General features: G+C 57.7%; 55 protein-coding genes and 1 tRNA gene. 27 read left to right on the top strand and 29 right to left on the bottom strand.

Annotated features, from left to right (window positions below; translation table 11 throughout):
* Positions 1–137: 137 nt before the first annotated feature.
* Complete coding sequence (locus AAEZ03_RS14825) at positions 138–866, top strand: amidotransferase (protein ID WP_282364282.1); 729 nt, start codon at positions 138–140, stop codon at positions 864–866.
* Between the two features lie 88 nt (positions 867–954).
* Here AAEZ03_RS14825 and AAEZ03_RS14820 read toward each other — a convergent pair whose 3' ends face one another.
* The 4 genes from AAEZ03_RS14820 to AAEZ03_RS14805 form a co-directional block, all read right to left on the bottom strand.
* Positions 955–1,926 (bottom strand): magnesium and cobalt transport protein CorA, encoded by a 972-nt coding sequence (locus AAEZ03_RS14820; RefSeq protein ID WP_048368771.1) that lies wholly within the window; start codon positions 1,924–1,926, stop codon positions 955–957.
* Positions 1,927–2,009: 83 nt separating this feature from the next.
* On the bottom strand, positions 2,010–2,792 hold the full coding sequence (locus tag AAEZ03_RS14815; protein ID WP_048387816.1) for a lysophospholipid acyltransferase family protein: 783 nt from the start codon (positions 2,790–2,792) through the stop codon (positions 2,010–2,012).
* Positions 2,793–3,010: 218 nt separating this feature from the next.
* Complete coding sequence (locus AAEZ03_RS14810; RefSeq protein WP_350579579.1) at positions 3,011–3,700, bottom strand: crotonase/enoyl-CoA hydratase family protein; 690 nt, start codon at positions 3,698–3,700, stop codon at positions 3,011–3,013.
* Positions 3,693–3,890 carry a hypothetical protein gene (locus tag AAEZ03_RS14805; protein ID WP_350579577.1) on the bottom strand — a complete coding sequence of 66 codons (198 nt, stop codon included), beginning with the start codon at positions 3,888–3,890 and terminating at the stop codon, positions 3,693–3,695. The genes AAEZ03_RS14810 and AAEZ03_RS14805 overlap by 8 nt, the downstream gene beginning before the upstream one ends.
* Positions 3,891–4,008: 118 nt before the next feature.
* Between AAEZ03_RS14805 and AAEZ03_RS14800 the strand changes: the two genes are divergently transcribed.
* Positions 4,009–4,098, top strand: a tRNA-Ser gene (locus tag AAEZ03_RS14800).
* 146 nt (positions 4,099–4,244) lie between these two features.
* Positions 4,245–4,700 carry a GNAT family N-acetyltransferase gene (locus AAEZ03_RS14795; protein WP_350579575.1) on the top strand — a complete coding sequence of 152 codons (456 nt, stop codon included), beginning with the start codon at positions 4,245–4,247 and terminating at the stop codon, positions 4,698–4,700.
* Between the two features lie 44 nt (positions 4,701–4,744).
* Here the strand turns inward: AAEZ03_RS14795 and AAEZ03_RS14790 are convergent, their stop codons facing one another.
* The 3 genes from AAEZ03_RS14790 to AAEZ03_RS14780 form a co-directional block, all read right to left on the bottom strand.
* Positions 4,745–5,434 carry an NYN domain-containing protein gene (locus tag AAEZ03_RS14790; protein WP_123750211.1) on the bottom strand — a complete coding sequence of 230 codons (690 nt, stop codon included), beginning with the start codon at positions 5,432–5,434 and terminating at the stop codon, positions 4,745–4,747.
* 450 nt (positions 5,435–5,884) lie between these two features.
* Positions 5,885–6,175 carry a type II toxin-antitoxin system RelE/ParE family toxin gene (locus AAEZ03_RS14785; protein WP_082158066.1) on the bottom strand — a complete coding sequence of 97 codons (291 nt, stop codon included), beginning with the start codon at positions 6,173–6,175 and terminating at the stop codon, positions 5,885–5,887.
* Positions 6,138–6,401 (bottom strand): CopG family ribbon-helix-helix protein, encoded by a 264-nt coding sequence (locus AAEZ03_RS14780; protein WP_048368765.1) that lies wholly within the window; start codon positions 6,399–6,401, stop codon positions 6,138–6,140. The genes AAEZ03_RS14785 and AAEZ03_RS14780 overlap by 38 nt, the downstream gene beginning before the upstream one ends.
* Positions 6,402–6,866: 465 nt before the next feature.
* Here AAEZ03_RS14780 and AAEZ03_RS14775 point away from each other — a divergent pair, with 465 nt between their 5' ends.
* The 3 genes from AAEZ03_RS14775 to AAEZ03_RS14765 all read left to right on the top strand — a co-directional run bounded on the left by AAEZ03_RS14775 (position 6,867) and on the right by AAEZ03_RS14765 (position 10,066).
* A complete protein-coding gene (locus AAEZ03_RS14775) occupies positions 6,867–7,217 on the top strand; it encodes a DUF6124 family protein (protein WP_350579572.1) in 351 nt (116 codons plus the stop codon).
* 168 nt (positions 7,218–7,385) lie between these two features.
* Positions 7,386–7,673: a type II toxin-antitoxin system Phd/YefM family antitoxin gene (locus AAEZ03_RS14770; RefSeq protein ID WP_256670994.1), complete on the top strand. Its 288-nt coding sequence runs from the start codon at positions 7,386–7,388 to the stop codon at positions 7,671–7,673.
* A 182-nt stretch (positions 7,674–7,855) separates the two neighbouring features.
* A complete protein-coding gene (locus tag AAEZ03_RS14765) occupies positions 7,856–10,066 on the top strand; it encodes an OsmC domain/YcaO domain-containing protein (protein ID WP_350579570.1) in 2,211 nt (736 codons plus the stop codon).
* Positions 10,067–10,146: 80 nt separating this feature from the next.
* Here the strand turns inward: AAEZ03_RS14765 and AAEZ03_RS14760 are convergent, their stop codons facing one another.
* Positions 10,147–10,425, bottom strand: coding sequence for a hypothetical protein (locus AAEZ03_RS14760; RefSeq protein ID WP_278940737.1), 279 nt, complete (start codon positions 10,423–10,425; stop codon positions 10,147–10,149).
* Here AAEZ03_RS14760 and fae point away from each other — a divergent pair.
* The 4 genes from fae to AAEZ03_RS14740 all read left to right on the top strand — a co-directional run bounded on the left by fae (position 10,424) and on the right by AAEZ03_RS14740 (position 14,918).
* Positions 10,424–10,936 (top strand): formaldehyde-activating enzyme, encoded by a 513-nt coding sequence (fae, locus tag AAEZ03_RS14755; protein ID WP_048368760.1) that lies wholly within the window; start codon positions 10,424–10,426, stop codon positions 10,934–10,936. The genes AAEZ03_RS14760 and fae overlap by 2 nt on opposite strands.
* Before the next feature lie 10 nt (positions 10,937–10,946).
* On the top strand, positions 10,947–11,981 hold the full coding sequence (locus AAEZ03_RS14750) for an aldo/keto reductase (RefSeq protein WP_278940738.1): 1,035 nt from the start codon (positions 10,947–10,949) through the stop codon (positions 11,979–11,981).
* On the top strand, positions 11,978–13,411 hold the full coding sequence (locus AAEZ03_RS14745) for an NAD-dependent succinate-semialdehyde dehydrogenase (RefSeq protein WP_350579567.1): 1,434 nt from the start codon (positions 11,978–11,980) through the stop codon (positions 13,409–13,411). Before AAEZ03_RS14750 ends, AAEZ03_RS14745 begins: the two co-directional genes overlap by 4 nt.
* Positions 13,412–13,553: 142 nt before the next feature.
* A complete protein-coding gene (locus AAEZ03_RS14740; RefSeq protein WP_153329949.1) occupies positions 13,554–14,918 on the top strand; it encodes an MFS transporter in 1,365 nt (454 codons plus the stop codon).
* Between the two features lie 93 nt (positions 14,919–15,011).
* On the opposite strand, the gene AAEZ03_RS14735 is transcribed toward AAEZ03_RS14740, so the two are convergent.
* Positions 15,012–15,887, bottom strand: a complete 876-nt coding sequence (locus AAEZ03_RS14735) for a LysR substrate-binding domain-containing protein (protein ID WP_350579564.1) — start codon at positions 15,885–15,887, stop codon at positions 15,012–15,014.
* Between the two features lie 216 nt (positions 15,888–16,103).
* On the opposite strand from AAEZ03_RS14735, the gene AAEZ03_RS14730 reads away from it, so the two are divergent.
* Positions 16,104–16,643, top strand: coding sequence for a DUF4142 domain-containing protein (locus tag AAEZ03_RS14730; protein WP_153335585.1), 540 nt, complete (start codon positions 16,104–16,106; stop codon positions 16,641–16,643).
* A 49-nt stretch (positions 16,644–16,692) separates the two neighbouring features.
* Here the strand turns inward: AAEZ03_RS14730 and AAEZ03_RS14725 are convergent, their stop codons facing one another.
* From AAEZ03_RS14725 to AAEZ03_RS14715, 3 genes are all read right to left on the bottom strand, one after another.
* On the bottom strand, positions 16,693–16,989 hold the full coding sequence (locus AAEZ03_RS14725; RefSeq protein ID WP_123750215.1) for a DUF6388 family protein: 297 nt from the start codon (positions 16,987–16,989) through the stop codon (positions 16,693–16,695).
* Positions 16,990–17,086: 97 nt separating this feature from the next.
* Positions 17,087–18,289, bottom strand: coding sequence for an MFS transporter (locus AAEZ03_RS14720; RefSeq protein WP_123750216.1), 1,203 nt, complete (start codon positions 18,287–18,289; stop codon positions 17,087–17,089).
* A gap of 149 nt (positions 18,290–18,438) precedes the next feature.
* Positions 18,439–18,759, bottom strand: coding sequence for an ElaB/YgaM/YqjD family protein (locus AAEZ03_RS14715; RefSeq protein WP_048368752.1), 321 nt, complete (start codon positions 18,757–18,759; stop codon positions 18,439–18,441).
* A 178-nt stretch (positions 18,760–18,937) separates the two neighbouring features.
* On the opposite strand from AAEZ03_RS14715, the gene AAEZ03_RS14710 reads away from it, so the two are divergent.
* On the top strand, positions 18,938–19,189 hold the full coding sequence (locus AAEZ03_RS14710) for a hypothetical protein (protein WP_048368751.1): 252 nt from the start codon (positions 18,938–18,940) through the stop codon (positions 19,187–19,189).
* A 10-nt stretch (positions 19,190–19,199) separates the two neighbouring features.
* On the opposite strand, the gene AAEZ03_RS14705 is transcribed toward AAEZ03_RS14710, so the two are convergent.
* Positions 19,200–19,682, bottom strand: coding sequence for a GreA/GreB family elongation factor (locus tag AAEZ03_RS14705; RefSeq protein WP_153390606.1), 483 nt, complete (start codon positions 19,680–19,682; stop codon positions 19,200–19,202).
* A gap of 105 nt (positions 19,683–19,787) precedes the next feature.
* Here AAEZ03_RS14705 and earP point away from each other — a divergent pair, with 105 nt between their 5' ends.
* The 3 genes from earP (at position 19,788) to AAEZ03_RS14690 (ending at position 22,433) form a co-directional block, all read left to right on the top strand.
* Positions 19,788–20,921: an elongation factor P maturation arginine rhamnosyltransferase EarP gene (gene earP, locus AAEZ03_RS14700; RefSeq protein WP_350579559.1), complete on the top strand. Its 1,134-nt coding sequence runs from the start codon at positions 19,788–19,790 to the stop codon at positions 20,919–20,921.
* A 49-nt stretch (positions 20,922–20,970) separates the two neighbouring features.
* Positions 20,971–21,540, top strand: a complete 570-nt coding sequence (locus tag AAEZ03_RS14695; RefSeq protein ID WP_048368748.1) for an elongation factor P — start codon at positions 20,971–20,973, stop codon at positions 21,538–21,540.
* A gap of 140 nt (positions 21,541–21,680) precedes the next feature.
* Positions 21,681–22,433, top strand: coding sequence for a sulfite exporter TauE/SafE family protein (locus AAEZ03_RS14690; protein ID WP_350579556.1), 753 nt, complete (start codon positions 21,681–21,683; stop codon positions 22,431–22,433).
* Here the strand turns inward: AAEZ03_RS14690 and AAEZ03_RS14685 are convergent.
* Positions 22,423–23,280 carry a LysR family transcriptional regulator gene (locus AAEZ03_RS14685; protein WP_123750220.1) on the bottom strand — a complete coding sequence of 286 codons (858 nt, stop codon included), beginning with the start codon at positions 23,278–23,280 and terminating at the stop codon, positions 22,423–22,425. The genes AAEZ03_RS14690 and AAEZ03_RS14685 overlap by 11 nt on opposite strands.
* Positions 23,281–23,375: 95 nt before the next feature.
* On the opposite strand from AAEZ03_RS14685, the gene AAEZ03_RS14680 reads away from it, so the two are divergent.
* Positions 23,376–23,555, top strand: coding sequence for a DUF1127 domain-containing protein (locus tag AAEZ03_RS14680; protein WP_350579554.1), 180 nt, complete (start codon positions 23,376–23,378; stop codon positions 23,553–23,555).
* 106 nt (positions 23,556–23,661) lie between these two features.
* On the opposite strand, the gene AAEZ03_RS14675 is transcribed toward AAEZ03_RS14680, so the two are convergent.
* Entirely contained in the window at positions 23,662–25,008 is a 1,347-nt protein-coding gene (locus tag AAEZ03_RS14675; protein ID WP_048368744.1) for a class II 3-deoxy-7-phosphoheptulonate synthase, read from the bottom strand.
* A 157-nt stretch (positions 25,009–25,165) separates the two neighbouring features.
* On the opposite strand from AAEZ03_RS14675, the gene AAEZ03_RS14670 reads away from it, so the two are divergent.
* Both AAEZ03_RS14670 and AAEZ03_RS14665 read left to right on the top strand, forming a co-directional pair.
* Positions 25,166–25,921 (top strand): spermidine synthase, encoded by a 756-nt coding sequence (locus AAEZ03_RS14670; protein ID WP_153334199.1) that lies wholly within the window; start codon positions 25,166–25,168, stop codon positions 25,919–25,921.
* Between the two features lie 371 nt (positions 25,922–26,292).
* Entirely contained in the window at positions 26,293–27,963 is a 1,671-nt protein-coding gene (locus tag AAEZ03_RS14665; RefSeq protein WP_048368742.1) for a DEAD/DEAH box helicase, read from the top strand.
* A gap of 201 nt (positions 27,964–28,164) precedes the next feature.
* Here AAEZ03_RS14665 and AAEZ03_RS14660 read toward each other — a convergent pair whose 3' ends face one another.
* From AAEZ03_RS14660 to AAEZ03_RS14650, 3 genes are all read right to left on the bottom strand, one after another.
* Positions 28,165–28,932 (bottom strand): DODA-type extradiol aromatic ring-opening family dioxygenase, encoded by a 768-nt coding sequence (locus AAEZ03_RS14660; RefSeq protein ID WP_350579551.1) that lies wholly within the window; start codon positions 28,930–28,932, stop codon positions 28,165–28,167.
* 192 nt (positions 28,933–29,124) lie between these two features.
* Positions 29,125–30,012: a protease HtpX gene (htpX, locus tag AAEZ03_RS14655; protein WP_048391298.1), complete on the bottom strand. Its 888-nt coding sequence runs from the start codon at positions 30,010–30,012 to the stop codon at positions 29,125–29,127.
* Between the two features lie 313 nt (positions 30,013–30,325).
* Positions 30,326–31,537, bottom strand: coding sequence for a pyridoxal phosphate-dependent aminotransferase (locus AAEZ03_RS14650; protein ID WP_048368739.1), 1,212 nt, complete (start codon positions 31,535–31,537; stop codon positions 30,326–30,328).
* 212 nt (positions 31,538–31,749) lie between these two features.
* On the opposite strand from AAEZ03_RS14650, the gene msrB reads away from it, so the two are divergent.
* Both msrB and AAEZ03_RS14640 read left to right on the top strand, forming a co-directional pair.
* Positions 31,750–32,145, top strand: coding sequence for a peptide-methionine (R)-S-oxide reductase MsrB (gene msrB / locus AAEZ03_RS14645; protein WP_278939694.1), 396 nt, complete (start codon positions 31,750–31,752; stop codon positions 32,143–32,145).
* 23 nt (positions 32,146–32,168) lie between these two features.
* Entirely contained in the window at positions 32,169–32,651 is a 483-nt protein-coding gene (locus AAEZ03_RS14640; RefSeq protein WP_350579548.1) for a glutathione peroxidase, read from the top strand.
* 206 nt (positions 32,652–32,857) lie between these two features.
* Here AAEZ03_RS14640 and AAEZ03_RS14635 read toward each other — a convergent pair whose 3' ends face one another.
* Positions 32,858–35,176 carry a response regulator gene (locus AAEZ03_RS14635; protein WP_278939692.1) on the bottom strand — a complete coding sequence of 773 codons (2,319 nt, stop codon included), beginning with the start codon at positions 35,174–35,176 and terminating at the stop codon, positions 32,858–32,860.
* Positions 35,177–35,352: 176 nt separating this feature from the next.
* Here AAEZ03_RS14635 and AAEZ03_RS14630 point away from each other — a divergent pair, with 176 nt between their 5' ends.
* Both AAEZ03_RS14630 and msrC read left to right on the top strand, forming a co-directional pair.
* On the top strand, positions 35,353–36,246 hold the full coding sequence (locus tag AAEZ03_RS14630; RefSeq protein WP_153334211.1) for an ATP-binding protein: 894 nt from the start codon (positions 35,353–35,355) through the stop codon (positions 36,244–36,246).
* Positions 36,239–36,721 carry a free L-methionine (R)-S-oxide reductase MsrC gene (gene msrC / locus AAEZ03_RS14625; protein WP_048368734.1) on the top strand — a complete coding sequence of 161 codons (483 nt, stop codon included), beginning with the start codon at positions 36,239–36,241 and terminating at the stop codon, positions 36,719–36,721. The genes AAEZ03_RS14630 and msrC overlap by 8 nt, the downstream gene beginning before the upstream one ends.
* 15 nt (positions 36,722–36,736) lie before the next feature.
* Here the strand turns inward: msrC and AAEZ03_RS14620 are convergent, their stop codons facing one another.
* From AAEZ03_RS14620 to AAEZ03_RS14585, 8 genes are all read right to left on the bottom strand, one after another.
* Positions 36,737–39,688 (bottom strand): HD domain-containing phosphohydrolase, encoded by a 2,952-nt coding sequence (locus tag AAEZ03_RS14620; RefSeq protein WP_350579544.1) that lies wholly within the window; start codon positions 39,686–39,688, stop codon positions 36,737–36,739.
* Between the two features lie 96 nt (positions 39,689–39,784).
* Complete coding sequence (locus tag AAEZ03_RS14615; RefSeq protein ID WP_350579542.1) at positions 39,785–43,408, bottom strand: transporter substrate-binding domain-containing protein; 3,624 nt, start codon at positions 43,406–43,408, stop codon at positions 39,785–39,787.
* A gap of 8 nt (positions 43,409–43,416) precedes the next feature.
* Positions 43,417–44,043, bottom strand: a complete 627-nt coding sequence (locus AAEZ03_RS14610) for a response regulator transcription factor (RefSeq protein ID WP_048368731.1) — start codon at positions 44,041–44,043, stop codon at positions 43,417–43,419.
* 408 nt (positions 44,044–44,451) lie between these two features.
* Positions 44,452–45,783: a deoxyguanosinetriphosphate triphosphohydrolase gene (locus AAEZ03_RS14605; protein WP_282363379.1), complete on the bottom strand. Its 1,332-nt coding sequence runs from the start codon at positions 45,781–45,783 to the stop codon at positions 44,452–44,454.
* A 138-nt stretch (positions 45,784–45,921) separates the two neighbouring features.
* On the bottom strand, positions 45,922–46,263 hold the full coding sequence (locus AAEZ03_RS14600) for a hypothetical protein (RefSeq protein WP_278939683.1): 342 nt from the start codon (positions 46,261–46,263) through the stop codon (positions 45,922–45,924).
* Complete coding sequence (locus AAEZ03_RS14595) at positions 46,260–46,637, bottom strand: phage holin family protein (RefSeq protein WP_048368729.1); 378 nt, start codon at positions 46,635–46,637, stop codon at positions 46,260–46,262. The genes AAEZ03_RS14600 and AAEZ03_RS14595 overlap by 4 nt, the downstream gene beginning before the upstream one ends.
* Before the next feature lies 1 nt (position 46,638).
* Positions 46,639–46,953, bottom strand: coding sequence for an ElaB/YgaM/YqjD family protein (locus AAEZ03_RS14590; protein WP_123750231.1), 315 nt, complete (start codon positions 46,951–46,953; stop codon positions 46,639–46,641).
* A 158-nt stretch (positions 46,954–47,111) separates the two neighbouring features.
* Complete coding sequence (locus tag AAEZ03_RS14585; protein WP_123750232.1) at positions 47,112–48,848, bottom strand: cation:proton antiporter; 1,737 nt, start codon at positions 48,846–48,848, stop codon at positions 47,112–47,114.
* Between the two features lie 200 nt (positions 48,849–49,048).
* Between AAEZ03_RS14585 and AAEZ03_RS14580 the strand changes: the two genes are divergently transcribed.
* From AAEZ03_RS14580 to AAEZ03_RS14570, 3 genes are all read left to right on the top strand, one after another.
* Entirely contained in the window at positions 49,049–49,288 is a 240-nt protein-coding gene (locus AAEZ03_RS14580; RefSeq protein ID WP_350579538.1) for a glutaredoxin family protein, read from the top strand.
* Positions 49,289–49,344: 56 nt separating this feature from the next.
* Positions 49,345–50,235 carry a pseudouridine synthase gene (locus tag AAEZ03_RS14575; protein WP_350579536.1) on the top strand — a complete coding sequence of 297 codons (891 nt, stop codon included), beginning with the start codon at positions 49,345–49,347 and terminating at the stop codon, positions 50,233–50,235.
* Between the two features lie 199 nt (positions 50,236–50,434).
* Positions 50,435–51,712, top strand: a complete 1,278-nt coding sequence (locus AAEZ03_RS14570) for an OmpP1/FadL family transporter (RefSeq protein WP_350579533.1) — start codon at positions 50,435–50,437, stop codon at positions 51,710–51,712.
* Between the two features lie 98 nt (positions 51,713–51,810).
* Here AAEZ03_RS14570 and AAEZ03_RS14565 read toward each other — a convergent pair whose 3' ends face one another.
* Both AAEZ03_RS14565 and mobA read right to left on the bottom strand, forming a co-directional pair.
* On the bottom strand, positions 51,811–52,032 hold the full coding sequence (locus AAEZ03_RS14565) for a YgdI/YgdR family lipoprotein (protein WP_048368724.1): 222 nt from the start codon (positions 52,030–52,032) through the stop codon (positions 51,811–51,813).
* A 101-nt stretch (positions 52,033–52,133) separates the two neighbouring features.
* On the bottom strand, positions 52,134–52,703 hold the full coding sequence (gene mobA, locus AAEZ03_RS14560; protein WP_350579531.1) for a molybdenum cofactor guanylyltransferase MobA: 570 nt from the start codon (positions 52,701–52,703) through the stop codon (positions 52,134–52,136).
* A 77-nt stretch (positions 52,704–52,780) separates the two neighbouring features.
* Between mobA and moaB the strand changes: the two genes are divergently transcribed.
* Both moaB and AAEZ03_RS14550 read left to right on the top strand, forming a co-directional pair.
* On the top strand, positions 52,781–53,320 hold the full coding sequence (moaB, locus tag AAEZ03_RS14555) for a molybdenum cofactor biosynthesis protein B (protein WP_048368722.1): 540 nt from the start codon (positions 52,781–52,783) through the stop codon (positions 53,318–53,320).
* Positions 53,304–54,530 (top strand): molybdopterin molybdotransferase MoeA, encoded by a 1,227-nt coding sequence (locus AAEZ03_RS14550; protein WP_350579528.1) that lies wholly within the window; start codon positions 53,304–53,306, stop codon positions 54,528–54,530. The genes moaB and AAEZ03_RS14550 overlap by 17 nt, the downstream gene beginning before the upstream one ends.
* The last annotated feature ends 249 nt before the right edge of the window (positions 54,531–54,779 follow it).

The following is a 54,779-nucleotide window of genomic DNA, read 5'->3' as shown; positions in this document are numbered from 1 at the left end:
TTTTGCCTGCACATTGTGAGCGGTGGGTGATTGTCCAAGGTTTCAGTACGCGCAGTACTTGCCATCAATTGCTGTTTCAGGGCAGGCTCTAGCGAGTTGTCGTCATTATTTTCGCCTTTATCGTGCCAGGTATTTTTATGTCGCTACGCATCTGCATTTTGGAAACGGACATCCTGCGTCCTGAATTTATTGATCACTACCAAGGCTACGGGCAGATGTTCAAGCGTCTGTTCTCCCAGCAGCCCATTCCTGCAGAGTTCACCATCTACAACGTGGTGAATGGCGAATACCCGTCGGATGATGAAGTGTTCGACGCCTACCTGGTGACCGGCAGCAAGGCCGACTCTTTTGGTACCGATCCCTGGATTCAAACCCTTAAAGAGTACCTGCTGACGCGTTATGAACGGGGTGACAAGCTGTTGGGTGTCTGCTTCGGCCACCAATTGCTGGCGCTATTGCTGGGTGGCAAGAGTGAGCGGGCGACCAAAGGCTGGGGCGTGGGCACCCATCAATACACATTGGCAGCCAAGGCACCGTGGATGAGCCCTGTGGTTGAAGACCTGACACTGTTGATCAGCCATCAGGATCAAGTCACCTCTTTGCCGGAAAACGCCACAGTGGTGGCCTCCAGCGAGTTTTGCCCGTTTGCGGCTTATCACATCAATGACCAAGTGCTGTGCTTCCAGGGCCACCCTGAGTTCATTCACGACTATTCCCGGGCCTTGCTCGACCTGCGCCAGGAGCATTTGGGCGAACAGGTTTACAACAAAGGCATCGCCAGTCTCGAACATGACCACCATGGCAAGACTGTTGCCGAGTGGATGATGCGCTTTGTGGCGAACAAACCCACGGCTGAGTCGGCCTGACACGGATCTGTAGGAGCGAGCTTGCTCGCGATCTTTTGATCTTCTAAAAGATCGCGAGGCAAGCTCGCTCCTACAGTTTTTTCGATTTCTACAACCAGCCCGAACGCTTGAAGCTTGTCCATAGCCCCGTCACGCCCACCGCAATAAACCCCAGCACGCCGAAATAGCCGTAATGCCAGGTCAGTTCCGGCATGTTTTGGAAGTTCATCCCGTAAATGCCCGCCACCGCCGTAGGGAACGCCAGGATGGCTGCCCAGGCGGCGAATTTGCGCTGCACGATGCTTTGCCGAGACGACTCCAGCAGCACCACGATTTCAATGGTTTGGCTGGCGATGTCGCGCAGGGTGGTCAGGTCTTCCATCTGCCGGGTGACATGAATTTGCACATCGCGAAAATACGGGCGCATGTTCTTGTCGATAAACGGGAAGTCGAGGCGTTGAAGCTCTTCGCTGACTTCAACCATGGGCGCCACATAGCGCCGCAATCGCAGCACATCACGGCGCAAATCATGAAGTTTGACGATGTCGGCTTCATTCAGCGTATTGCCCATGATCGTGCGCTCCAGCTGCTCGATCTCGGCGTGAATGGCTTCACTGACGGGCTGATAGCTCTCGGTCACAAAGTCCAGCAAGGCATACAGCACAAAGTCTTCGCCGTGCTCCAGCAGCAGCGGGCGGGCCTCGCAGCGTTGGCGCACAGAGCGGTATGAGGCGGAATGGCCATTGCGGCTGGTAATGATGTAGCCATTGCCGGCAAAGATATGCGTTTCAACGAACTCTAATTTGCCTTCATGGCGAATCGGCGAGTACGTGACAATAAACAGTGCGTCGCCAAAGGTTTCGAGCTTTGGCCGGCTGTGTTGCTCCAAGGCGTCTTCGATGGCCAGTTCATGCAGATTGAACTGGCGCTGCAAATTGCTCAGCTCTTGTGCGTTGGGCTGCTCCAGGCCGATCCAGACGAAGTGGCCGGGCTTTGCAGCCCAGTCGCTCCCTTCGTCCAGCGTAATATCGGTAACCTTTTTGCCTTCGCTGTACACCGCAGCAGCAACAACTCTCCCCATAGTTCTAATCGCTTCTTCATCAAAGGGTTATGGCACGAAGGTGCAGCTTAGCGTGCAATCAACCACTTTGACGTGACAAACGTTCAGACGTTCGGGTTAGACGCCGTTGTTTTGCGGGCGGGGAGTGCAGGCTGAGGCAGCTTATGCTGAGCCAGCAGCTCGCGGTCCATGGCCTCGATGCAGGCGAGCATCTGCTCGCGGCACTGCTCCATCAGCCGTGGCAGGTCGTCTTGGGTCAAACCCGCCGTAGGAATGGCAGGCAAGGAGCGGATCAGAATATCGGCACTGTGCCAGCGGTTGAGCTTGAGGTGCTGGCTATACGTACTGACGCACACCGGCACAATTGGCACACCGGCAGTAATCGCCATCAGGAACGCGCCCTTTTTGAACGGCAGCAACGACTTGCCCAAGTTGCGCGTGCCTTCCGGGAAGACCCAGATCGACGTGTCTTTTTCCTGCAAGGTGCGTGTCGTGGTCAGCATTGATTTGCGTGCTTTTTGCGCGTTGCCACGGTCGATCAGCACATTGCCCGCCAACCAGAACAACTGGCCGAACAGCGGTACCCATTTCAGGCTCTTTTTACCAATGCACACCGTACGGCGCGGCACGACGTTGCCGAACACAAACAGATCGTAGTTGGATTGATGATTGGCGATGACTACGCAGCTTTGTGGCTTGTCCATCAGCGGGCCGACTTCAGTCTTGAGCTTGTAGCCCAAAATCCATTTTGAAGGCCACGCATACAGCCGTGCGCATAGCCGACTGTTATCAGGATTGAAAGGGCGACACATGCCCAGCAGCACGCCGAGAACACCCGCAACCACAAAATGCACACTCATCAACACCATGCGAAACGAAAGTAGCATTTACAGGCTCATCAAAACAAAAGGTGGCGCAGTGTACGGACGTGCACTGTAAACGGCAATTACCCCGATACACGCAGGAGATTGCTGATGTTTAAGCATATGTTTCAACAAAGGCTGATAAGTGCCAGCCAGAGGTGCTGACGCTACTGCGGTGAGGCGTGGGGGAGGGAGGCATCCCGACTGCACCGTGCAATCGGGATACCGATCAAGCGATAAGGTCAGAGCGCGTGGTGTTGGTCCAGCTCGATTGCCTTGTCGAGGGTTTCCAGGAGTTCTTTGCGCACTTTAAGTTTGGTGTTCTTGTGTGCCTTCATATTGATCTTCTTCAACTGGCGAGCCACTTCGAGCGCTGTGGCGTGCAGCTCTTCAGGCTTGACCACCTGGTCCAGGAAGCCAGCATCGACCGCGGAGATCGGGTTAAACATCTCACCGTTGATTACCGAGCGATGGAAAGCCGACTTGCGCAAGCGGTCGCGGGCCAACTCGATACCGGCGTGGTGCATGGTCATGCCGATTTGCACCTCGTTCAGACCAATACTGAACGGGCCTTCGACGCCTATTCGGTAATCAACCGACAGCAGCAAGAATGCGCCTTTGGCCACCGCATGCCCCGGGCACGCAACCACCACCGGGAACGGGTGCGCCAACAAACGACGCGCCAACGTCGAGCCCTGCCTGACCAACTCAATCGCCTGCTCAGGACCGGACGTCATCACCTTCAAGTCATAACCGCCCGACAGAATCCCTGGCTGGCCAGTGATAATCACCACTGCACGATCCAACTCAGCCTGGTCCAGCGCCGCGTTAAAGGCAGTGATCACCTGCGGAGAAATAGCATTCACCTTGCCATTGCTCAGCGTCAGCGTCGCGATACCGTCTTCCAGGTGATAAGCAATCAAGTCACTCATGGCGCAATTCCTTGTATTTAAGTGAGTCAGACGTTACCCAGCCCCACGGCGCAGGTAAAGCGCTGTGACTGACTGACCAGTCAGCCAAAAGCCCCGCACCTTCTATATAGACGCAAGCGTGCCTGAGCTTCAACGTGCTGGCGCTGCGGTGCCAAGGCTTGAAAATGGCAGAATCGCCGGGTCCGCTCATGCCAAAAAACCAGCAAAACCCGTAAGCGCATGAAAATTCTGAAAAAAACATTTGTCATATCGAAAGCTTTCGACTACATTAGCGCGCCTCGACAGACAGAACATGTTTGAAGAGATACGGTGAAGTGTCCGAGTGGCTTAAGGAGCACGCCTGGAAAGTGTGTATACAAGAAATTGTATCGAGAGTTCGAATCTCTCCTTCACCGCCACATTAAGTAAACACAGACCCCTGATTTTCGAAGAGAAAGTCGGGGGTTTGTGGTTTTTGGCGTCTGGAAAATGGTTTGAGGGTTAGCCTTAGGTGAAGGCGCATTGCCTTGAGCTAAGCTGGATCGTTAACGATCGAGGTTTCCAAATGGACTGTCAGATTCGCTCCGCAACCCTGGACGATTCAGCTGCGATAAGCCGTGTTGTAATCGCCGCTCTGCGTGGCACCAATTCACAGGATTATTCGCCTGACATCATTGCTCAGGTTGAGCGCAGCTTTGCCCCTGAAGCTGTCAGCGCACTGCTCGGCAAGCGCAAGGTTTTCGTAGCCTTGCTGGGCGAGACTATTGCCGGCACTGCAAGCCTCGACGGTAGTGTGGTTAGAAGTGTTTTCGTTGATCCTGCCCACCAAGGTCGAGGTATCGGCCGATTGTTGATGGATGTCATTCACGCGACCGCTGTCAGCGCTGGTGTTGGCGCTTTACGAGTGCCATCGTCGATTACCGCGCAGAGCTTTTACGCGGCGTTGGGTTATCAAACAATCCGGGACGAATTTTATGGGGCTGAGCGCACCATCATTATGGAAAAGCCGCTTGCGGGTTAGTCCAGTTCGTTCATCGAGCAGGTTGTGCGTAACTCCCCAAAAAATTACCAATACGCAGGTTTAGTGGCTGGTTTTTTGAGCGTCGGCACACGAGTGGGAAATTGATGGTTGGCAAGTTCTTGCGTGGTTACGAGGTGACGCATCCAGTGCGAATAGGCCTTGAGAGAGCCCGGTGCTGTCCGTTTGATACCTTCACGGTGCGGTAAAATCACCCCTATTCGCAGGGCTGGGAAGTCTTCTCGCAGCGCTTGCAAGGCAGGGGTCATGTCCGTGTCTGCAGAAACCAATACAAGCTGCTGGATTCGCTCGTGGGGCATCAAGCCCGCTTGGCGAGTTGCAAGCCTGTACATACTGATAGCGATATGAACGTCTGTTTGTTTTTCTTCAAGTTTCCAGATAGCGACCTGATCAAGTCTGGATGCTGGTGTGTTCTTGTCGACGAAACGTGGAGCCTTGCCAGATTCTAATTGGTGACGTCCGTAAGTAACGCTGACCCCGCGTGCGATCAAGGCACGCAAATAACTGTCTTGGGCTTCTTTTGAAAGGATGCCGCGACTGGCAAGAGAGGGTTTTACACCGGAAGTGAAAAAGCTGACGGTGGCCAATACGTTGTCAGGATTCTCAATGCGCAGAATGTGCGCCAACAGTGCTGGAAGATCGAGCCACTTGTACTCTGTGCCTGCAAGCAGGCCATAAAACAGGTTGTAACCGTCGACAAAGCACGCAGTTCTCAAGATAGTCAGCCCTTAAAAACGAAAAAACCGACGCTAAGTCGGTTTTTTCGCCCCAACGGCCAGCGAACTGAATCGCTGCGTACGGGGCTGAGTAGTGCGTGGATCTTGCCATAGATTTTGCAGATGTCAACTACAGCGATGTGCTGCTGTGTCTGCACTGCTGAAGCGCACTTAGCCTGCGACGTTACGGCTTTATGCCAGCCCAAGAAATCAGTCTTTATAAGTTCCAGGTCCACAGTACACCCAAGTTCAGGCCGGTTTTATCTCTGATGACGGGTCGGCAGCACCTGCGCCTCACCATGATTTACCCGCTGTAGCTTACAGGCACACAATCAGCCGTTTCGTACGACGCTTCTCTTTCAATCTGGCGAAATATCTTGGAAATATCCGTTCACTTGTTCCGGTCAACCTGGCTTTTTGATTTTTAACCCTTCCAAAGCCGTAGCAGCCTTACCAATCATCTGGCCGCTCAGTCCTCTGGTGAAGAATACGCAATACCTGCACTTCGCTATTCATCAGCCGGTACGGTGCAATAAACGGGAATTTGCCCAGAATCAGCTCCCGAACATCGGGCGTCTGTGAAGGGCGTCCGAGGCCGGTAAACGTTTGCAGTTGCTCCAGTGTTTCGATGATCTGGCCAAGCACGGCATCCGCTGCAGCAGCGCCTAAGCGTGACTCGTAATATTCGTGAATCGAGTCAAGATCACTGCTCGCTTTGTCTGTCAGTGCGATGTTTGGCACGGTCCACCCACTTGGCTTTGATGGTGCTGAGATCGGTCAATTTGCCCGCGTCGGCGTCGGCTATGCCTTCGGCAATGGCTTTGATGTGCCAGGACTCGGCCTCAATGTAACGGGCCAACGCACGTTTGAGGTGGTACTGGCGGTCGCGATCAGTGGCTTGTGAAAGCTGGTCAAGTTGTTCGACCAATCCTTCTTCAACACGGAATGACAACACAGGCGATGCCATGATTGGCTCCTAAGTTCAAATGTATACACCGTATACGAATTCCAAAACTGTAAACCCTGAGCAATCGTTAGAACAGTAGCGTGTGTTGACTTCAGACGAACGCAACGCTGTTTCACGGTTAGCGTACAGGCTCAAAATCAGCCGTTTCGTACGACGCTTCCCTTTCAATCCGGTGAAACATCCTAGAAACTTCCATTCGCTTGTGCCTGTGCAGTTCGGGGAATAGTCTCGGCCTATCGCTGAAAATCAGCGGTCGGGTTTAGTAGCCCGTGTTCCCCCAGGCGCAAGGCGCCACCTCCGCGAGGCGCTTTTTTTCGGCCAGCGTTTTATGGTGGCCGTGCGCAGGGCGCCCTTGTGGCGCGCCGGGTTCCTGGGGCACCGGTCTACTAACCTGCGTACGGCTGCCACCCATTCGTTTAGTAGCGATAAGTGACAGCTCCTTAAGAGACCCTGGGAGTTGTACCCATGAAGAAGATTGTCCCCGATCCCCCCGTTTTACCCCTGCAAGATGCTGCTCAGTGCGATGCATTGTCGTTAGACCGTGCCGCCACGGATCGCGCCCTCGATTACTACCTGCTCAACCATAAGCCTCCACGGCACGTGGATCAGGCCACGTATGCCATCCCGGACAGCGTCAATTTAGAAGCGGCTTTGGCCCAAGCGTCAGACTTGTTGCGCTGCGCGGGTGCTTCGGCGAGTGAGGCGGGGAATGGCTTGAGCGGGCACCCGCGCCATCTGGTGTTGTCGGTCATGCATTTGGTGGAGCTGGCCAAAGCGTATGTAGACAAATCGCTGGACGGTTTAACTACGCACTAAGCAGCACGCGCCTGAGTGCAGCAGGCGCGTCACTTCTGTTGTTGCGGTCTTTTGTATGCCCTTGGCAGATCACTTTAAAATCCGGCTCTGTTACCTCCAACAGTTCCCGTGGGGGGGATAGAACCTCGGGCGTGTTGGAATGCGCTGATAGAGAACAGGTTGTGCGTTATGTTTGGCCATCAGGTGGGTCAGCCTTTCGGCATTAACAAACCACTGGGAGGAAGCGACATGCAAACTCATACAATCTATGCAGCGAAAAAGCATTTTTCGCAGCTTGTTGATGCAGCTGCAGGCGGAGAAACAATCATCATCTCCAAATCTGGTAAACCTGTGGCCAAGCTCGTTCCCATTACCGCCCGCGCGCGACGCGGAATGCTGCCGGGGGTGACATTCAATATCGATGCTTCGGACGGCCTGGATGCTGAAATTATGGATCTGTTTGAGGGCAAGGCCTGAGGGGAGCTGAAAACACCTCCCGTCGAGTCACTTCCCCTGACCTTTAAGACCAAAACATCACAACACCAGCTCGCCCTACAAAACGGTGGCCTGGCAGGCATTTGGGAAAAGGGCGGGACTTCCGGCTGAAAAATCGGATAATGGCGCCCATATTTTTAGCCCGTTATTCTGGTAATTCCCTCATGGAAATTAAGGTCAACTTTCTCGACAACCTTCGACTTGAAGCCAAGTTCGATGATTTCACGGTGGTGGCCGATCAACCTATCCGCTACAAGGGCGATGGTTCGGCGCCGGGTCCATTCGATTATTTTCTGGCGTCGTCGGCGTTGTGCGCGGCTTATTTTGTGAAGCTGTACTGCCAGACGCGCAATATTGCGACCGAGAATATTCGTCTGTCGCAGAACAATATTGTTGACCCGGAAAACCGCTACAACCAGATTTTTAAAATTCAGGTCGAGCTGCCCGCCGATATTTCCGAGAAGGATCGCCAGGGCATTTTGCGTTCCATCGACCGCTGCACGGTGAAGAAGGTGGTGCAGGCCGGGCCTGAGTTTGTGATTGAAGAGGTCGAAAACCTCGACGCCGATGCTCAGGCGTTGTTGATGCCGGCGTCGAGTTCTGCCGCTTCGGGTGGCACGTTTATCGCGGGCAAGGACCTGCCGCTGGAGCAGACCATCGCCAATATGTCGGGCATTTTGGCCGACTTGGGCATGAAGATCGAAATCGCTTCGTGGCGCAATATCGTGCCGAATGTCTGGTCGCTGCATATCCGCGATGCGCAATCGCCGATGTGTTTCACCAACGGCAAGGGCGCGACCAAAGAGGGCGCGTTGGCCTCGGCGCTGGGCGAGTTTATCGAGCGTCTTAACTGCAACTTCTTCTACAACGATCAGTTCTGGGGCGAAGAGATCGCCAATGCGCCGTTTGTGCATTACCCGGAAGAGCGCTGGTTCAAGCCGGGGCGCAAAGATGAGCTGCCCACTGAGATCCTCGACGCCTACTGCCGCAAAATCTACAACCGCGATGGCGAGTTGCGCGGTTCACACCTGATCGACACCAACTCCGGCAATGAAGAGCGCGGCATTTGCTCACTGCCGTTCGTGCGTCAGTCGGACGGCGAGGTGGTGTATTTCCCGTCCAACTTGATCGAAAACCTGTACCTCAGCAACGGCATGAGTGCCGGTAACACCCTGGCTGAAGCGCAAGTGCAGTGCTTGTCGGAGATTTTCGAGCGGGCCGTCAAACGCGAAATCATCGAAGGCGAGTTCGCGCTGCCAGACGTACCGGCCGAGGTGCTGGCGAAATATCCGGGCATTCTGGCGGGCATTCAGGCGCTGGAAGAGCAGGGCTTTCCGGTATTGGTGAAGGACGCGTCGCTGGGCGGTGAGTTCCCGGTAATGTGCGTAACCCTGATGAACCCGCGCACCGGCGGTGTGTTCGCCTCGTTTGGCGCTCACCCAAGCCTTGAAGTGGCACTGGAACGCAGCCTCACCGAGCTGCTGCAAGGCCGCAGTTTTGAAGGCCTCAACGATTTGCCGCAGCCTACCTTTGCGGGCCACGCGGTGACCGAGCCGAACAACTTCGTCGAGCACTTTATTGACTCCAGCGGTGTGGTGTCGTGGCGCTTTTTCAGTGCCAAGGCGGAGTACGAATTTGTTGAGTGGGACTTCACCAGCCAGGGCGAAAACGCCAATGCCGACGAGGCCGCGACCTTGTTCGGGATTCTCGAAGGCATGGGCAAAGAAGTGTACATGGCGGTCTACGAGCACCTCGGCGCCAAGGCGTGCCGCATTCTGGTGCCGGATTACTCAGAGATTTACCCGGTGGATGACCTGATCTGGGACAACACCAACAAGGCGCTGTTCTTCCGCGAAGACATCCTCAACCTGCACAGTCTGGATGAGGCGGCGCTCAAAGATCTGGTTGAGCGTCTGGTGGAAAGTGAGCTGGACGATTACACCGACATCACGACCTTGATCGGCATCGAGTTCGACGACAACACCGCGTGGGGCCAGTTGACCATTCTGGAGTTGAAACTGCTGATCTACCTCGCCTTGCAGCAATACGAAGAGGCGAAAGAGGCGGTCGAAATGTTCTTGCAGTACAACGACAACACCGTTGAGCGTGGCTTGTTCTACCAAGCCGTGAATGCGGTGCTGGAGATGTACCTGGACGAAGATCTGGAGCTGGAAGACTACGAAGTCAACTTCCGTCGCATGTTCGGCAACGAGCGCATGGACGCCGCCATCGGCTCGGCTGACGGCAGCGTGCGCTTCTATGGTCTGACCCCGACCAGCATGAAGCTGGAAGGTCTGGACCGGCACTTGCGCCTGATCGACAGCTACAAAAAACTGCACGCAGCGCGGGCCAAGGCAGCTGGCATTTCGCTGTAATCCCGACGGTAGGAGCGAGCTTGCCTCGCGATCTTTTGATCTTTAAAAGATCGCTCGCTCCTACCCATTTTCATCCTCTTTCATCCCCCGCCTTCCTTCCTGCATTCCATGGCCAGCAGGCTATGACCTAAACGCATACCCCCATGACTTTTAATGGTTACAGCCCGCGCCTGCGCGAGTGCTAAAAATTGCAGCAACAGCTCAACCACAACAAAAAAGAGCGCTGCAACCATGACTGAATCCCTTCTCGCCAGCCCTGCGCTGCGCTCTTTGACTGTCCCTGTTCGCCTTGCCTGTCGTCCGACCGGCCTGCACGACTGATCCCACAATAACGCATCGTCCAAAGAGTAATGACTCATGAAAGCACTCGACCTGTACATCGGTGAAGGTTTCGAAGGCCCTGGCGTGAACGCCGCGCACATCAACATTTTGATCGGGCCGCGCAACGGCCCGGCAGGTCAGGCCTTCGCCAACAGCCTGGCGTCGCCGAGCCAAGGGCATTGCCCGTTCATGGTGATTGCGCAACCCAACATCCCGGTCAAGCCGATGACCCTGTACGTCAACAAAGCCGAGATCAGCAGTGACCTGCATGGCAACGCGACGTGGGGCGCGTCCCAGGCCGGGATCGCCAAGGCGGTACTCGAAGCGCTGCTGGACGGCACCTTGCCACCGGAAGCCGAAGACGAGTGGGCCATCGTCACCGCCAACTGGGTCAACCCGGCGTGTGATGACCTGGATGCGGTGTACCTGAACAACTACAACGCTTGCCGCACGGCGATTCGTGCAGCGCTGACCGGCCTGCCGTACACCTCGCAACTGGCGGACGTGGTCGAGCACATTTCCAACCCTTTCTACACGCCAAAAGCCTGAGGTCTGCGCCATGCAATACATTCGTTTGGGCAACTCCGGCCTTGAAGTCTCCCGCCTGTGTCTGGGCACCATGAACATGGGCACCCCGGACTGGAAGCCGTGGATTTTCGATGAAAAGCAAAGCGAGCCGATTGTCGCGCACGCCTTGGATAACGGGGTCAACTTCATCGATCTGGCGGACTTTTACTCGGCTGGCGTGGGTGAAGAAGTGGTCGGCCGTATCGTCAAGCGCCTGGCCCGTCGTGAAGACCTGGTTATCACCACCAAGGTGGGTTACGGCACCCGCACCGGGATCAATGCCAGCGGCCATTCGCGCAAGCACATCATGGACAGCATCGACGCCTCCCTTAAGCGTCTGAACATGGATTACGTTGACGTGTTCATGCTGCATTACTTCGATGTGAACACCCCGGTTGAAGAAACCATGAGCGCCATGAACGACATCGTGCGCTCCGGCAAAGCCCGCTACATCGGCGTCTCGACCATGCTCACCGGGCAGTTGGCGAAGATCCTCATGGCCTGTGAGCGCAACGGTTGGGTCAAACCGATCAACATGCAGTTGCAATTGAACTGCGCCTACCGCGAAGAAGAGCGCGAGATGATCCCGTTCTGCCGTGATCAGGGCCTTGGCGTCTCGGTGTTCAGCCCGCTGGCCCGTGGCCTGTTGACCGGCGATGCGCAATCGACGCGCAACCAGACCGACTTCTTTACGCAACAGATGTACAGCGACGAGGCGTCTTGGCAAATCGCCCATTCGGTGCAGCGTGTAGCGCGTGCCCGGGGTGTGTCCAATGCCCAAATCGCCCAGGCGTGGGTCGCCAACCATCCGGGTGTCGATTGCATGCTGGTGGGGGCTGACACCACGGCGCAGTTCGACAGCGCCCTGGCTGCACTCGAAACCAAGCTCGATGCCGATGAACTGTACGAACTGGAGCGCAATTACACCCCGTGCGACGTGATCAATGATTACACCGCCGGTAAGCGCATCCTGCGCTCGGCCCGCCCGGCCCACGAACGCTTCACCCTGACGGAGGCGGTGGCATGAGCGCGCTGATCCGTCACGGCAATTTCATCGATGGCCAATGGTCCAGCGGTGGCCCGACTTACCCGGTGCTCAACCCGGCCACGGGCGATTTGGTCGCCAACGTGCAAAAGGCTGGCGCTGAAGAAACAGAACTGGCCATTGATGCGGCCAATCGCGCCTTGCCGGCCTGGCGCAAGTTGACCGCTAAAGAGCGCAGCCAGCGCCTCAAGCGCTGGGGCGAACTGATGTTGAGCAACCAGAAGGGCCTGGCCACTCTGCTCAGCCGCGAACAAGGCAAGCCGCTGGCCGAGGCCATGGGCGAAGTAGTGTATGCCGCGAGCTTTCTGGAGTGGTTTGCCGAAGAAGCCAAGCGTGCGTATGGCGACGTGATCCCGAGCCACAAGGCGGATGCGCGGATCATTGTGGTCAAGGAAGCCATTGGTGTGGTGGCGGCCATTACGCCTTGGAACTTCCCGCTGGCGATGGTCACCCGCAAGGTCGGTCCGGCGCTGGCAGCCGGTTGCACCATGGTCCTCAAACCGTCGGAAGAAACCCCGCTGTCGGCCTTTGCCCTGGCCGTCCTGGCGGAACAGGCGGGGATCCCGGCCGGTGTGTTCAACATCGTTTCAGGGGACGCCGTGGCCATCGGCGGGGCGCTGCAAGCGTCCAGCATTGTGCGCAAACTGTCGTTCACCGGCTCCACCCGCACCGGCAAACTGCTGATGCGCCAGGCGGCAGACACGCTGAAAAAAGTCTCGCTGGAGCTGGGCGGCAACGCACCGTTTATCGTGTTTGACGATGCCGATCTGGACGCAGCCGTCAAAGGCGCCATGGCTTCCAAATTCCGTAACACCGGGCAAACCTGCGTCTGTGTTAACCGCTTCTTTATTCAAGACGGCGTGTACGACGCTTTCACCGCCAAGTTGGCCGAAGCCGTCGCGGCCATGCGCGTCGGTGATGCCCTGCAAGGTGACACCGAGCAAGGCCCGTTGATCAATGCGCAAGCGTTGGCCAAGGTCGAGGCCCATGTCGGTGATGCTGTCGAGAAGGGCGCCAAGGTGTTGTGCGGCGGTCGTCGCCACGCCCTCGGCGGGACCTTTTTTGAGCCGACCATTCTGACGGAGGCCAGCAACGACATGCTGATCGCCCAGGAAGAAACCTTTGGCCCCGTGGCGGCGTGCTTTCGCTTCACGGATGAAGCCCAAGTGCTGGCGCTGGCCAACGACACACCGTTCGGGCTCTCGGCTTACTTCTACAGCCGTGACATTGGCCGGGTGTGGCGCATGGCCGAAGGGCTGGAAGCCGGTATGGTCGGGATCAACGAAGGGATTATCTCGACGGAAGTTGCACCGTTTGGCGGCATCAAAGAGTCGGGCCTGGGCCGTGAAGGTTCCAAATACGGCCTGGATGATTACCTGGAACTGAAGTACCTGTTGATGGGCGGTCTTTGAGCCCGGCACTACCTCTGTAGGAATGAGCTTGCTCGCGAAGGCGATCTGTCGCTTTCACGAGCAAGCCCGCTCTCACACAAGCCATCCAAAGAAAAGCTAGAGCAATCGGTTTCTCCGTCAATAAAAAAAATTGGAGACGAACATGTCCGCTCAACCTGTAAAAATCGACGACCTGCCCATCGGGCGCTTTCACCTTAAAATCGCCGGGCTGACCTTTGGCGCCCACTTCACAGACGGCTACATCCTGGGTTTGATTGGCATCGCCTTTACCCTGATCAGCCCACAAATGCATCTGGATGCGTTCTGGCAGGGGTTGATCGGTGCTTCAGCGCTGATCGGGCTGTTTCTCGGCAGCCTGTTCTTTGGCTGGATTTCCGACAAGGTCGGTCGGCAGAAGATTTTCCTGGTCAGCTTTGTGCTGATCACCGTGGCGTCGGTCATGCAGTTCTACGCCGAAACGGCGATGGGGCTGTTTTTGTGCCGGGTTTTGATCGGCATCGGCCTGGGCGGTGACTTCAGTGTGGGTCACGCCATGCTGGCCGAGTTTGCCCCCAAAAAACATCGCGGCGTGATGCTCGGTTCGTTCAGCGTGATCTGGACCTTTGGCTACGTGGCGGCCACCTTTGTGGGCACCGCCATGCTCGGTTTGGGCGATGACGCTTGGCGCTGGATGCTGGCGTCCTCGGCGATCCCGGCGGGTTTGATTCTGATCGCCCGCATCGGCACCCCGGAGTCGCCGCGCTGGCTGGTCAATCAGGGGCGCATTGCCGAGGCGCGGGCCATTGTCAAAAAGCATCTGGGCGACAACGTCGAACTGGATGAAGTCCCGTCCGGCGAAACCCGCTCGGGTTATGCCGTGCTGTTCAGCCGCGAATACCGCAAACGCACCGCGTTTAACTGCCTGTTCTTCGTGTGCATCGTGATGCCGTACTTTGCGATCTACACCTTCTTGCCGTCCATCCTCAAAACCATGGGCCTGGCTGAAGGCTTTGGCACTGAACTGATGCTCAACCTGCTGCTGATTGTCGGCGCATTGATCGGTATCTGGTGCACGGTGAAATTCTCGCGTCGGGGCTTCCTGATCAACTCGTTCATCATCTTGGCGGTGGCGTTGTTGATCCTCGCGATCCTGCCCAGCAGCGCGGCGTTTTTGATGGTGCTGGCATTTGGCATCTTCACCTTGGTGCTGTCTGCCGTGAGTAACCTGGTGGGCGTGTTCCCGGCCGAAAGCTTCCCGACCGAAGTGCGCGCCAGCGGTATTGGTTTGGCGACTGCGGTCAGTCGCTTGGGCTCGGCGGTGAGCACCTTCCTGTTGCCGGTGAGCGTGGTGGGGATTGGCATGAGCCCGACCATTGGCATCCTGGCGGCGATTCTGGCGTTTGGTGCGTTGATCTCATGGGCATGGGCGCCCGAGACCAAATCCCTGACCCTGAGCCAGGCGTGCAAGGCCCACAGCCCTGTGCAAGAAAGCGCGCCAGTGGCGGTCAAGGTGGTGGCGCCGGTCTAGTACAAGCCGTAGGAGCGAGCTAGCCTCGCGATCTTTTAAGAATCAAAAGATCGCGAGGCTAGCTCGCTCCTACACGTGTCAGGCATCCCTGTTTTAGGGGTTACTCACCAACCCCAGCCATTCCGTAAACAGTCGCACTTTCGACAAGCCTTGTTTGTCATGCGCCACGTTCAGCCAATAGCCATACGGGCCGATGACCTCCACGGGGGTAATCGGCAGCAGGCTGGCATTGGCCAATTCTTTTTCGATCATCTGGCGGTCGATCACAGCCAGTCCGCCCCCGGCAACTGCGGTGTGGATCACTTGGTCCAGCGTGCTGAACTCCAGCCCGCGGGCCGCATCGACGTCGTCACGGCCCATGGCTGCCAGCCAGTTCTCCCAGACCTTCAAGCGTTTGCCATCGTGCAGGATGTGCAGCAAGGGCAGGGTGCGCACATCGGGCGGCTGGCCGTTGACGAACAGTTCCGGGCTGGCGACGGCAATGTGGCGCTCCATCACCAGCAACTGGCTGCTGCAATGGCTGTCCGCTTCCAGGCCCCAATGGATGATGCAGTCCACTTCACTCAGGCTGTCGTGAGCGCTGGTGTTGGTCACGCTCAGGCTGATGTCCGGGTAACGTTCGCAGAACGCACGCAAGTGCGCCGACAACCAGCGCGTGCCCCAGGTGGGCGGCACGACAATACGCAGACGCTGGCGCAGATTGGGCACGCGCACGGCCTGCAACGCGCGCTCCATGTGATCGAACGCCTCGGCCAACTGCGGCGACAACCTCACGCCGGTTTCGGTCAGCGACAACCCTTGTGGCGTGCGCACGAAAAGCGCCACACCCAAGTAGTCTTCAAGTTGCTTGATTTGTCGGCTGACAGCCCCTTGGGTGACGTTAAGGCTTAACGCCGCCTGGCTGAAACTGCGATGCCGGGCGACTTCTTCAAAGACGCGCAGCGTGTTGAGCGACGGCAATTGGCGCATGACGCTTTGCTCCGCACCGGCCTTCTACACCAGAAGGGTAGGGCGGGCTTATTGTTATGTAGGAGGTTTCTTACTTCTGTGGCGGATTGTAGCCGTTGTCACGGGCTGCGATAAACGGCCCCACTCGTCAGAAAACCACATCTCATTTAAACCTTTGCCGTCATGGGCCTTCAGATTCTGTGCAGGACATAAACCTGCCTTTTACTGGAGGACGCAATGAAACCCCTGATGGCCCCTAAACGCTTTATGGCTGGATGTGCCTTGGCCTACGCCCTGTTTGTGATCGGCAGCGCGGTCGCTGCCAGCCCGGCAGATTTTGTCGACGAATCGTCTGCGGCAGGCATTGCGGCGATTGAAACCAGCCGTATGGCGATCAGTAAATCGTCTTCAACCGACGTCGGCAGTTACGCGGTTGAGGTGATCAAGGACTACACCGATGCCAATCGCGATTTAAAAGACATCGCGCAAAAGCAGGGCTTGAAGGTCGCTGATCAAGAAGAAATTCTCAGCAAAGCCAAAAAATTGATGCTGCAAGTGCAGGAAGGCGATTCCTTTGATGCCGCCTATGCGGCTAACCAGGTCAAGGCCAGCGAGGAGGCGATCGAGCTGTATAAACAGCAGATTGATGACCCGGCCTCACCCGAGCTTCAGGCCTTTGCCGAAAAGTACCTGCCCAAGCTGCAAATGCACCTGGACATGGCCAAAAGGCTGGTCTCGGCACATCACAAAGGTGATGGCGCAGTATTGCCGGAGTGACAGCGCTAATGGCGTAGCGGCGGGTTTGGCGCCGCTACGTCAGGTAAGGTCAGACAGCGATGTCGTTAAAGCCGCAGTACTCTTCCCAGCTCATCTCCAGGGCTTCGGCCACTTCCTGATGCACTTCAAGGCGCATGGCTTTGAGTTCTTCGGGGCTGCGGGCGATCAGTTCCAGCGCGAGTTCCCAGGCCTCAAGGCCACGGCTTTCGGCTTCGTCTTCAAAGGCCCACAAGATTTGCTGCTGGCGGTCCTCGGCGCTCAGCTCTTTCATTTCTTCCAGCAGATGCGGGTGCGCCTTGATGAAGGTATCCAGGGCCAGTTCGTTACGGGATTCTTTTGGGATCATATGGCGTCTCGGATCGTTAGGACGGTCTGCGGGGGGCAGACCGTCGTCAGGGCGTTTTTCGCATGCTAGCGACTTCACCCCCTGATGAAAAGCGCCATTAGCCCACAGGTTGCAGCTTGCTTTCGCGCTGCAGCATAAAGCCCCAGATGGCCAGCGCCAGGGTCGCGATCACGGCGCCGACCACCACAATGCCGTCCCAGCCATATACCGGATAGGTTTGTGCGCCGATCAACGAACCCAATGCACCGCCAATGAAGTAGCAGGTGATGTACCCGGCGTTCAGTCGATTGCGTGCCGCAGGGCGCACCTGGAACACCGCGTTCTGATTGCTCACGTGCACCAGTTGCACGGCAAAATCCAGCGCCAGCACGCCAATCAGCAGGGCGATCAGCGAGTGACCGGCAAACGCCATCGGCAGCCAGCAAGCCAGCAGTACCAGCAAGCCCACGGTGGTCGCCATTTGCCCGCGGCCCCGGTCGGCCATGCGCCCGGCCCAGTTGGCCGCCACGGCACCCACCGCGCCCGCCAGGCCAAACAGGCCAATCACGCCGTCGGAGTAGTTGTAAGGCGGTACGGCCAGCAGAAACGCCAAGGGTGTCCAGAACAAAGCGAACAGCGAGAACGTCAGCAGGCCGAGCACTGAGCGCAGGCGCAGCACCGGTTCTTCGACAAACAGCTTGAACACCGACCCCAGCAGTTTCGGGTAGCTCAGGCCCGCGCTGTGGTGGTGATTGGGCAAGGCGAAAAACAACGAAATGGCGCTGATAAACATCAAGCCTGCGGCCAGCAGGTAAATACTGCGCCAGTCACCGGCCGAGGACAGCGCCCCGGCCACGGTGCGGGCCAGCAGAATGCCCAGCAGCAAGCCGCTCATCAGCGTGCCGACTACACGGCCACGGCTTTGCGGGTCGGTGAGGCTGGCGGCCATCGGCACCAGCACTTGCGCCGACACCGAAAACATCCCGGTGACCGCCGTGCCGATCAGCAGCCAGGTCAAGGACGGCGCAAAAGCGCTGAGCAACAGGCCGGCCGCGCTGAGCACGGTCATGGTGACGATCAGGCGGCGCTGTTCAAACAGGTCGCCCAGCGGCACCAGCAAAAACAGGCCCGCGCCGTAACTCAATTGCGCCGTGATCACCACGGTGCCGGCGCTTTCCATGCTCAGGCCGAGCTCTTGGGCGATGGTGTGCAGCAGCGGTTGGGCGTAGTAGTTGCTGGCGACCGCAAGGCCGGTGGCAACCGCCATCAGGAGGATAAGGGCAGTGCTTAAAGGTTTAGTGGCAGCAGGTGATTCGGACATTGACTGTCTCTTTGGCAAGAGTGGAATGGCGTGAAGTATCCGGAATGCCTGCGCGAGATGTCACTGAATATGTCGAGAATTTTGATTTTTAAACGACAAAGCCCCGCGTCATGACAACGCGGGGCTTTGGTAACCGTGCTAGCGCTGGATCAGTTGCGGCGGCCCAGCAGCAGGCCGACCACCAGGCCGACACCGGCCGAGATCGCTACGGTTTGCCATGGGTGGCCACCGATATAGTTCTCGGTGGCATCGACCACCGGCTTGCTGCGCTCACGCACGTTGCTGACCGAGTCCAGGGCTTGCTTGAGCTTGAGGCCAACCTGTGCACGCAGGGTTTCGCCTTCTTCGCCTACCAGCGACGCGCTGTCCTTGAGCAGTTTGTCAGATTCGGCGATCAATTCTTGAAGCTCGCTGAATGCTTGATCCTTGATCTGATCTTCAGCGGCTTGTACGGCATTTTTTCGAGCCATTGCGGTACTCCTTGCAGGTGAATGGGGTGATGACTAATGGAGTCAACCCAATGCTAAAAAGTTGCATCGATTTTTCAACGCATTGTGAAGCCGAGGTGTGAGCGTAGTAAAAATCCAGGCTGAGACACTTCTTTTGAGGGTGTAAGATGTCGCCTAATTTACGCAGCAGGAAAATCTCATGAGCTTCAACCTCGCCAATAAGTCACTCGCCGAGCGTGCTGCGCTTGAGGATGAAAAGTCCCGTCTGTACGAACTGTGGCAAAGCAACCTGGGCAAAGCCAAAGGCGATGCAGCCCGCCTGTTTGGGGAGCGCGCCAAACGCAAGGGTAAATGGGCAGAATGGGTCCGTTCAGAGCTGGACGCCATGTCGCCGCCCGAATACGCCAACATGGTGCGCAGTGAAGTCAACCGCCTGATGGCCGCCAAGTAATACGCATGCGCTAATCAACCTCGCAGACAATAAACCCCTGTGCTGCACCGCCGACCTTGATCTGCACCTCATCGTCCACCTGCTTGCCGATCAAGGCCGCGCCCAGCGGTGCACGCGGGGTGATCACGGTAACGCTCTGGCCTTCAAGGGCAAGCTTGAGCCCGGCCGCGTCCGGGGCCAGGAACAGCCACTGTTCACTGCCGTTGTCAGCTTCCAGCTTGACCAGCGCGCCCAACTGAACCCCGTGAGCGGGATCAAACGGCGCCAGGGTCATGGCCTGGCAGTGTTTCAGTGCCTGACGGATTTCCTCGACCCGGCGCGCTTGGCCGGTGGCCAGGTACGAGGCTTCAAGGCCGAGGGTGTCGTATTTGTTTTCGGCGATGTTTTCTTCGTGGGTCGCGGCTTCATAAGCGGTTTGCGCCGCCCGCTGGAGCACGTCGAGGTCGATGGCGAGTTTTTCCAGCATCTGCTGGTACACGGCGGTCTTGTTCATAAAGGCGGCTTGAAGGGAAACGAGCGGCGATTGTCGCCTTGGCCCAAGCCTTCTGTACACGCTGATTTGCGCAGACAATCAGCCCTTTAACTGGTGGAGCCCGGAATGAAAGCCTCCTGGGATATTTTTTGCAGTGTGGTCGATAACTACGGCGACATTGGTGTGACCTGGCGTTTGGCCCGACAACTGGTGGCCGAGCATCAGGTGCCGGTGCGGCTGTGGGTCGATGATTTGCAGGCCTTTGTGCCGCTGTGCCCTGAGGCCGATGCCAGCGCTGCCCAGCAGTGGCAGCAGGGCGTTGACGTGCGTCTGTGGCCCAAGGACTGGCAACCGGTAGAGGCCGCCGACGTGGTGATCGAGGCCTTCGCCTGCACCTTGCCCGACGACTATCTACAGGCCATAAAAGCCCGGCAAACCCCGGTGCTGTGGCTCAACCTCGAATATTTAAGTGCTGAAGACTGGGTCAGTGGTTGCCACGGTCTGGCGTCCCTGCGGCCGGATGGCTTGAAGCGCACGTTCTTCTTTCCGGGCTTTGAAGCCGGGACGGGCGGTTTGCTGCGCGAAGCTGACTTGCTGACCCGACGCCGTGCTTTTGAGCAAGACCCGCACGCCAAGCAGGGCTTTTTGCAAAGCCTGGGCGTTGTGGCGGCGGACAACGCCCGCCTGATCTCCCTGTTTGCCTACGAAAACACCGGGCTGGCCAGTTGGCTGGACGCCATGGCGTCGGGGACTACGGCCATTCACCTGCTCGTGCCGCAAGGGCGAATCATGGGCGACCTGTTGCGTTGGCTTGAAATCGACGCGCTGGCGCTGGGGCGTGTTGAGCAGCGCGGGTCATTGACCGTGCAAGCGTTGCCGTTCGTCCGACAGCAAGATTACGACCGCCTGCTCTGGAGCTGTGACTTCAACGCCGTGCGCGGCGAAGACTCGTTTGTCCGCGCGCAGTGGGCAGGGCGCCCGCTGCTGTGGCACATCTACGAGCAGGAAGAAGACGCGCACTGGATCAAACTCAATGCGTTTCTGGCGCTGTACATCAAAGGCCTGTCGCCCGCTGCCGCGCTAGCCTTTACCGGCCTGTGGCATGCCTGGAATGCCGGCTCAGACATGGCGCCGAGCTGGAATGGCGTGCAGGAACACTGGTCAGAAATCTCCGAACACGCCGAGAAATGGTGTCTGGAGCAGTCATTGCAGGCTGATCTTGCGCAAGCGCTAGTACTGTTTTATAGAAATTGGATATGATACGCGGCCTAGATTTTTGTAAATCTCAATCCAAATTCGGATACTCGTAATGAAAACTGGTAAAGAGCTTAAACCCGGTACAGTGATTCGTATCGACAACGACCCTTGGCTGGTTCAGAAAGCTGAGTTCACCAAGTCTGGTCGTAACAGCGCAATCATGAAGACCAAGCTGAAGAACCTGCTGACTGGTTACAAGACTGAAACCGTATACAGCGCTGACGACAAGCTGGATGACGTGATCCTGGATCGCAAAGAAGCGACCCTGTCCTTCATCAGCGGCGACACCTACACGTTCATGGACACCACTGACTACACCATGTACGAGCTGAACGCTGAAGACATCGAAGCCGTTCTGCCATTCGTTGAAGAAGGCATGACCGACGTTTGCGAAGCCGTATTCTTCGAAGAGCGTCTGGTTTCCGTAGAGCTGCCGACCACTATCGTGCGTCAGGTTGACTACACCGAAGGTTCCGCTCGCGGCGACACTTCGGGCAAGGTGATGAAGCCTGCCAAACTGAAAAACGGCACCGAGCTGAGCGTTGCTGACTTTATCGAAATCGGCGACATGATCGAGATCGATACCCGTGAAGGTGGTTCCTACAAGGGCCGCGCCAAGTAATTCTGGCGTAAACCGCACGATAAAAAACCCGACTTTAACGTCGGGTTTTTTTATTCATGAAATTACGCTTAAGGTGCGGTTTTAAGCTTTGCCCCCTGCCAGTGACTGGTTAGCATGGCCGCTCTGATTGAGGGGCGGTGATGTTTATAGATTTTGCAATGTATACAGCCCTGGGCCTTGCCCTGGGGGCGCTGGGCGGGTTGTTCGGGATCGGTGGCGGCTTGATCGCGATCCCGGTGTTGGGTTTGTGGTTTGGTCTGGACCAGCAAATCGCCCAGGGCACCGCGCTGGTGATGTCGGTCCCGAACGTGTTTCTGGCGCTGTACCGCTACAACCAACGCAACAAAATTGACCTGCGCCAGGCGTTGCCGCTGGTGTTGATGAGTTTTTGTTTTGCCTGGCTGGGCGCAATGCTCGCGGTTGGCGTCGATGCGCGGCTGATTCGCTGGGGCTTTATCGTCTTTTTGCTGTGCATCACCCTGTACAACCTGATCAAGCTCTATAGCTCGCCCGCGCAACCGGTGGCCGGTTCGCGCTATGGCTGGCCCTGGTACGGGGTGCTCGGCGCGTTGGCAGGCACCACGGGCGGGCTGTTTGGGGTCGGCGGTGCGGTGGTCGCGGCCCCGGTGCTGACCAGCGTGTTTGGCACCACGCAAGTGATGGCCCAAGGTTTGTCGCTGGCGCTGGCGGCGCCCAGCACGGCGGTCACATTGCTGACCTACGCGGTGCACGACGAAGTGAGCTGGTTGATGGGCATCCCCATGGCCATCGGCGGCCTGCTGAGCATCAGTTGGGGTGTCAAGGTGGCGCATGCGCTGCCGGAGCGCATGCTGCGGGGAATGTACTGCGCCTTTTTGCTGCTGTGTGCGGCGTTGCTGGCGATTAAAGCTTAAAGCCTTCGACGATGTACTCGGCAAAGCACTCAATGATCGGCGAGGCCGCGCTGTTGTGTTTGCGCAGCAGCACGATGCTGGCAGACGGCAACTGGGGCAGGTTTTCTGCCTCGCCAATGATGCGCAAGTCCGCGGGCAGCAGGCTTTGCAACTGGGCCGTCACCGCTAGCCCGGTGCTCACCACTGCGTTGATCGCCGACAGGCTGGCGCTGGTGTAGGCAATCCGGTACTCGCGCTGCGCCAGGTCCAGAGCATTGCACGCCCAAGTACTGCAAAAACAGTCGGTATTGAACATGGCCAGTGGCATGGGCGTGCGTTCGTGGGGGGCGAAGCCTTCGGCGACCATCCACACAAAGCGCTCCTGACGCAGAATCTGCCCGGTCTCCTTGCCGGGCTCGCGGGTCACAATGGTCAGGTCCAGATCATTGCGCTGTAACAGCAGCACGGATGGCTCGCAATGCACCTCGACGTTGATCAGCGGATAGTCCTGGGCAAAGCGCGACAGGATGCCGGGTAAAAAACGCATGACGTAATCGTCCGGCGAGCCTATTTTCACGGTGCCGACCATTTTTGGCAGGCTCAGCGTATTGAATACTTCACTGTGCAGCTTGAGGATGCGCCGCGCATACCCCAGCAGCACCTGACCTTCTGGCGTGAGGCTGACTGTACGGCCATCGCGCTGGAACAGCGTGCAGTGCAGCACGTCCTCTTCCAGGCGCTTCATTTGCATGCTCACCGCCGATTGCGTGCGATTGACCGCTTCTGCGGCACGGGTAAAACCGCCGTGATCGGCAATCGCAGCGAAAGTGCGCAGCAAGTCAGTGTCGATACTCGGAAAACCGGCCATTCATCAATCTCGCAGATGGGTCGCATAAGAAACATTCGTTGGATTGATCTTATGCCTGGGCAGAGACTTGAGCCATCCCCCAGGAGGTCCAGGTGATGAAAGGTCTAAAAGAAAATACATGGCTGGCGCGCATTGCGCGTTGGTATCAACTGTCCCGCGAGCGCGCGGCGCTGCGGCGAATCAGCGATGCGGGGCTCAAGGATTTGGGCTTGAGCCGGGCAGACATCGAAACCGAAAGCTATCGCCCGTTTTGGGATGATCCGTTGAAGAAGTGAGTTAGAGCAGGGCCTTGTGGGAGCGGGCTTGCTCGCGATGTCATCCACTCGATTTAGCTGAAAAATAGAGTCGTCTGCATCGCGAACAACCTGCCTCGTACGGTTTTTAGCGCTTAACCTGCTTCAAGGTTTCGGCAATCAGGAACGCCAGTTCCAGCGACTGATCGGCGTTCATGCGCGGGTCGCAGTGGGTGTGATAGCGATCTGACAGGCTGTCTTCGGTGATCGGATTGGCGCCGCCAATGCACTCGGTGACGTTTTGCCCGGTCATTTCGATGTGAATCCCGCCGGCGTAGCTGCCTTCGGCTTCGTGGACCTGGAAGAACTGCTTCACTTCGCCAAGGATCTGCGCGAAGTCGCGGGTCTTGTAGCCGCTGCTGGCCTTGATGGTGTTGGCGTGCATCGGGTCGCAACTCCACAGCACTTTTTTGCCCTCGCCTTCGACGGCGCGGATCAGTTGCGGCAAATGGTCGCCGACCTTGTTGGCGCCCATGCGCACGATCAGGTTAAGACGGCCCGGATCGTTGTCGGGGTTGAGGATGTCGATCAGGCGGATCAATTCCTCGGTGTTCATGGTCGGGCCGACCTTGACCCCGATCGGGTTATTCACGCCGCGCAAAAACTCGACGTGGGCACCGTCCAGCTGGCGGGTACGGTCGCCAATCCACAGCATGTGTGCCGAGCAATCGTAGTAATCGTTGGTCAGGCTGTCGCGGCGCACAAAGGCTTCTTCGTAGTTCAGCAACAGCGCTTCATGGGCGGTGAAGAAGCTGGTTTCACGCAGTTGCGGCGAGCTGTCCATGCCGCAGGCGCGCATGAAGGCCAGGGTTTCGTCGATGCGGTCGGCCAGTTGGCTGTACTTTTCTGCCAGCGCCGAGTTGGCGATAAAGTCCAGGTTCCACTTGTGCACCTGGTGCAGGTCGGCAAAACCGCCTTGGGCGAAGGCGCGCAGCAGGTTCAGGGTTGCGGTGGACTGGTGATACGACTGCAACAGGCGCTCTGGATCGGGCACGCGGCTTTTTTCGTCGAAACCGATACCGTTGACGATGTCGCCGCGATACGCCGGCAGCGTGACGCCGTTGATGGTTTCATCGTTGGCCGAGCGCGGCTTGGCGAACTGGCCCGCCATGCGCCCGACTTTGACCACCGGGCAGCCCGCCGCGAAGGTCATGACAATGGCCATTTGCAGCAGCACCTTAAAGGTGTCGCGAATCTTGGCTGCCGAAAACTCTGCAAAACTTTCAGCGCAATCGCCACCCTGCAACAGAAACGCCCGACCTTGGGTGACCTCGGCAAACTGACGGCGCAGTTCGCGGGCTTCTCCGGCAAACACCAGCGGCGGGTAACTCGCCAGGCTTTGCTCGACCCGCAACAAGTGGGCCGCGTCAGGGTAGTGGGGTTGTTGCTGGATCGGCAGGGCGCGCCAGCTGTCAGGGCTCCAGGGTTGGCTCATCGCAGACTCTAGTGTCGAAAGGGGATGGCGCATGTTAGCAGCAATTAGTGCGTGACCTGTTGCGTTGCAATGGCCGACAATCGTGCCTTTGCGCTCGGCATCGAGTGGTGGTTTTTAGCGCGCTGGCCGTGTGTGCCGGGCGCGGCGAGGAGAGGCAATGTCTGAGGAGCGCATAGAGCGCCTGCTCGCTGAAGTCCATGATGACTTCGGCATGATTCGAGTGTTTGAAGTGGAAGACTACCGCTTCCTCGAATTTGGCGATGCGATCGAGCAGAGCTGCGTGTTCACCACGGACCCCAGCTGGCTGGAATACGACTACACCCGCGCCATGCTGATTGGTGCCTTGTGCCATGAAGCGCCAGAGAGCGCCCTGTTTCTGGGGTTGGGTGCCGGGACGCTGACTCAGGCCTGCCTCAAGTTTTTGCCTCTGGAAGACGTCGAAGCCATTGAACTGCGCCCGGATGTACCGCGCCTGGCCATTGAGCACTTGGGGCTGGACGACGACCCGCGGCTGTACATTCGCATTGGCGACGCGGTGGAGCTCTTGCCCAGCGCCGAGCCCGCCGACCTGATTTTCGTCGACCTTTACAACGACCTGGGGCCGGCGCCTGGTCATTTAGCCTGGACGTTCCTGGAAAGCTGCCAGAAAAAACTCCAGCCCAACGGCTGGCTGGTGATCAACCAGTGGGCCACCGACGACGGTAAACCGCTGGGCGCCGCCTTGTTGCGGGGCTTGTTCCATCGTCACTATTGGGAGCTGCCGGTCAAAGAAGGCAACGTCATCTTGCTGGTGCCCGGCGATCTGGATCAGGCGCTCGACATCGGCGCACTGACCGCTCGCGCACAGGCGCTGGCGCCGCGTTTGGGCTATTCGCTCGAAGCGTTGATCAAAGCCATTCGCCCTGCGACCTGAAGCGCCACGGTGAATCGTTTTAGCGACAGGCCCGTAATTGCCGGGCCACGCCCCGTTTTGCGAAGCCCAAATTATCGCAAAAGCCCGGTCTACAGAGGCTTGCAGACGATCGACTGTTAAAAAAGCGCTTTTTTTTTGTGATAAATCCGGTATAGTGCGCGCCGGCCTTTAGCCGGGCCACGTTTAGGTGTTGCACTTCCCGAAGTACGCTTCGGCTGCTCGTCCGTTTCGCGGACTACCCTGAACGCTCCATTCATTTAACGTTTTCGCAAATCCCCGCCGACAAAGCAGCCAGGGCGACTCTTGTAGTCTTACACGGCATGCGCAGCTTTGGAGCATGGGTCTTTGCGGATGCACTTAGAGGCAGACCCATGACCCAGGAAACCGGCGGCTTCGCCGCTTTTGATCTTAACCCGAACATTCTTGCAGCCGTCATCGCGACTGGCTACGAAGAGCCTTCGGCTATTCAGCAGCAATCGATCCCGATCATTTTGGCCGGTCACGACATGATTGGTCAGGCACAAACCGGTACGGGTAAAACCGCCGCCTTTGCCCTGCCTATCCTCAATCGCATCGATCCTGCAAAGCGCGAACCGCAAGCCCTGATCCTGGCGCCAACCCGTGAGTTGGCGCTGCAAGTAGCAACCGCTTTCGAAACCTACGCCAAGCAAATGCCTAGCGTTAACGTTGTGGCCGTTTACGGCGGCGCGCCCATGGGCCCACAACTGAAAGCAATCCGTAATGGCGCGCAAATCGTTGTCGCCACTCCGGGCCGCCTGTGCGACCACCTGCGTCGCGACGAAAAAGTATTGGCGACCGTGAACCACCTGGTTCTCGACGAAGCTGACGAAATGCTCAAGCTGGGCTTCATGGATGACCTTGAGGTGATCTTCAAGGCTTTGCCTGCTACCCGTCAGACCGTATTGTTCTCGGCTACCTTGCCGCAGTCGATCCGTGCCATTGCCGAGCGTCACCTGCGTGACCCGCAGCACGTTAAAATCCAGACCAAGACTCAGACCGTTACCGCGATCGAACAGGCTCACCTGTTGGTTCACGCTGACCAGAAGACTTCGGCTGTATTGAGCCTGCTGGAAGTTGAAGACTTCGACGCGCTGATCATGTTCGTGCGTACCAAGCAAGCTACCCTGGACCTGGCCAGCGCCCTGGAAGCCAAAGGCTACAAAGCCGCTGCGCTGAACGGTGACATTGCCCAGAACCAGCGTGAGCGCGTTATCGACTCCCTCAAAGATGGCCGTCTGGACATCGTTGTGGCGACCGACGTAGCCGCTCGTGGCCTTGACGTTCCGCGTATCACCCACGTGTTCAACGTTGACATGCCTTACGATCCAGAGTCCTACGTTCACCGTATCGGCCGTACTGGCCGTGCCGGTCGCGAAGGTCGTGCACTGTTGCTGGTGACTCCACGTGAGCGCCGCATGCTGCAAGTGATCGAGCGTGTAACCGGTCAAAAGGTTGCTGAGGTCCGCCTGCCGGATGCTCAGGCAGTGCTTGATGCGCGCATCAAGAAACTGACCAACAGCCTGGCGCCACTGGTTGCTGATGCTGAATCGACTCACGGCGACCTGCTGGATCGTCTGACTGCCGATATCGGTTGCAGCCCACGTGCTCTGGCCGCTGCTCTGTTGCGCAAAGCCACCAATGGTCAGGCTCTGACCCTGGCAGCTATCGAGCGTGAGCGCCCACTGGTGCCGAACAGTGCTCCACGTGAGCGTTCGGAGCGCAGTGGCGACCGTCCAGACCGTGGTGATCGCGAGCGTCGTGCTCCGGCTCCATTGGCTGAGGGCCGTGCTCGTTGCCGTACCGCGCTGGGTGCGCGTGATGGTATCGCTGCCAAGAACCTGCTGGGCGCTATCCTCAACGAGGGTGGCCTGGCACGTGAAGCCATCGGTCGCATTCAAGTGCGTGATAGCTTCAGCCTGGTAGAACTGCCGGAAGAAGGCCTGGAAAAACTGCTGGCCAAGCTTAAAGACACTCGTGTCGCTGGCAAGCAGTTGAAGCTGCGTCGCTACCGCGAAGATTAATCACAGCGTGCTGTGATTGATCACTAAAAAAATCCCCGACTGGTTCGGGGATTTTTTTTGCCTGCGGTTAAAGGTGCGATTGATCCCTCGATCAGGGGAGTGGGAGCGGGCTTGCTCGCGATTGGATCGACTAGGTGCAACTGATGTACCGAGTTGTTTGCATCGCGAGCAAGCCCGCTCCCACAGAGGTTTGGCGCATCATTATCCAAACCGGTAGATGTCCATCCCCAGTGCGCCCAAGGTCCAGCCCTGATGCGCAATGCTAAACGGGCCGCCCGCGCCCCGGGCAAAGTACAGCGGCAACAGGTGTTCATCGCTCGGGTGGTTTTTGGCGGCGAACGGCGCCTGTTGCCGGTACTGGTGCAAAGCTGCCACATCGTCGGCGGCGAGCTTTTCAATCATCCAGTCACGAAACGCTTTGGCCCATGGTTCGACGCTTTCCGGGCCCGCCTGCCAGTCCAGCTCGCGCAGGTTGTGGGTGATGCTGCCGGAACCAATGATCAAGATCCCCTCGCTGCGCAAGCTTGCCAGCGCCTGACCCACTTCATGCAAGCCCGCAGGGCCCAGTTGGCTGGGCAGCGACACCTGCACCACGGGAATGTCGGCTGCCGGATACATCAATGACAACGGCACCCAGGCGCCATGGTCGAAAGGGCGTTTGGCATCCAGTTGCGCGGGCAGGCTGTGTGTGGCCAGTAGTTGCACGATCCGTGCGGCCAGCGCGGGATCGCCCGGCGCCGGGTATTGCACAGCGTACAGCGCACGTGGGAAGCCACCAAAGTCATGCCAGGTCTCTGGCGCCGGGTGGCTGGCAACCCGCAGGTCGGCGCTTTCCCAGTGAGCCGAAAGCAGCACGATGGCCTTGGGCTTTGCAAATTGCGCGGCGAGGCGCTTCAAGGCCGGGCCACTTTCACCGGGTTCCAGTGCCAGCATCGGAGAGCCGTGTGAGATGTACAGGCTAGGCAGCATGGTGAGGGTCCTCAAGGTTTGGATGCGCCATCTTCAGCCTGATCATTGATCTAAATCCAATATAAGTTTTAGTGCTTATCTATCGAATTTAAAGGTTGGTTCAGCGCCCTGAAGCAGGCGTGTCGGCAATATCCGAACAGCAGGCACAAAAAAGGGCGACCGAAGTCGCCCTTTTGAGTAAGCCCGTAGCGGTTAGCCGCGACGACGCAGTGCGTCGATACGTTCTTCCAGAGGCGGGTGGCTCATGAACATCCGCGCCAGGCCTTGCTTCAAGCCGCCATTGATACCAAAGGCAGACAAGGTGTCCGGCATGTGCACCGGCAGGCCTTGCTCGGAGCGCAGGCGCTGCAGGGCGCTGATCATGGCGCCAGTCCCGGCCAGATGAGCACCGGCTTCGTCAGCCCGGAACTCGCGTCGGCGCGAGAACCACATCACGATGGCGCTGGCCAGGAAGCCCAGTACCAGCTCCGCGAAAATGGTCGCGACATAGTAGGCAATGCCACGGCCTTCATCGTTCTTGAAGATCACTTTATCGACGAAATTGCCGATGATGCGGGCAAAGAACATCACAAAGGTGTTCACCACGCCTTGCACCAAGGCCAGGGTCACCATGTCGCCATTGGCGACGTGGCCGATTTCGTGAGCCAGTACGGCTTTCACTTCATCGGGCGAAAAACGTTCAAGCAAGCCCTGGCTAACCGCTACCAGCGCATCATTTTTATTCCAGCCGGTGGCAAACGCGTTGGCCTCGTAAGCCGGGAAAATCCCCACTTCAGGCATTTTGATCCCGGCTTCGCGGGACAGTTGTTCAACGGTTTGCATCAGCCATTGTTCGTGGCGTGTACGAGGTTGAGTGATCACCTGGGTGCTGGTGCTCATTTTCGCCATCCATTTGGAAATGAACAGCGAGAACAAAGACCCTGCAAAACCAAAGACCGCACAGAACACCAACAGCTGATTGAGGTTCAGATCAACCCCGTTGGCCGCCATGAACCCGTTAAAGCCGAACAGGCTCAGGGTGATGCTGGCAATCAGCACGACCGCCAGGTTAGTGGCCAAAAACAGCAGAATGCGCATCATGGTTGTAAGAATCTCCTCGTCTTAAGGGTGTTGCCGCATGCGGGTATATAAGGTGCTGCCTCAGGCTATTCAACCAAGTGACTATTTCAAACTGTGTCCTACAGGTCGAATTGAGCGCGGCGCCAGATATTTCCTAATATGAATGGACCCTTTATTCAGGCAAAAGTCAGGCTCAAAGCCAATAAATTAAAGGCCTTGCCAGGTTTTGGGTTTTTCGGGTGTGCAGGAAAAGTCGGGAAAGCTAACAAATGAAGATTCTTTCAGTGGACACATGCTGTGCGACTTTTCATTTGTCGCACAGCATGTTCAGAAATTACTGACGGTAGGTCTTCAGAAAGTTACCGATCCGCCCGATGGCCATGTCCAGTTCGTCAACGCGTGGCAGGGTCACCACACGGAAGTGGTCTGGCCAAGGCCAGTTGAATGCGGTGCCCTGGACCACTAGCAGTTTTTCCGAGAGCAGCAAGTCCAGAACGAACTTTTCGTCGTTAAGGATCGGGCAGACTTTCGGGTCAATGCGTGGGAAAGCGTACAGCGCGCCCATGGGTTTTACGCAACTGACGCCAGGAATGTCGTTAAGCAGTTCCCATGTGCGGTTGCGCTGCTCCAGCAGTCGCCCGTTGGGCAGCACCAGATCATTGATGCTCTGGTAGCCGCCGAGTGCGGTCTGGATGGCGTGCTGGCTGGGCACGTTGGCGCACAGGCGCATGTTGGCCAGCATGTCGATGCCTTCGATGTAGCTCTGGGCGTTTTGCTTGGGGCCGGAGATCGCGATCCAGCCGGAACGAAAGCCTGCCACCCGGTACGATTTGGACAAACCGTTGAAGGTCAGGCAGAGCACGTCCGGTGCGAGCGAAGCGGTGCAAATGTGCACGGCGTCATCGTAGAGGATCTTGTCGTAGATCTCGTCCGAGAACACCACCAGATTGTGTTGGCGTGCCAGTTCGAGCATGCCCAGCAACACTTCCTTGGAGTACACCGCGCCCGTCGGGTTGTTCGGGTTGATGATCACCATGGCTTTGGTGTTCGGGGTGATCTTGGCCTTGATGTCTTCAAGGTCTGGCCACCAGTTGGCTTGCTCGTCGCACAGGTAGTGCACCGGGTGGCCACCGGCCAGAGTTACGGCAGCGGTCCACAGCGGGTAGTCCGGCGCCGGCACCAGCACTTCGTCGCCGTTATTGAGCAGCGCTTGCAGCGACATCACGATCAGCTCGGACACGCCGTTGCCCAGGTAGATGTCTTCAATGCCGACACCTTCGACCTGCTTTTGCTGGTAGTACTGCATCACCGCCTTGCGCGCGCTGAACAGGCCTTTGGAGTCGCTGTAGCCCTGAGCGGTTGGCAGGTTGCGGATAACGTCCTGCAGGATTTCGTCCGGCGCTTCAAAACCAAAAGGTGCCGGGTTGCCGATATTCAGCTTGAGGATGCGTTGGCCTTCCTCTTCCAGACGTTTGGCGTGCTTGAGCACTGGGCCGCGAATGTCATAACAGACGTTGGCGAGCTTGTTTGATTTGCTGACCTGCATGGCGATGGGATCCCGAAAATGAACGATCCAGGCAAGGTGGGCACCTGTGCACTGGGAAATTCTGCGTTGGCGAACACCGCTTGGCCTCAAGAATCCGTTTGAATGCTTACAGAGCGGGTGCCAGACTGGCGCATAACGAGGCGCAATCATACGTGCCACCCGCCCCCTGGAAAAGCCACCGGTCGGGGTTTTTCAGTTGCAGAGGTAGAACCATGGAAAAGTTGAACAAAACCCTGGACGAATGGAAGGCCATGCTCGATCCGGAGCAGTACAACGTATGCCGTCTTAAAGGCACCGAGCGGCCGTTTTCGGGTAAATACAACGGCACCAAAACCGATGGCGTTTATCACTGTATTTGCTGCAATGAACCGTTGTTTGATTCGCGCGCCAAATTTGATTCGGGCTGCGGCTGGCCCAGCTTCTATGAGCCCATTGGGGCGAGCGCGATGGTAGAAATCCGCGACATGAGCCACGGCATGATCCGCACCGAAGTGGTGTGCGCCAAATGTGATGCGCATTTGGGTCACGTATTCCCAGATGGTCCGCCGCCGACCGGGCTACGCTACTGCATCAACTCGGTCTGCCTGGATCTGGTTCCACGTGCTTAATGCCCATTCCTTGAGGTGCTGTCATGACTGATACATTGCTCACAATTCCCTGTACCACCCTCAGCGGCGAGCAAAAAACCCTGGCGGATTACTCGGGCAAGGCCGTGCTGGTGGTCAATACCGCCAGTAAATGCGGCTTCACCCCGCAGTACAAAGGGCTGGAAGCGTTGTGGCAGCAATACAAGGATCAGGGCCTGGTGATTCTTGGCTTTCCATGCAACCAGTTTGGTCAGCAAGAGCCGGGGGATGAAGCGGAGATTTCAGAGTTCTGTGAATTGAACTTTGGTGTGACCTTCCCGTTGTTCAAAAAGGTCGAGGTCAATGGCAAGAACGCGCACCCGCTGTTCGTCGAGCTGAAAAAACGGGCGCCGGGGGTACTGGGTTCTGAAGCGATCAAATGGAACTTCACCAAATTTTTGATCGGCCCGGACGGTAAAGTCGAACGCTACGCGCCGGCCACCAAGCCCAGCGCCCTCAAGGCCGATATTGAGAAACTCCTGAAATAACCTCTGTAGGAGCGAGCTTGTCTCGCGATCTTTTAAAGATCAACAGATCGCGAGGCAAGCTCGCTCCTACAAATGTGCACCACCCGTAGCCGTTGACGAGCCTTGCGAGGCTACGTCCGGCTTGTAGCCGCTGCCGAGGTACGAAGGCTGCGATGGGTAGCGAAGCTGCCCCACCCAAGATCAAAAGATCGCGAGCAAGCTCGCTCCTACAGATCTTTCACGGGCACCCAGCTTTCCAGCAGCGCCGCGAGTTCTTCGCGGCGAAACGGTTTTGCCAGGTAGTCGTTCATTCCCGCCGCACGGCAGCGTTCGCGCTCTTCCGGCATGGCATTGGCGGTCAGCGCCACAATCGGCAGGTCTGGCCAGCGTCCGCTCTGGCGAATCCGTCGGCTGGTCTCGTAGCCATCCATCACCGGCATGTTGCAGTCCATCAGCACCAGGTCAAAGTGGCTGTGCTCCAGTTGACCCAGGGCTTCGCCTCCATGGGCCGCAATCACGACTTCGCAGCCCAGTTTGCTCAGCATGCCCTTGGCCACCAATTGGTTGACCGGGTTGTCCTCGACCAAAAGAATCCGCGCGCGGTGCAGCACCGGGGCGCTGCTGACCGGGGGGGCGGGGCTTTCGTCACCTTCTTTTTGCAACAAATGCTGCACCGACTGGTACAACGCCAGGCGCGACAGGGGGCGGGCTTTTTGTTGCAGCGGGGCGAGGGCGTTGACCTGGTCGCCGGGCATAAAGTTGCCATAGGCGGTGACCAGCAAAATAGGTGCGCTGATGGCCGGGCGCAGTTCGCACAAGCATTCCGAGCAATCGGTGATCAGCAACTCGGTATCGACCCCCTCCAGGGATTGCCCCAGTGAGTAGCGCTCATATTCCAGCCCCCACAGCGGCAGGTAGTTGCTGAGCAGTTCGCTGAGGCCGCTGCTTGAAGCGCTCACCGCAATGACCCGCCCGTTGAGCGGTTTGAAGGGGATCGCCGGGGTGTGACAGGGCAAGGGCAGTTCGGCGCAGAACTGGCTGCCAAAGCCGATCTCGGAACTGATGGTCAGCCGCCCCTGCATGGCTTCGCACAGGCTGCGGGTCAGGGCCAGCCCCAGGCCGGTGCCGCCAAACTGGCGTGTGATGCCGGCTCCCGCCTGGGTGAACGGGCGGAAAATACGTGCCTGGGCTTCTTGGGCGATACCGATGCCGGTGTCGCAGACCTCGATATGCACCAGGTCGTCGTGCCGGCTCAAGCGCACATCGACACGGCCAAAGCGGGTGAATTTGAGCGCGTTGGAGAGCAAGTTGCTGACGATTTGCCGCACGCGGGTCGGGTCACCCATGACCAGCACCGGGAAGGCCGGGTCGATCAGGCACGTCAGTTCTACGCTGGGCGCCGCGTTCTGCGAGAGCAGCTTGGCGGTGTCTTCAATCAGCGTGCTGAGGTCGAATGCAATGTGTTCCAGCTCTAATTGGCCGGCGTCGAATTTGGACAGGTCTAGGATGTCATTGAGCAGTTCGACCAGCACTTTGCCCGAGTCGTGGGCAATCGACAGTTGCTGATGCTGCTCGGCGTTCAGCGGGCCGTCCAGGCTCAGGGCGAGCATGCCCAGCAGGCCGTTCAAGGGTGTGCGGATTTCGTGGCTCATGTTGGCCAGAAACGCAGCCCGGGCCTGGGCCATTTCAAGGGCGGTGCTGCGGGCGGCTTCCAGCTCTTCATTGGAGTGGCTCAGGCGGAGGTTGCTGGCTTCCAGCTCCTGGGTGCGCGCCGAAACGATGTTCTCCAGTTGCGCGAGGTATTCGGTGAGGCGGTTTTCAGCGGCGCGGCGTTGCTCTATTTCTCGGGTCACGGCATCAAACTGCTGATTGGTCGCATCGACCAGCACCCCGATTTCGTCGTCTTTATGGCCCGGCGGGCATTGCACGCGCGAGGGGTTCGGGTGGCCCGGCTTGGTGTTGCTCAGCTCACCAATGACGCGCACCAGCGGGCGGGTCAGCATGACGTAAAACAGCCCGAGCAGAATAAAGGTCAGTAGAAAGCTGCGGGCAAAACCGCTGAGCAAGGTGACTTCGGCGCGTTGTAAAAAGCGTGCGCCAAAGGGGTAGGTGTCTACCTCAAGGTGCAACTCGCCCACGCTTTGTTCGGGTAAGTGATTGAAATACAGCCGGTCGTCGAAGCTTCGCGTGTCACCAAACAAAAAATCGCTCAGGGCTCGATAACGCCCGCCCTCAGGCGAGTCGCGAACCTGCGCGAGGGTGTTTTTATCGTTATCACTGATCTGCACGCCGGTGATGGCTGGCGAGCGCAGTAGACCCATGGCCAGCTCTTGGGCGAGTTCTGTGTCGAGGTTGTAGGCAATGCGCGAAGCCGGATTGTGACTGATGTCCAGCAGGGATTGGATTTCCCGGTTGATGGCAGCGTTTTCACTGGCATAATCGATGCCGATTTGCACCAGGCTCAGCATCGTCCCCAGAGCAAACCCGACCAGCACTGTCAGCCTTGCTTGCTTGAAAGACAGACGATGGGTGAATTTTATGTCCATTGGGTGCTGCACCTGTTCCCATTCCCTTACCGGTCGCAAGAATAGTCGAAGTGCGGGGTAACTTGTTGGTGGGCGTGCGGTTTTTTCAATGAACCGAATCGTCCTACATGTCGAATGAACGTTCAGCGTCTGGCGTGTCAATGCGCAATCACTGTGTAGCTGTTTGTGGAGATGAAATGGATCCTAAACTGAGTGCTTTTCTGGAGCGCGCCGAAGCCGTTCTGGCTCGCCTTGAACCTTTGTTGCCCGCGACTCGCCAGGCGATTGAATGGGACACCTGCCTGGCTGCACGCTGGCAGCGTGATGGCCGTACGGGGTATTTGCTGCCGCTGGACGTCAGCCTGGAAATGCGCCTGACGGACTTGATCGGCGTCGACAAGCAACTCGATCAATTGGGGCGCAACACCAAACAGTTTCTTGATGGTTTGCCAGCTAACCACGCCTTGCTGTGGGGCTCGCGCGGGACCGGCAAGTCTTCGCTGATTCGCGCCTTGCTCGCTGAATATGCGGGCGCCGGGTTGCGGCTGATTGAAATCGAGCGTGATCACCTGGCGGACCTGCCGCGGGTGGTCGAGCAGTTACAAGGTTTGGCGCAGCGTTTTGTGCTGTTTTGCGATGACTTGTCTTTTGAATCGGGCGAGAGCGATTACCGAGTGCTGAAAAGCGTCCTCGATGGCTCGCTGGAACAGGCGCCGGACAACGTTCTGCTGTACGCCACTTCGAACCGTCGGCACTTGGTGCCCGAGAAAGAGAGCGACAACGAAAACTGGAAGAACGTCGACGGTGAACTTCACCCCAATGAAGCTGTGGAAGACAAGATTGCCCTGTCTGACCGTTTTGGGCTCTGGCTGTCGTTTTATCCGTTTACTCAAGAACATTACCTGAGCGTGGTTGAACACTGGATCAACGTGCTGGCCAGCAAGGCCGGGCTGCAGTGGCAACGCGATCAGGCGCTGGATATTTTGGCCGTGCGCTGGGCAACCGGGCGCGGCAATCGTAATGGCCGCTGTGCTTATCAGTTCGCGCGCTACTGGGTTGGTTTGAAATTGTTGGAGCAGACGAATGATTGATTTAAACGCCACTGGCGAGGGCCTGGACGGCTACGCACTGCTGAAGGCTCAACTGGAGTCTTTGCTGGCCGATGAGCGGGACTTTATTGCCAACGCTTCACAGTTTTCGGCGTTTTTGTTTAACCAGCTTGAAGACTTGAACTGGGCCGGGTTTTACCTCAACCGCAACGAAGAGCTCGTACTCGGGCCGTTCCAGGGGCAGATCGCCTGCGTCCGTATTCCGTTTGGCCGTGGTGTGTGTGGCACCGCAGCGGCCACCCGGCTGACCCAGCGCGTTGAAGATGTGCACGCATTCGCCGGGCATATCGCATGTGACAGCGCTTCGAACAGCGAATTGGTCGTGCCGTTGATCAAGGACGGCCGCCTGATCGGTGTGCTGGACCTGGACAGCCCGAGTATTGGCCGCTTCACTGAGCAGGATCAACAGGGCATTGAAGCGCTGGCGGCGATTTTCTTGCGTTTGAGCGACTGCTGATCAACGCAACATCCGTCAGCTGACGCCCGCCTTGAGCAGCAGTTCGTCGACATTGACCGGGTCGATTTGCTGCGGCTCAAGGTAGCGGCGGGCGTACTGCATAAACACTTGCTCGCGCATAAAGAGCTCAAACAAGGGCGGATCTATGTGCCCGTCCAGGCACATGCCCGCCATGATCTTCAATGCCTCACTCAAGGTTTTGCCCCGCTTGTAAGGCCGGTCCGAGGCTGTCAGGGCCTCGAAAATATCCGCAATCGCCATCATCCGCGCCGCCAGGCTCATCTCGTCCCGGTTCAAGCGTTTTGGGTAACCCTTGCCATCCATCCGTTCATGGTGCCCACCGGCAATTTCGGCAATGTCGCCCAGATAGCTGGGGAAGGGCAGACGGCTGAGCATGAGGATGGTTTGCACAATGTGATTGTTGATGATGTAGCGCTCTTCAGCGGTCAGCGTGCCCCGGGTGATGCTCAGGTTGTAAAGCTCGCCACGATTGAACTTGTGCTGCGGCACCTCCAGCTTGAACCCCCATGGGTTGTCACTGGCAATCAGTTCTGACTCATTGCGCGCGAACACGTGCTCAGGCTTGTCGGCCAGCAGCCTTTCAGTCACCGGCAAACTCTGCTCTTCGCGGGTCGCTTGGCGCTTGTTTTCTTCCCATGACACGCCCAGCCGGTCATCCAGGGTGCGGGTCCAGGTTTGCCGGGCAATGCTGTCCAAACGCTGCAAATCGGCCTCGGCCATGGCTTCACCGCCGACATTGCTGCGGGCGACAAAGGCAAAATCATCATCCAACTCGGCCAGGCGGGCGTTGCGCTGTTGCGCCAACGACGGCTCGTCACCGCCGTTGGCCAGTGCTTGCCAGTAGTTGATCCACGCGTCGCGCTTGAGCACCTCAAATCGGGTGCGAATTTCATGTATGCGGTCATACAGGGTTTCAAGTTTGGTGGCTTTGTCGACCACGTATTCGGGGGTCGTGACTTTGCCGCAATCATGAAGCCAGGCGGCAATGTGCAGGGCTTCCCACTCTTCCTCGGTAGGGTTGTAGTGGGCAAACTGCGGGCTTTGGTCCTGTTCAGCGGCCTTGGCCAACATAAAGGTCAATTCCGGAACCCGCTGGCAATGCCCGCCGGTGTACGGGCTCTTGGCGTCAATCGCCCCCGCCACCAGTTGAATAAAGGCATTGAGCAACTGCTTTTGGCGCTCTTGCAGGCGCTGGCTCTCGATCGACACCGCCGCCGCCCCGGACACCGCTTTGATAAAGGCAATGCGTTCTGCGCTGAGCGGCTCCTGTTCGGTGTGGGGGGCGCTGTTGTTGAGGATCAAGGCCAGCACGCCAACGGTTTCGCGGTGACGGTTATGCAGCCGAATCCCGATCACATGGATGTTTTGGCTGTCGAGCTCGCGCATCACCGGTGCCAGTTCCCCCGCGTGTTCGAGGTCGAGGGTGCACACCACGCTGTCCTGACCTTGGCTCAGGGTGCGCAACCATTGCGGGGCTTGATCGCTTTGCGGGTTGATCACGGCATGGGCCAGGGTGCCGAGATCGTACGGTTGGTCATTAATGATCAGGCCTTTAAGTTCCAGGTCGGCACTGTCGTTTTCAGTCAGGTAGATCAAGCCTGCCTGAGCCTGGCCAATCTTGATCATTTCAACCATCACCGACTGCAGAAGTGGCTCAAAGCGGGTGTGCGCCGAAAGGCTGGCGGTGATCTCAAAGAAACTGGCGAGGGTTTCTTTCATTCGCCGCATCGACACGGCCAGTTGATGGATCTCCAACACGGGGGACTGCTGTTGCAGCGGGTAATTGAAATCGAAGCTGCGAATCGCGTTCGCCTCCTGCACCAGGCCTTTCAGTGGTTTGACCAACAAGCGTGAGGTCATCCAGCCCAATGGCAGGCACAGTAGCAACATTGCAAACGCCACCAGCGTGCCTTGCCAGCGCAGCCGATAGGCGTCGGCCAGCAACTCGTCTTCCGGCACCATGAGCGCCAGTTGCAGTCCGTTGGAACCGCCATCCTGCACCTTGGCCGACGACACGATCCATTGGCGCTGGCCGTCATCAAGGTGGTGATTGGCGTCTGCACCCTGCTTGATCAAACGCTCCAGGGCCGGATTGAGGGACGTGACCTTGGCCAACTGCGTGGGGCTTTCTGCGCTTAACAGCTTGGCGGTGTCCGGGTACGCCACCGCCTGACCGCTCTCATCGAACAGGACGATTTGTGTGTTGGGGGTGATCAAGTGTTTGGCGAGGGTACTGGACAGCTCGGACAGCGTCAGGTCGGCGGCGATCACCGTCTTGGCCGAGCTGCGCTTGGACAGGGTGGTCCCGATTTCACCGGTCGAGAAAAACAAGTATGGGCTGGTAGTGGATTGATCGTTACTGGCGTGGCTTGGGATATACCAACTGCGCTTGCGCGGGTCGTAGCTGTCATTAATGGCGGTGCGCTGTGCCAGCAGCGTCAACGATTCGTCATAAAAAAGCTTGGTCGATTCGGTGCCCTGGATTTTGCCCGAGCGTTGCACGGACCACACCTCATAAGCGGCTTGGGCGGGGGCTTTTTGCCGATTTTTGATCGCCTCTGTGCGCAAAGGGCGGACCTGGAAAAAATTGCCCTGATTGTCGCCCATGTACAACGCTGACAACGCCGGGTTGTCATCCAGTGCCTGGACGAAGGTGGGGAGCAGCTCCATCCGGGCGTCAAATTGATCGGTCTGCACCGCCGGGTTGCGCGCTAGCAAGTTCAAGGTGTTGCGCAGCGGCTGATAGGTGTTCAGCAGATCCAGCTGCACATCCTGCTCGATCTGGTCGAACAGCTTCTGGCTGCTGTCGAGGATGATGCGGGTATTTTGCAGGTAGTTGAAGACACCCAGTGCGACGCCCATCAGGAGCAGCAATAAGGTGAACACCACGCTGATATGAATATGCAGCGGAAACTGCCGCTGATGGGCGGGCACGGTAAAAGGCATGACATGTCTCCGCAGGCATCAGGGCGCTGATGCCTGTAAGCATAGTAAGCCGTGGCCAATCTGCCTGTGGATTGGCCGTTTTGTGCAAACAAACAGTCAGGTGGCAGCGTCACGCTGGGCCAGCTCGCGCAGCAATGTCAGCTCAAGCGTACTCATGGCGTGTTGTACGCCCAGACTGCAATCCTGGAGTGTGGCCTGACTGGCGTGTTCGAGACGTTCACACTGGTTGATCAGTTGCACGGCCCCGACGATACGCGCTGCGCCTTTGATCCGGTGCGCAATGGCGGCAAACGGTTCCAGACCGTCCTCAACAGTCAGTTTTCTCAGGGTGCTGAGGTCCTGCTGGTTGGTGCGCAACAGCTCTTCGAGCAGCAGCTTTATTCGCTTGTCATCCTGGCCGGACAGCGCGTAGAGATTATCAATGTTGAAGACGTCCGTTGCGCAGGTCAGTGGCTCAAGGGCGGTTAATCGCTGGCTCAGCAAGGTCAGGCTGATGGGTTTGAACAGGCAGTCATTCATGCCCGCTTCAAGGCAGCGCTGGCGCTCTTCGGGTTGCGCGTTGGCGGTAAAGCCCAGGATGGTGCAAGGCACGTGCTGTGCGGCGTGTTCGTGGCGGCGAATAGCACGTGTGAGGTCGTAGCCGTTCATGACGGGCATGTTGCAGTCGGCAATCACCAGGTCGAAAGCGCCGCCTGTCCACAGTTCCAGCCCGGCTGCGCCATTATGCGCCGTGGTGAACTGGTGCCCCAGGTAACTCAATTGCTGGCACATCAGTAAGCGATTGGCCGGATGGTCATCCACCACCAGCACATTCAATTGCCGAACGGCGGGTGCAATGGCCGGTTCTTGCGCCTCGGTTTTGGCGCACGGTGCGAGGGTCTTGACGGTGAGTTTGATGTGGATCTGCGTACCGATGTCGGGCTGGCTGTTCAAGTTCAAAGTGCCGCCCATCATCTGGCACAGGCTGCGGCAAATCACCAGGCCCAGCCCCGCACCGCTGAGCGCCAATTGGCCGCAGTTTTCTGCCTGGGCAAAGGGTTCAAACAAGCGGGCCTGATCGAAGGTGCTGATGCCAATCCCGGTATCGATGACGTTTAACTGCAACTCCACCTCGTCAGCAATGCCGGTCGCCAGCATCTTCAGTTCAAGCGTGACCTGGCCGCGCTCGGAGAACTTGATCGCATTGCTGACCAGGTTGGTCATGATTTGCTTGAAGCGCAGGGGGTCGAGCAGCACATCGGGGGCATTGTCTTCGGGGGCGAAGATCAGCACCAGGCTGAGGTTCTTTTGCCGGGCCAGGCCATCAAACACCCTGACCACCGAGTTGGCCAGCTCGCGCAGGTTCACCCGCTCCGTGCTCAGGTTGAGTCGCCCTGACTCGATGCGGGCGATGTCGAGGATGTCGCCGATCAACTCCAGCAAGTCTTTGGCCGAGTTGTAGGCGACCTCAATGGAGGGGCGTTCCAGATAGCCCTGATCGGCGCGCTTCAAGGTGAGTTCAAGCATGCCGATGACGGCGTTCATCGGTGTGCGGATTTCATGACTCATGGTCGCCAGAAAGGTGCTTTTGGCGCGGTTGGCGTCATCTGCCTGTTCTTTGGCGGCGCGCAGTTCATCCATCAATTGGCGTCGGTCGCTGATATCAATCCAGCCACCGATAATGCCCTGGACTTCGCCCAAGGAGTCCCGATACGGCAGGATCCAGTGGTAAATGGTTTGCGTCTTGCCACCGATATGCAGCGGTCGGTCAACGATCATCGGCGTGCCTTCGCGCATTACGCGCTGGTAATCCGCCTCGTAGTCATGGGCTTCATGCTGATTGTTGAGCAGGCTTTGGGTCTGCATCACGTTTTTGCCGATCACGTCTTCGCGACGGGCCGAGAAGGCCTGCAAATAGCTGTCGTTGCAGGTTTGCAGAATACCGGCGCGGTCGCGCACATAAATGGGGTGCGGGGTGCCATTGACCAGCGCACTCATGAACTCAAACTGGTCGCTGAGCGCGCGCTCGGCTTTTTTTCGCTGATTGATCTGGCGGCGCATGTACGCATTCCAGACCAATGACAGCAACAGCAGCAGGCTGGTGCCAATAATGATCTGGTAAATCAGGCGATGGTAATTGCGCCAGTAACTGTCGGACGCCGGTACATAGCCGCGCCAGCGGCTGTTGATTACGCCCAACTCGTCGGGGCCAATGCTTAGCAGGGCTTTATTGAGTATGGAGCCGAGTTCGGTGGCATCCCGGGCTGTAGCGAGGGAGAACATGGCCGGTTGGGTGCCCAGGGTTGTGCTGATCTGCAAGCGGTCCTGGAACAGTTGCGAGGCGAGCAGGTAGTTGGCGATGACCAGCGTATTGACGGCGCCATCAGCTTTGCCTTCGGCCAGTAATTCAGTGGCCTGGTAGATGTCATCGGTCTCGACCAGGGTGATCTGCGGGTACTCGGCAACCAGGTAGTCGGTCAACGGGTTGCCGTGGGTCAATGCCAGACGCTTGCCGGCCAGTTGATCGAGGCTGGTGGGTTGCTCCGCACCTTTGCGGTTGAGCAACACAAATGAGTTTTCGAGATAGGGACGACTGAAGGCCAATGCGCTTTCTCGCGAAGCGGAGGGGCTGATGGCCGAAATGATGTCGGTATCGTGTTGCTGAACCATGTGCATCATGGTGCTGAGGCTGCGCTCGCGCTGGATTTCGAAGCGCAACCCGGTGCGCAGGCGCACCACTTCCAGGAGGTCAGCGGTAATGCCGCGGAAATTGCCGTCGGCATCAAAAAAAGTCAGGGGGGCCAAGGTTTCATTGACCGCCACTTTGACCACCGGGTGCTTGACCAGCCAACGCTCTTCGCGCTCAGTGAGTTGCAGTTTTTGATCGGTAAGCAGCAGGTCGCTGCCTGCGCTCCAGCGTTTGGCAATGCTTTCACGTTCGCTGTTGGGCACGGCCAGCAGGGTGGCGTTGATCATGTCGAGCAATTGCGGATTGTCGCGGCGTACGGCAAAGCTGAAGCCGTGGGCTTCATGCTTGCCAAAATTGGCCATTTTGATGTTCTTCAAATAGCCCTTGTTGATCATGTAATGGGTAGAGATGGTGTCACCCAAAAACACGTCGGCCTGATCGAACGCCACCGAGTTAATGGCGTTTTGCGTAGAGGGGTAAGACTGGATGATGGCGTTGGGGTAAAGCGCTTTGACCTCATCCAGTGGCAAATAGTGGTAGACCATGCTCAGCCGCAGGCCCGCCAGGCCGTCAGAGAGAGAGCGGGTCTCCCCCTCACGGGTGACCAGTACCGGCTGGTCGATGGCATAGGGGGCTGACAGCAGCATGTTTTGATTGGCCGCTTCAAAACCATTCGACGTGCCCAGCACGTCGATGCTGCCGTCTTCCAGTGCCTGGATGGCTGCATCGCGAGACGCGAAGCGTTTGACTTTGATCGATACATTCAGTGCTTTAGCGAGGATGCCTGCGTAATCAGCGGTCAGGCCTTCGAAATCCTGACCGCTGACGGTCATGTCAAACGGTGGGTAATCGGGGGCGGAGGCCCCCAACTGTAATTCACGTTTTTCGTGTAACCAGTATCGCTGTTGTTTATCCAGCGGGACTTCCATGTGATAGGTGCCCGAGCGGCTGAGCAGGGGAAAGCTTTCGGGTTTGGGTAACTCGGCAAACACGGGTGCGCACAGGAGCAGTCCTGCGAGCAGATAAAGGTAATACGTTAACCGCATGGGCATCCTGTTTCTCACACTAGGGCGTTGCGTTTAGCCAATTCAATGAGGTCGACCAAAGAATTGGCTTTAAGTTTTTGCATGAGCCGTTTTTTATAAGTACTCACGGTTTTATTGCTAAGAAACATACCCGTGGCGATTTCCTTGTTTGTTTTGCCTTGGGCGAAGAGCTTGAGAACCATCAGTTCCCGGTCGTTGACTAATTTGAACAGCTCAAGCTCCGAAGAGTTGTGCCCTTCAATATTTTCAGGAGTCAATGCTTGACTTGGGAAGTAATTGTAGCCAGAGAATACAGCCTTAATTGCACTGACAAGTTCACTGAGTTCTTCTTGTTTACACACATATCCCGCTGCCCCCGATTGCATGCAGCGCATGGCAAACAACGCCGGTGACTGGGCCGTCAAGACCAGGGTTTTGAGGGTTGAGTTCATGGCGTTAAAGCGCGCCAGTACTTCCAGTCCGTCGAGTTTGGGGATGCTGATATCGAGAATGATCAGGTCAGGGACACATTCGCGAATCATTTGCATAGCATCTACGCCATTGTCGGTTTCACCGACTATTTCATAACCTTCATGTTCTAACAACATACGAATGGCTAAGCGGATTACTGGATGATCGTCGACAATAAAAATCGTGTTCATATTGAATTCCCATAAAGAGCTGCATAGAAAGCGCGCACCTTAGCTCAGATATATGGATTGAGACACGAAGCGATCAGCCTACAAACGTAGTATGGGAATATTCCTACATTAAATAAGGCGTGAACTCACGAATTGTTCGGGGAGTGGCGGCGGTTTAATATCGTGCTGAATCGTTTGATGGCTGTTTTGCCGTTAGTGTGTTTATAGAGTCTTATTAAAAATAGGATTATTCCTACATATACTTCTGTTTTTGTGTGGTGATTTTTTTGCCCGGATTTAAATGCTCGATAACGTCATTTTTTCTGGGTGTTTAACTATGCAGTGTTTAAAAAATAAAAACGGTTACAACTTGTGTGTTCATCACCTTGTGGTCGTTCCTTCAGCAACGACCACAAGGTGCTGCCTCACTCAGACAGGGCTGGAGCGGCCGGTCATCTCCTTGGCCATTTCGGTGGCATAGCTATCGGTCATGCCGGCAATAAAGTCGATGATGCGCATAAACGAGCGATGCAAGGGCCAGCTCGGGTCCGGGGCGTTGTGGCCGAGCAAATCGAGGATGCGACGGTTTTTGAACGATAAGGTTTTGTGCCCATGTTGTTCCAGTGCCGCGCCACAAAAAGCGTTTAACAAGATTTCCAGCGTGGTGTAAGCGCCGATTTCATGCAGGGTTTTGCGCTTGTCCTGGAAGATCTTTTTACGCGCCATGTTCTTGGCGTCCAGCACGCAGCGCTTGGCCGTGCCGTGCATGTGCTCTACCAGATCGCCGGGCAGCGTACCCGCGAGCAAGGCGTCCTGCTGTTCGACAAAGGCGCGGGCGGCGGCGTTGGTCAGGTGCTCAATGGCCTTGCCGCGCAAAATGGCCAGCTTGCGGCGTTCAGAGTCTTGCGGGCCGAGCTGGCGATAGGTCTCGGGCAAATCATCGCCCACCAGATTCAATAGCAGGGACTCGACCTCGGCGTATTGCAGCAGGTCCATCTCCAGGCCGTCTTCAAGGTCAATCAAGGCGTAGCAGATGTCGTCAGCGGCCTCCATCAGGTACACCAGCGGATGGCGCGCCCAGCGTTGCTCTTCGATTTGCGGCAGGCCCAACTTGTGAGCAATCCCTTCGAGCAAATGCAGCTCGCTTTGATAGCAACCGAACTTGTGCTTTTTGTACCCCAGAGAGTCGGCATGCCGGGCGGTCCACGGGTACTTGAGGAACGTACCGAGGGTGGCATGGGTTAGCCGTGTGCCACCGTCGAACTGATGGTATTCAAGCTGTGTCAGCACCCTGAACCCTTGGGCGTTACCTTCAAAGTTCAAGAAGTCATTGCGCTCGGCTTCGCTCATATCGTCCAGCCAGCCCTTGGCCGCAGCCTGCTGGAACCAATGGCGGATGGCATCTTCACCGGAGTGGCCGAAGGGCGGGTTGCCGATGTCGTGAGCCAGGCAGGCCGATTGCACCACCATGCCCAGGTCGGCGGGGTCGCACCATTCGGGCAGGGCGCTGCGAATGGTTTCGCCCACGCGCATGCCCAGCGAGCGGCCGACGCAACTGACCTCCAGCGAATGGGTAAGGCGGGTGTGAATGTGGTCGTTGCTGCTGACCGGGTGCACTTGGGTTTTGCGCCCAAGCCTGCGAAAGGCGCCGGAAAAAATAATCCGGTCGTGATCCTTGTGAAAGGGACTGCGCCCGAGCTCTTCGGCGCTGTAATGAGGTTTTCCGAGACGTTCGCGGTTAAGCAGGGTTTGCCAATCCAAGGCGCAGCGCTCCATCAAATGACTGATGCCGCAGCTTCTCGCTTCAGGCGGGTTGGTGCAAGGCTTGGCGCTTAAGTTAAGCCGCGAGCATGCCCGCGATCTTTTGATCATGAAAACCAAAAGATCGCGAGCTGTGCGTCAGGGCTTGCGCGAAGAACCCTGAATCACCAGTTTGATCAGCGGCAACAGCCCGGTGGTCAGCCCGATTAAACGGGACGCGCCACCGGAGCCTTTGCTTTTAGTGCCTTTGCCGGTCAAAAAGCCCAGCAGGGTCACCACCGCCACACCCCACAGCGGGGCGTGCTTGATCCCCAGGTGTTCTTTCCAGTTGCTGGTGACACCGCGCATTTTGTGCAACGGCTCCAGCAATTGTTGCGACTCATGACGAATCTCCTGGCGGTGCATTTCCATGCGCAGGCGAATCAGCATTTTGCGCATGTCACGACGCGAAGCGTTTTGCGGCATTTCAGGCAGGCTCATGGCAACAAACGCTCCCGGTCTTTGGCCAGCTCTTCGAGCGTGGCGTTGAAAGGAGAGGACTCATCAAACACGGCCGCTTTAAGGCGCAAACCACAGAACGCCGCCGCCAGGGTGTAAAAGACGCAGAGCCCGATAATGCCGGGCAGCCGATAACTGTCCCAGAGCACGATCAATACCAGCGCCGACAGGCCGAGCAGCAATAGCAACCCGAACACCAGTGCCAGCCCGGCGAACAGCAACAGGCTTACAGTCCGTGCTTTCTGTTCTTGTAGCTCAATGCCCAGCAACTCGACGTGGCTGTGCAGCAGACCCAGAAACGCGGCACCCAGGCGCCGCGGTGAGGAACGAGGGGAGCCGGATTCTTCGTTTGTCATATCAGCGCCGGGTGGCCAGCAGGCCAATCAAAAAGCCGACCCCGGCAGCAATGCCGACCGATTGCCACGGGTTGCTCTGTACATAATCTTCGGCAGCCGTCACCGCGGCTTCACCGCGCTCATGCAAGGACTCTTTGGTGTCTTCCAGCGAGGCACGCGCCTTGTTCAGGCTGAGCTTGATCTTGTCGCGCAGTTCATCGGCCTGGTCACCGGCCAGCGCAGCGCTGTGTTCCAGCAAACGTTCTGCGTCGTTGACCAAGGTCTCGAGATCGGCTTTGAGGATTTCTTGAGCATTCTTTGCTGTTATGCGGGCCATGATTAACTCCGTGTGTGGCTTCTTGATGGTTCGAGTGTAGGCATTCGCTGAAGGTTCACTACTTTTCTTCACAACAGATCAATGCGCTGACCTGCTGTTACCCTGGAACACCCAGACTAGACGGCTTAACCCTGAGCGGAAGCAAACCTTACCTTAAATCATTCGTCGTCGCGGGGAAAACCCGGTGTGTCTAGTGGCTCGCTGCTCTCAAAACAACCTTCCAGCAAGTGATAGCGGTTATGCCGCACTTCATCAACGCGGTGGCGGACAGTTCTTTCGGGCAGCCCCAGCAATATCAGGGCGTGTGAGGCCAGCATCAAGCTGGATTCAAGCAATTCGGGCACCACTTCGGTGGCGCCGGCGGCCTTGAGCTCGGTAAGCCGGCTGTCGTCGCGGGTTCTGACCAGAATCGGCACTGCGATGGTGATGAGGCGGGCTTCTTTCAGTACGCTCATGGCGATTTCGGTGTTGTCCACGGCAATCACCAGCAAACGGGCACGATCAAGGCCCACCGCCCGCAACAAATCGCCACGGCGGGCATCACCGTAATGCACAGTGCTTTCGGTTTTGTTGGCTTTCTGGATCTGATCCGGGTCGTAGTCCAGAGCGATAAAGTCCTGATTTTCACGGTGCAGGAAGCGCCCGATGGACTGACCGACCCGGCCAAAGCCGCAGATCACCACATGCCCCTGCAACTCGGCACTTTGCTCGGTGATTTTTTCCAGCTCGGCTTCTTCGTTCGAGGTGTGGTGCAAGCTGGCGGCGATGCGAGGGGCGGCGCGTAGCAACAGCGGGGTGAGCAACATGGAGCAGAACGTAGCGGCCAACAAGTAAGGGGCGTATTGCGACGGGATCAGCGCGTTGAGCTGCATTTGTGCCATCAGCGCGAAACAGAACTCACCGCCTTGGGCCAATGCCAGGCCGCTGCGCCAAGCGGTCTCGCCATCGCTGCCGCGCAGCTTGACCAGTATCGCCACAACTGTGCCTTTGATGAGCATCAGCGCCAGGGTGAGGCCAACAATCAAGAAGCCGTGGTGCAGGAACAATTGCAGGTCGATGAGCATGCCGATGCTGACGAAAAAAAGCCCCAGCAGGATGTCGCGAAAAGGCCGGATGTCGGCCTCGATCTGGTGTCGGTAATGGCTTTCACCCAGCAACATGCCCGCCAGGAACGCGCCGAGCGCCGGGGACAACCCCAGCAAGTGGGTCAACCAGGCCGTGACTAGAACGATCACCAGGGCCAGCAACACAAACAGTTCGGCAGAACGTGAGGCCGCCACCTCGTGAAACAGACGCGGCAGTACGAAGCGGCTGGTGATCAGCAAGCCGACAAACAGAATGATGGTCTTGCCCAAGGTGATCGGCAGAGCCCAATACCAGGCCTGATCGCTGCTGCCGGCAAACACCGGTACCAGCGTCAGCAGCAATACGGCCACCACATCCTGGAACAGCAACACGCCAATCGCGTTCTGGCCGTGGGGGCTGAAAATTTCCCCCAGGCTGGTCAGCTCTTTGCTGACGATGGCCGTGGAAGACAGGGCCAGGCCTGCGCCCAGCAAAAAGGCGCTGCTGGCTGACATGCCAAAGGCAAGCAGCAGGCCGCCCAGTACCACGGCGGTGCAGATGACTTGCAGGCTGCCGAGGCCAAAGACTACGCGGCGCAGCTTGAGCATTTTGGGCAGCGAGAACTCCAGCCCCAGCGAGAACAGCAAAAACACTACCCCCAACTCGGCGAGGTCCGGCAGGTCCGGGCTGTTATTGACCCAGTTCAGCGCCGTTGGGCCGATGAACAGGCCGACGCACAAATAACCCAGCACCGGCGGCAGTTTCAGGCGTCGAAACAGGGCAATGACCACCAGCGACGAGGCGAGGATGATTAACAAATTGGCAAACACTAAGCGCTTCCTTCACTCATTTTTCTAGCTGAGCACTCTGTATGGGCCACAAGAGCACGCCAGTACGTAGCGTAGTCGTAAGCAGCGGTGTAAAGCGATTGCTCTGATCAGTTGGGCTGCACAAGCGCTGCCGACAGGCGGGTCGACGTGCCCGTACAAGGCTCCTAAACTAATGCCCACCCCCACACAGGTTAATGATCATGCTTCCCGAATGTCAGTTGTTCGGCACCTTGGGTTGCCATCTGTGCGAATTGGCTGAAGACGTCGTGATGCCGTTGGTGCTGGATAACGGCTTGCTGGTTGAACTGGTTGATATCGCCGACAGTGAAGAATCGGTCGAGGCCTACGGCTTGCGCATCCCCGTATTGCGTCGGGTCGACACCGGCGCTGAGCTGGACTGGCCGTTTGACACTGAGCAGGTCGCCCACTTTCTGCTGTAGCTTGTGGCGCACTGTGCGCGATAATCGCGGGCTGCTTTTCTTGCCCAGAGTTTTTTATGTCGACCCAGCTTTTCAACGCCGCCGAGCATCAAGCCAGCACCTTGTACTTGCCACCGGGTCATTGGCGGACGGTACTCGACTGTTTGTGCGAGCACTTTCGGGCCATCAGCCGTGAGCAATGGCAAGATCGAATCGCCCGTGGCCGGGTGCTGGACGCCCATGGCGTGCCGATCAGCCCGCAGTTGGCGTACAAAGAAGGCCTGCGCATTCATTATTTTCGCGAAGTGCCCAACGAAACGCCGATTCCGGTGCAAGAAACCATTTTGTATGCCGACGAGCATTTGGTGGTGGCAGACAAACCGCACTTTCTGCCCGTGACCCCGGCGGGCGAGTACGTCGAGCAAACCCTGCTGCGCCGTTTGATCCGCACGCTGGATAACCCCAATCTGGTGCCATTGCACCGGATCGACCGGCACACGGCGGGGTTGGTGCTGTTCTCTGCGAACCCGACCAGCCGCTCGGCGTATCAGTCGTTATTCCCTACGCGCAACATTGAAAAACGCTACGAAGCCATTGCCCGGGCCTTGCCTGAGCTGGCGCTGCCGCGGGTGCACAAAAGCCGTCTGGTAGAGGGCGAGCCGTTCTTCCGTATGCAAGAAGGGCCGGGCGCCAGTAATACCGAAACCCGTGTCGAAGTGTGTGAGAAAAACGGCGATCTGTGGCGTTATGCGCTGTACCCGGTCACGGGCAAAAAACACCAGTTGCGCGTGCACATGGCAGCGTTGGGGGCGGGGATTTGCAACGATCCGTTTTATCCCGAGGTCATCAAGGATGCTGTGGATGACTATGCCAAGCCCCTGAAGCTGTTGGCACAGGGCCTGCGTTTTGCCGACCCGCTGACCGGCGAAGAGCGCTTTTTCGAGAGCCGGATCCACCTTGATTGGTAATTGAGCGTCGCGTAAAAACCAGACAAAACCGGGCAGTCAGATTAGGGCTTATGGGTCCTAATGAGGGCCGAAAAACTAGCCAAAGTCGCTGAAAACGCCCGGATTGTCGGACAAAAACAAACATGAAAAACTCTTCATAAACTGCCTCCTCGAAGATTGGTAGCTTCCTCAGCGCTGCCCACTCATTCGAGTTCTAATAATGAATAAAAAAATGCTCAAAAGCGCTTTGGCGCTCTCTGTTGCTGTTGCCTCGACTCAACTGCTCGCCGGTGGTTTCTCCCTCAACGAACAAAGTGTCAGCGGGATGGGAACCGGTTTTGCCGGGCGTTCCTCTTCTGCCGACGATGCCAGCACCGTGTATGGCAACCCTGCCGGGATGTCGCGCCTCAAGCAAAACGAAGTCAGCGTTGGCGCCACCTACCTGGATGCCAAATCCACCATCAAGGACGCCAGCTCTACGCAGTTTGGCGCTGATAACCCGGGCACCAACAAAGGCGACATGGTACCCGGCATTGGCGTGCCGTTCGGCTACCTGGTCACCCCGATTGACGAGCATTGGGCCTTTGGTCTGGGCGTTTATGCCCCGTTCGGCCTGGTGACTGACTATGAGAGCAGCTTCCAGGGCAACGGCTTTGGCAGCAAAAGCAAAGTGCAAGTCATCACTACCCAGCCGACGGTCAGCTATGCCTTCAACGACAAAGTCTCGGTGGGTTTCGGGCCGACGTTCAACCGTCTCACCGGCGAGCTGGACTCCAAAGTGCCGGCGTTTGGCCTGGGCAATGAAACCGTCAAGATCAAGGGTGACGACAAGGCCATCGGTTTTAACGCCGGGCTGTTGGTGCAAGCGCTGGACAGCACCCGCTTCGGTGTGACGTATCACTCGCAAGTGGTTTACCACCTGAGCGGCCACACCAACGCCTCCGGCCTGCTCTCTGATCTGGTGGACGGCGGGCCGCAGCGATACGGCGCCAAGCTGAACATCACCACGCCGTCGTCGGTAGACTTCTCGGTCACTCATCAACTTAACGATGACTGGACCCTTTATGCGGGCAGTACCTACACCCGCTGGAGCCAGTTGAAGAAAATCACCGTCAACAACTCCGGCGTGTCCGACGGAAGCAGCGAGCTGGCCTCCATCACCGAGGTGCAGAACTGGCATGACACGTGGTCGCATGCCATCGGTGCGGCGTATCGGGTCAATAAGCAGTTGGTGTTGCGCACGGGTTTAACGCTGGACCAGACCCCCACCAACAATACTGACCGCTCGGTACGAATTCCTACGGGAGACCGGACTGTATTCAGCGTGGGTGCCGGTTGGACACCCGTGGATAACCTTACCTTCGATGTTGCCTATTCCTACCTCAAGGAACAACCGATCAAGGTTCATGACAGCCAGCCCGCGCTGGGCCTGACCTACGACGCCAAGTATGAAAACAGCGCCAACGGCTTTGGTGGCTCGGTGACCTATCGCTTCTGATCGCGCAGTCTCAGCAACGGCCAGATTTTTTGCAGACGCGTTAAACAACAAAACCCGCACTTGGCGGGTTTTGTTGTTTAACGCATAAACCCGAAGGCTTACAGTTCTTTAACGGTACGAACCTGGTCTTTATTGATGCGGGTTTCTTTACCGTCCAATTGTTTGAACTGGTAAAAGCCCGACGACGAGTCGTACTTAGGGGCGTCGACTGTCTGGATTTCACGGCCATCATTGAGTGTGATCACGCTTGGCGAGGAGCAACCAGCAAGGGCGGCCAGGCCTGCAGTGAGCATAAGAGCGGCCAGAGTCCGATGAGTCATGTTTATCTCCAACAAATAGGGGTGCTGTTATTAATCACTGTCCTTGAGACGTATACATCGCTCTCAAGTTCCGTGGTTAGCCACAAGAACAGCGCGTTAGCTTATATCAGTAAGTCAGCAGTGTTGAAGTTGCTTAACCGTGAATCATTTCCGGGGCATTGTACGGGCTGTGCATTGAGCTGGAGCATGATTTTTCGCGGGCTGCGTTCGCCCGTGTGCCAGGCCGCTTCGAATGCCGGTGCCAATGCCGTCGGGATCACACAAAACAACGGCTCCCAGTGTTCGCCCTGACGCACCATGTGCGGTGTGTCCGGCGCGAGGGCGGCTGCCGCGAGCAGGGTGCTGAGCAGCTCGTCATTGACCCTGGGCACATCGCACGGCAGCACCAGCAGGTGTGAATGCCGAGCTGCCGCCAGGCCCGCCCGAATGCCCGCCAGCGGCCCGTCAAAGTCATCATTGCCATCGCTCACCAACTGGTCGGCATAGGCGGCGTAGCGGTCGTGGTTGCGATTGCAGGAAATGATCAAGTCATCAGTCAGCGCACGCGCCGCTTGCTGCACATAAGCAATCAGCGGCTGCCCGCGCCACGGCACCAGGCCTTTGTCCTGGCTACCCATACGCTGGCCCCGGCCCCCGGCCAGAAGCAAAATCGAACTCTGAAACGGCTGCATGAATGGGCTACGCTCCGTCTGGCAAATAAGGGCGTGATATAACACCCACCTGTTTTTCCTACAACCGGACCCCGTCTATGAAAGCCAAAGTTGATGCGCCTTTCGTTCCTTTGAACATTGCGGTGTTAACCGTCAGCGATACCCGGACCCTCGAAACCGACACCTCCGGGCAAGTCTTCGTCGATCGTTTGAGCGAGGCCGGGCACCATTTGGCGGCGCGGGTATTGCTCAAGGACGACCTGTATAAAATTCGCGCCCAGGTGGCGACCTGGATTGCCGATGATGAAGTGCAAGTGGTGTTGATCACCGGCGGCACCGGCTTTACTGCGCGTGATAGCACGCCAGAGGCGGTGAGTTGCCTGCTGGACAAGCAGGTCGATGGTTTTGGCGAATTGTTCCGCCAGATCTCCGTGGCCGATATCGGTACCTCGACCGTGCAATCACGCGCCTTGGCCGGTTTGGCCAATGGCACGCTGGTGTGCTGCCTGCCGGGTTCGACCAACGCAGTGCGTACCGGTTGGGACGGCATTTTGGCCGAGCAACTGGATGCCCGTCACCGCCCTTGCAACTTTGTCGCGCACTTGAAGCAGGCACCGGCCTGTGAAACCCGTGGGTAAGCCGGGGCGCACGGGCGAGTTGATGCCCGTTGAAGTCGCGCTGGCGCAATTGCTGGCGCTGGCCGAGGCCGCGCCGATCCGTGATAGCGAGTCAGTGCTGTTGGCCGACAGTGACGGGCGAGTCCTGGCCGATGACCTGGTGGCAAGCCTTGATTTGCCTCCGTGGCCCAACAGCGCCATGGACGGTTACGCACTCAACCTGGCTGACTGGACGGGCGAACCGCTGCCTGTCAGCCAGCGGATTTTTGCCGGGCAAGCGCCTGAGCCGTTGACGCCGGGAACCTGCGCACGGATCTTCACCGGCGCGCCGGTTCCGCAGGGCGCCGATTGCGTCGAAATGCAGGAAAACGCTCAGATCCAGGCTGATGAGCGGGTGTTGTTCACTGAGGCACTGACCGTGGGGCAGAACATTCGTCCTCAAGGGCAGGAAACCACCGTGGGCGAAACTGTGCTGACGGCAGGTACCCGGTTGGGACCGATCGAGCAGGGGTTAGCCGCGTCTCTGGGCTGCGCCACGCTCAAGGTAGTTCGCCGGGTCAAAGTGGCCGTGTTGTCGACCGGTGACGAACTGATCGAGCCAGGCCAGCCGTTGGGGCCGGGGCAGATCTACAACAGCAACCGCGTGGTGCTGTGCAGTTGGTTGAAGCGCATGGGGTGTGAGGTGGTCGACGCCGGTATCTTGCCGGACGACCTGCCTGCCACCCGGCAGCGTTTGGCAGAACTGGGCGCGGTTGACCTGATCTTGTCCACGGGCGGTGTCTCGGTGGGCGAGGCGGACTTCCTCGGGATAGCCCTGCGTGAAGAAGGCGAACTGGCCCTGTGGAAACTCGCGATCAAACCCGGAAAACCCCTGACGTTTGGGCATTTTCGCGGTGTGCCGGTGATTGGCTTGCCGGGTAACCCGGCCTCCACACTGGTGACCTTTGCATTGCTGGCCCGGCCTTACCTGTTGCGCCGTCAGGGCGTACAAGACGTTGCGCCGTTGAAGTTTCAAGTGCCAGCCGGGTTTGTCTGGGCTAAGCCGGGTAATCGCCGCGAGTACCTGCGTGGCCGGCTGGATCAAGGCCGGGCAATCATTTACAAAAACCAGAGCTCAGGCGTTTTGCGCAGTGCCGCCTGGGCCGATGGGCTGGTGGAAGTGCTTGAAGGCAGCACTCTGGCTGAAGGCGACGGGGTCGGCTTTATCCCGCTAAGCGAAGTGCTGGGTTAACCCGCAAACCTGAGCTGCCCAGGAACTACGGCTGCGATCTTTTAAAGATCAAAAGATCGCAGCCTGCGGCAGCTCCTATCAAACACTAAATAAGTGATTGATTCTAAAGACCCTGTAGGAGCGAGCTTGCTCGCGATCTTTTGATCTTGATCTAAGAGCCCCCTCACCCTAGCCCTCTCCCTGTATGGACCGGGGACATCGCGAACACTTTGTTCGGAGACATAGCGAACAGTTAACGAAGCTTTTTCC

This window comes from Pseudomonas sp. HY2-MNA-CIBAN-0224, assembly GCF_040310285.1.
GTDB lineage: Bacteria > Pseudomonadota > Gammaproteobacteria > Pseudomonadales > Pseudomonadaceae > Aquipseudomonas > Aquipseudomonas helleri.
Note: the sequence above shows the minus strand (reverse complement) of the source record. Positions and strands in the feature narration are given on the sequence as shown.

Coding starts and splice junctions, on each gene's coding strand:
- mobA (WP_350579531.1), bottom strand. CDS start 52,703: ATGCAGCCGTTTCAGAGTTCGATTTTGCTTCTGGCCGGGGGCCGGGGC.
- AAEZ03_RS14660 (WP_350579551.1), bottom strand. CDS start 28,932: ATGCTGCCTAGCCTGTACATCTCACACGGCTCTCCGATGCTGGCACTG.
- AAEZ03_RS14810 (WP_350579579.1), bottom strand. CDS start 3,700: ATGAGTGACTTGATTGCTTATCACCTGGAAGACGGTATCGCGACGCTG.
- AAEZ03_RS14650 (WP_048368739.1), bottom strand. CDS start 31,537: ATGCAGGTCAGCAAATCAAACAAGCTCGCCAACGTCTGTTATGACATT.
- AAEZ03_RS14590 (WP_123750231.1), bottom strand. CDS start 46,953: ATGGCCCGCATAACAGCAAAGAATGCTCAAGAAATCCTCAAAGCCGAT.
- fae (WP_048368760.1), top strand. CDS start 10,424: ATGAAAGCACTCGACCTGTACATCGGTGAAGGTTTCGAAGGCCCTGGC.
- AAEZ03_RS14705 (WP_153390606.1), bottom strand. CDS start 19,682: ATGAACAAGACCGCCGTGTACCAGCAGATGCTGGAAAAACTCGCCATC.
- moaB (WP_048368722.1), top strand. CDS start 52,781: ATGAAAGCCAAAGTTGATGCGCCTTTCGTTCCTTTGAACATTGCGGTG.
- AAEZ03_RS14715 (WP_048368752.1), bottom strand. CDS start 18,759: ATGGCTCGAAAAAATGCCGTACAAGCCGCTGAAGATCAGATCAAGGAT.
- AAEZ03_RS14720 (WP_123750216.1), bottom strand. CDS start 18,289: ATGTCCGAATCACCTGCTGCCACTAAACCTTTAAGCACTGCCCTTATC.
- AAEZ03_RS14575 (WP_350579536.1), top strand. CDS start 49,345: ATGTCGACCCAGCTTTTCAACGCCGCCGAGCATCAAGCCAGCACCTTG.
- AAEZ03_RS14685 (WP_123750220.1), bottom strand. CDS start 23,280: ATGGCCGGTTTTCCGAGTATCGACACTGACTTGCTGCGCACTTTCGCT.
- AAEZ03_RS14710 (WP_048368751.1), top strand. CDS start 18,938: ATGAGCTTCAACCTCGCCAATAAGTCACTCGCCGAGCGTGCTGCGCTT.
- AAEZ03_RS14815 (WP_048387816.1), bottom strand. CDS start 2,792: ATGCTACTTTCGTTTCGCATGGTGTTGATGAGTGTGCATTTTGTGGTT.
- AAEZ03_RS14775 (WP_350579572.1), top strand. CDS start 6,867: ATGAAGAAGATTGTCCCCGATCCCCCCGTTTTACCCCTGCAAGATGCT.
- AAEZ03_RS14665 (WP_048368742.1), top strand. CDS start 26,293: ATGACCCAGGAAACCGGCGGCTTCGCCGCTTTTGATCTTAACCCGAAC.
- AAEZ03_RS14760 (WP_278940737.1), bottom strand. CDS start 10,425: ATGAGTCATTACTCTTTGGACGATGCGTTATTGTGGGATCAGTCGTGC.
- AAEZ03_RS14695 (WP_048368748.1), top strand. CDS start 20,971: ATGAAAACTGGTAAAGAGCTTAAACCCGGTACAGTGATTCGTATCGAC.
- AAEZ03_RS14780 (WP_048368765.1), bottom strand. CDS start 6,401: ATGGCATCGCCTGTGTTGTCATTCCGTGTTGAAGAAGGATTGGTCGAA.
- AAEZ03_RS14805 (WP_350579577.1), bottom strand. CDS start 3,890: ATGAGCGGACCCGGCGATTCTGCCATTTTCAAGCCTTGGCACCGCAGC.
- AAEZ03_RS14795 (WP_350579575.1), top strand. CDS start 4,245: ATGGACTGTCAGATTCGCTCCGCAACCCTGGACGATTCAGCTGCGATA.
- AAEZ03_RS14770 (WP_256670994.1), top strand. CDS start 7,386: ATGTTTGGCCATCAGGTGGGTCAGCCTTTCGGCATTAACAAACCACTG.
- AAEZ03_RS14580 (WP_350579538.1), top strand. CDS start 49,049: ATGCTTCCCGAATGTCAGTTGTTCGGCACCTTGGGTTGCCATCTGTGC.
- AAEZ03_RS14690 (WP_350579556.1), top strand. CDS start 21,681: ATGTTTATAGATTTTGCAATGTATACAGCCCTGGGCCTTGCCCTGGGG.
- AAEZ03_RS14750 (WP_278940738.1), top strand. CDS start 10,947: ATGCAATACATTCGTTTGGGCAACTCCGGCCTTGAAGTCTCCCGCCTG.
- AAEZ03_RS14820 (WP_048368771.1), bottom strand. CDS start 1,926: ATGGGGAGAGTTGTTGCTGCTGCGGTGTACAGCGAAGGCAAAAAGGTT.
- AAEZ03_RS14675 (WP_048368744.1), bottom strand. CDS start 25,008: ATGAGCCAACCCTGGAGCCCTGACAGCTGGCGCGCCCTGCCGATCCAG.
- AAEZ03_RS14615 (WP_350579542.1), bottom strand. CDS start 43,408: ATGCCCATGCGGTTAACGTATTACCTTTATCTGCTCGCAGGACTGCTC.
- AAEZ03_RS14635 (WP_278939692.1), bottom strand. CDS start 35,176: ATGGACATAAAATTCACCCATCGTCTGTCTTTCAAGCAAGCAAGGCTG.
- AAEZ03_RS14745 (WP_350579567.1), top strand. CDS start 11,978: ATGAGCGCGCTGATCCGTCACGGCAATTTCATCGATGGCCAATGGTCC.
- AAEZ03_RS14825 (WP_282364282.1), top strand. CDS start 138: ATGTCGCTACGCATCTGCATTTTGGAAACGGACATCCTGCGTCCTGAA.
- AAEZ03_RS14620 (WP_350579544.1), bottom strand. CDS start 39,688: ATGCCTTTTACCGTGCCCGCCCATCAGCGGCAGTTTCCGCTGCATATT.
- msrC (WP_048368734.1), top strand. CDS start 36,239: ATGATTGATTTAAACGCCACTGGCGAGGGCCTGGACGGCTACGCACTG.
- AAEZ03_RS14725 (WP_123750215.1), bottom strand. CDS start 16,989: ATGATCCCAAAAGAATCCCGTAACGAACTGGCCCTGGATACCTTCATC.
- AAEZ03_RS14765 (WP_350579570.1), top strand. CDS start 7,856: ATGGAAATTAAGGTCAACTTTCTCGACAACCTTCGACTTGAAGCCAAG.
- AAEZ03_RS14640 (WP_350579548.1), top strand. CDS start 32,169: ATGACTGATACATTGCTCACAATTCCCTGTACCACCCTCAGCGGCGAG.
- AAEZ03_RS14610 (WP_048368731.1), bottom strand. CDS start 44,043: ATGAACACGATTTTTATTGTCGACGATCATCCAGTAATCCGCTTAGCC.
- AAEZ03_RS14735 (WP_350579564.1), bottom strand. CDS start 15,887: ATGCGCCAATTGCCGTCGCTCAACACGCTGCGCGTCTTTGAAGAAGTC.
- AAEZ03_RS14630 (WP_153334211.1), top strand. CDS start 35,353: ATGGATCCTAAACTGAGTGCTTTTCTGGAGCGCGCCGAAGCCGTTCTG.
- earP (WP_350579559.1), top strand. CDS start 19,788: ATGAAAGCCTCCTGGGATATTTTTTGCAGTGTGGTCGATAACTACGGC.
- AAEZ03_RS14600 (WP_278939683.1), bottom strand. CDS start 46,263: ATGAGCCTGCCTGAAATGCCGCAAAACGCTTCGCGTCGTGACATGCGC.
- msrB (WP_278939694.1), top strand. CDS start 31,750: ATGGAAAAGTTGAACAAAACCCTGGACGAATGGAAGGCCATGCTCGAT.
- AAEZ03_RS14595 (WP_048368729.1), bottom strand. CDS start 46,637: ATGACAAACGAAGAATCCGGCTCCCCTCGTTCCTCACCGCGGCGCCTG.
- AAEZ03_RS14740 (WP_153329949.1), top strand. CDS start 13,554: ATGTCCGCTCAACCTGTAAAAATCGACGACCTGCCCATCGGGCGCTTT.
- AAEZ03_RS14570 (WP_350579533.1), top strand. CDS start 50,435: ATGAATAAAAAAATGCTCAAAAGCGCTTTGGCGCTCTCTGTTGCTGTT.
- AAEZ03_RS14670 (WP_153334199.1), top strand. CDS start 25,166: ATGTCTGAGGAGCGCATAGAGCGCCTGCTCGCTGAAGTCCATGATGAC.
- htpX (WP_048391298.1), bottom strand. CDS start 30,012: ATGATGCGCATTCTGCTGTTTTTGGCCACTAACCTGGCGGTCGTGCTG.
- AAEZ03_RS14730 (WP_153335585.1), top strand. CDS start 16,104: ATGAAACCCCTGATGGCCCCTAAACGCTTTATGGCTGGATGTGCCTTG.
- AAEZ03_RS14680 (WP_350579554.1), top strand. CDS start 23,376: ATGAAAGGTCTAAAAGAAAATACATGGCTGGCGCGCATTGCGCGTTGG.
- AAEZ03_RS14565 (WP_048368724.1), bottom strand. CDS start 52,032: ATGACTCATCGGACTCTGGCCGCTCTTATGCTCACTGCAGGCCTGGCC.